Genomic DNA, 52,866 nt, shown 5'->3' on the forward strand with positions numbered 1-52,866 from the left:
AAAGTGGCACAGATTGGTTGTGAATATGGTGCAACCCTTTCCACATTTTCTTGCTTCAAGTTATTGGGGCCACAAGGCATCGGAATAGTTGTGGGGAAACAGGCCATCATTGATAACCTGCGCCACAGCATGTATTCCGGGGGCTGTCAGGTACAAGGTTATCAGGCGATGGAGGCCCTGCGCGGTATGGTCTTCGCGCCGGTCATGCACGCCGTGCAGGCAGAAGTGAACAACGAACTGGTCACGCGCTTGAATCAAGGGGTATTGCCACAAGTGAAACAGGCATTTCTCGCCAATGCCCAATCAAAAGTACTGCTCGTGGAATTTCACCAACCCATTGCAGAAAAGGTACTCAACGCAGCCCATGCGTTCGGGGCACTCCCTTATCCGGTCGGCGCAGAATCAAAATTTGAAATCCCGCCCCTGTTTTACCGCATTTCCGGCACCTTTCGTCAGATCGATCCCACACTGGAACAACGTATGATCCGCATTAATCCCAATCGCAGCGGGGCAGATACCGTGATGCGTATTTTACGGGCAAGCTGTCAATCGGAATAGGAAGTTGTCTGTTGGAATAGAAAGTTGTCTGTTGGAATAGAAAGTTGTCTGTTGGAATTTTCAAGGACTGATAATATATCGTAAAGAAAGCGATGGGGCGGAGAACCTGAAATATAAAACTATTGCACCAGTATTACCAAAAAATATAACGCCTGATTAGCATTGCAAAATTAACCTATGGCCTTTCTGTTACTACATTACATAAGGTATTTCATCTGTTTTTATTATCTACCCACAATTTTGGATTAATGATACCAAAACAGAATCAGGCGTTAATAACTTAATTTGGTTTACATTAAGTATTAACATCTCGCTGAGTTTTGGTCAATTTAATTTATCAATTTAATCACATTCCCGTTCTTATTTTTAAGCAAAACGGCTGTTTTTCCCGGTGTCACATCACCAACTTCAAACAAAATAATCAAAATTAATCATAAAGTTAATCTTATTAAGCCCGGCAAATCATTCCCACTTCACAACGCTTATTCCATCTAATGTGATATACATCACAATAACATAATAACAATAAGTTAATATACATAATTGACACTATATTCATCGATTTATTTTAATAAGGAAAATAGATTATGGCAAATCCAAAAAAAATCCATTACTTTTGGATGGGAAAAAATATACCAGAAGATGATCTAAGGAAAATCATCACCATCAAATATGAAAACCCTGGTTATAAGGTTTATATATGGGGCGAAAGTAATATCCAATCATTAATCACAAAAACATTAGATTCCATTAAGTTTAAATTTAATGGCAAAAACTTTGATATTGGAATAATAAACCCCAATATTGAATACAGAAACATTCAGGATGCCTTTATATTCTTATGCAACAATCCCCAGCCTACTTATAAATCTTTAACAGTTCAGAACCACAAAATATTAGAAACAGATGAAAATTCTCTTAGTAATTATCATGAGAAAACCCAATACCTACAATATATATATTCTCTATTTTCGCGCGGAGTTTATCATAATTATGCCGTTGCAAGTGACATTGCCCGTTTGGTTATCTTATATATGGAGGGTGGGTTATACCTTGATGTTGATGTTGATTTGACTAATACTGATATAAAATATAAAGAAACAGAAATTTTTAACAGATATGTTGATGAGCAACCATTTGCTGATGAACACAAAGGTTCTCGACTGGAAAAAATAAGAAGCCTCATAGAAAAACCCTGTTTCGATCAATTAAACCATCGGTTGGATAAAAAAATTGTCGATATCAGAAAACCCAGGTTCGATAAATTAGACCCTCCGTCGGAGGATATAGGCATTGGCGACATTAATGGTCGAAATTGGACTGAAATACAACCGGCCGATAGAAAATGGAATCATGTTAACCTAGAAAAATTAAATCAGAGAAAACATGTCATTGAATGCCGTAAGAGTGCTATTTTACACAACAGGTTAGGTAATGCCATTATTTCAGCCCCGCCAAAATCAAGGGCTGTTTTAACCCTTTTAATTGACATGGCTTCCTCAATAAAAAAACATCATTTGCAACTTCAAATTAATCAATCCAGTAAGAAACATGAAATTAATTTTATAACCTCATTCAATGAAAGAGTCAAGCAGGCTCTAGAGTACCATGAACAGGGAATGATAAATATCGATATCAACTGCTCTCTGCCAGATCCGGTCTGGAGAACCGGTTTGAATGAATCTCAACCATTACGAAATACTGAAAGGCACCGTAGCTATAATCGCCTTAATGCCACCCTATCTTTAACAGGTCCCGGCTTTTATGCTGACGAATTAGGATTCAGAGCCTCTGGTACTATTCCTGAAAGAATGAAACTGGCTAGCAAAGATAAATATGATTTAGTGTTCAAAAAAGTCGATGCCTCAGCAAAATGGGCCAGGATCAATAAAAAATGATATGAGTGATTTCAAATAAAACCCATTTAAAAAATAAGGATAACTCATGCAAATACCTAAAAAAATCCACTACTTCTGGTATGGAAATAACATACCAGAAAAATTTTTAAGGAATATGATAGAGATTCAATATGCAAACCCTGGTTATGAGGTCAATATTTGGGGAGATAACAACAGCAAAACGTTAATTATGAAAACATTAAGAAATATTAAATTCAAGCATCATAATGCTTCTTTTGATATTGGTGAGATATCCGTTAATTTCACTTATAGAAATGTGGAGTCCGCTTTCAGATATCTATCTCAACAAGTTGATTTTCTGAGTACCAATCAACTTTCAACCTTGAATTGCTTTAGGTACTTCAAAAGACGAAAACAAGAAAATAATAACAAAAGGCGCTATGGTGACCATGTTGATTTAGTCAATTATTTACAGCACATATACCGTATTAATCTAAAAGGTAATTATCATAATTATGCCTCATCCAGTGATCTTGCACGCTTAGTGATTTTATATATGGAAGGAGGTATCTATCTGGATACGGATGTTGAATTGAGTGATGCAGATATAAAAAACAGGCTTAAAAGGAAAGGTGCCATATTTGACAATCTACATCTGCAATCTGATATAGGCATAGGTGATTCTTCTGGGCTAGGTTGGTATTCTGGTGTCCCATATAATGAATTTGGCAATGCGATTATTGCCTCCCTGCCTCAATCAAAAAAGATTTTAAATATGTTATTGGACATGGCTATCATGATCAAAAAACATCATCTTTCCATTCAAATGTATCAATCACCAAAATCTGATGAGATCTGTAAAATAAAAAAATTAAATAGATATCATGAAGTAGACAAACGAATTGATTTAGCGATCAAATTGAAAAATGCTCACCAGATTAATTTAGATATGAGATGTGGTATACAAGATCCTATATGGAGAACCGGTATCGACCCTAACGATGACAATGATGAATTTGCATGTAAACTGAGGAGAATTGATTACACGGTAAGAATGACAGGGCCTGATTTTATTGACGATTACCTTAATCCTCAACAAAAAATAGATTTCCCGGATAACTATAAACTCAAGTCTAAAAATAGAGGGGACAGAATGTTTAAAGATGTCGATGATGCGGGAGAGTGGGCCAACATCAAAAAGAAAAAATACCCGGATGAAGATCCATTCACTTAACGCCTAATATGGATAACCCTATATTTATAAGAACGGTTTATAAGAACGGTGATTGAGGTGAGCGGCAACGTGAAAAACGACGGGTATATGTAATGACTTTAAACGTTACCAAAAATCACCACAAAGCCCCGTCGTTCAGAGGCTGCCCATCTCACCGTCACTCTGCCGATGCCGAAGAATTTACCGACGCCGAAAAATCGCCTTGCAGCCGCTCCACCAACGTCAGGATACTATAAAGCGCCACCGGTTGTTGCTCCTGATTCAATACCTGTACATCCCACATCACGACGCCATGTGGCTTATCTTCCGGCGTTTTCTGGACTTTCTTAATCTTTTTCTTGCACGTCAGACGTACCTGAATGGTATCGCCAATCTTGACTGGTTCAATGAAACGCAGGTTCTCCATACCGTAGTTGGCAAGCACAGGCCCGACAGCGCCATCAACGAACAAGCCCGCCGCAGCCGATACAACAAAATAACCGTGCGCCACACGTTCACCAAACAGAGATTCAGCCGCCCCCACTTTATCCATGTGGGCATAAAAATGATCCCCACTCAGGCAGGCAAAATTAACAATATCCGCTTCCGTTACCGTCCGGCGAGCGGTCAGCAGGCTATCACCCATTTCAAGCTGTTCAAAATATTTGCGGAATGGATGGATCGGTTCTTCCTTCACTTTTGCGCCACGAACCCACTCACGGCCAATCGCAGCCAGCATACTTGGGCTGCCCTGAATCGCGGTACGCTGCATATAATGTTTCACCGCACGCAAACCACCCAGCTCTTCTCCACCACCAGCACGCCCCGGCCCACCATGCGCCAGCATGGGCAGGGGGGAACCATGCCCTGTGGATTCCGCAGAAGCCGCTTCATCCAACACCAACATACGACCATGAGCACACGCTGTCGCACGGATCACCTGTACAGCAATCTGCTCATCGGCCGTCACCAATGATCCCACCAAGCTGCCCTGTCCCATCATCGCCAGTTCGATCGCCTGTTCAGTATCCTGATACGCCATTAACGTAGCAACTGGCCCAAAGGCTTCTGTGCTGTGTACCACCTGATTGGTCATGGGATCAGCGCAATAAAGTAATGTCGGAGGGTAGAATGCCCCATTACTGTGACTATTGCCCGTCAGCACCCGTTGATCCAGTGACCCGCCACACAAGAGTTCACAACCACTATTGCGCAATGCGTTGACTTTCGCCTGCACCTCATCGCGCTGTTCCAGATTAATCAACGCTCCCATGCGCACTTCCGGTAAGCGGGGATCACCTACTATCACACCAGACAGTCGTTTGAGCAACGCTTGCCTGACGTCTTCCACATGACTGGCGGGCACAATAATACGCCGAATAGCTGTGCATTTTTGACCCGCCTTGACCGTCATTTCACGGACAACTTCTTTGATAAATATCCCAAATTCCGGCATGTCAGGCGTAACATCCTCACCCAAAATGCAGCAGTTGAGGGAATCAGCTTCCATCGTAAAGGGAATGGATTTTTCTATCAGCCGGGGATGAGCGCGCAGCATCTGTCCTGTGTGTGCCGATCCGGTAAACGTCACGGCATCCTGATAATCGAGATGATCAAACAGATCACCAATACCCCCGCAGATCAATTGCAATGCCCCTTCCGGCACCAGACCGCTGTCGATGATCATTTTCACCATCGCCTGTGTCAATTGGGCCGATGCCGTCGCGGGTTTGATAATCGCCGGCATTCCCGCCATCCACGTTGGCGCCAGTTTTTCCAACATCCCCCAACAAGGAAAGTTAAAGGCATTGATATGCAGTGCCACACCGGGACGAGAAGTCAGTACATGGCGAGCCACAAACTGAGATTGTTTAGACAGCGGGATCATCTCATCCTCCGGCCACAGAGTATCATCCGGTAGTTCACGCCCTGCCAGCCCGGCATAAGAAAAAAGTGTCGCCACTCCGCCTTCAATATCAACCCAGCCATCTGAACGGGTCGCTCCCGTCTCCGTGGAAATGGCATACAGGGCGTCTTTGTTGGCAAGCAGATGCTTTGCAACGGCTTTCATCATCTGCGCACGTTGCTGGAATGTCATCGCAGCCAGCGCCTTTCCTCCTTTTTCACGGGCATATTCCAGACTTTTTGCGAGTGGCAACCCCTCTGAAGAGACCTGATACAAGGCTTCGCCGCTGACGGCATGATGAATGGTTCTGGTGTTGCCCTGCCCATAAACCCAAGCGCCACAAATGTAACTCGTCAACTGTTGCATTTTTTTCTCCACTAATCTCATTAATGAATCAATCATGAAGTAACATCATGCTATTTATGTATCATATACCTCATTAACAAAACCACTGTTATTGTTAACAAAATAAAAACATCTGTATCCAATCGCGCGACTATTTTCTTATCCCCCTCCAATAGCGCAAATTAACCAATTGTTTTATAAGCAATATAAATTCATATTGTGATGTGTACGACAAATAGACAACTTAAACATTTGATATTTTTGTTACCAGTTTGTAGATTCATAGTTATTGAAAGTGATTCATTTTTATATTTTATATCAAAAAATAAGAATCATAATGGAGCCTAAAATGATAACTGACCCACTCCAGACGCACTTTGACGCCAAGATCGCTGCGGATCTGTCCATTGAGGCCAAAGATTGGATGCCCGAAGACTATCGCCAGAATCTGATACGCCAGATCGGTCAACACGCACACTCGGAAGTGGTCGGCATGTTACCGGAAGCCAACTGGATCACCCGCGCCCCGACACTACGCCGCAAGGCAATACTGCTGGCCAAAGTGCAGGATGAGGCAGGACACGGGCTTTATCTCTATAGCGCGGCCGAAACACTTGGCTGTTCCCGTCAGGACATTTACCAAAAGCTGCTGGATGGCAAGATGAAATACTCTTCCATCTTCAACTATCCCACCCTGAATTGGGCAGATATTGGCGTGATTGGCTGGCTGGTGGATGGAGCCGCCATTATCAATCAAGTCGCCTTGTGCCGGGCCTCTTACGGCCCCTATGCCCGCGCAATGGTAAAAATCTGCAAGGAAGAGAGTTTCCACCAGCGGCAAGGTTATGAAGCGGTCATGGCACTGGCAAACGGCAACGCAGCTCAACGCGCCATGTTGCAGGATGCGATTAACCGTTTCTGGTGGCCGACCCTGATGATGTTTGGCCCGAATGACCGTGATTCTCCCAACAGTGCCCAAAGCATGGCGTGGAAAATCAAGCGGTTCAGCAATGATGAACTACGGCAAAAATTCATCGATAACACCGTTCCCCAATTGGAAGCCTTGGGCATGACCGCCCCCGATCCTGAGCTGGCCTGGGATGATGCAACAGGACATTACCGTTTTGGCGAAATCAACTGGGATGAATTCTATCAAGTGCTCAAGGGACAGGGCATATGCAATCACGAGCGTCTTGAGGCCAAGCGCCGGGCGTGGGAAAACGGTCGCTGGGTACGTGAGGCGGCTTCGGTGCATGGCAAGAAAGCCGCTGCCAAAAAACGGGCGGCTTAATCCGTGGCCTGGTCTGGACAAAACTGAAATCTGAACAGAATCGAAGGGAGTGAACCTCATGAATGATAACGACTGGCCGCTGTATGAAGTCTTTGTCCGCAGTAAACAGGGATTGGCTCACCGTCATGTAGGCAGCCTCCATGCGGCAGATGATCAAATGGCACTGGAGAACGCCCGCGATGCCTACACCCGTCGCAATGAAGGCTGCTCTATCTGGGTCGTGAAATCCCTTTATCTGGTGGCCTCACAACCGGAAGATCGCGGGGCTTTTTTCGCGCCATCGGAGGACAAAATTTACCGTCATCCGACGTTCTACACCATTCCTGATGGCATCAAGAATATGTAGGAGGAGGAAATATGCATACACACCGCGTTTCATCCCCCCAACATGATCTGTTTCATTACGTGCTACGTCAGGGAGATACGCCGCTGATTCTGGCACAGCGTCTATGCGAATGGTGCGGACATGCACCCGAGCTGGAAATCGACCTCGCCCTGGCCAATATCGGGCTTGATCTGCTTGGGCAAGCCCGCCATTTCCTCAGCTATGCCGCCACCCTTTCAGGCACCGGGCTTGATGAAGACCATCTGGCGTTTGGTCGTGATGAGCGTGAGTTCCTCAATCTACTGCTGGTAGAACAGCCAAACGGCGGCTTTAACGACACACTGGTGCGCCAATTTTTTATTGATGCCTATCACGTTCTACTGCATCAGGCACTGGGGCAAAGTCGCCATTCCCCGTTGGCGGCCATCAGCACCAAGTCTTTGAAGGAAGTGGAGTATCACCTGCGATTCAGCCGGGGCTGGATGATCCGTCTGGGGGATGGAACAGAACTGAGCCACGGCAAAATTCAGCAATCCATCAATCAACTATGGCGCTTTACGGGTGAACTGTTCCATTGCGACGAAATAGAGCAACGGCTGGCTGACGACGGCATTGCCGTTGACCCCCGCACACTGCATGAGCCGTGGCTGCAAATCGTCAACGAAACGTTCGCGGCAGCCACATTAGCAATGCCCTCAGCACAACCTTATCGGCAAGGCGGCAAGCAAGGATTACATACAGAAAATCTGGGATATATGCTGGCAGAAATGCAGTATCTGCAACGCGCCTACCCTAACTGCAACTGGTAACCCAAACGGACCAAACGGATAGCAACGGGAGGAAATGATGGAACAGCCATGCAACACATTCTTGCGCACAGGAATGCCATTGCCGGAAATGTCATCACCGGAAATATTGTCACCGGAAATGCAAGCGCCGGAAATCCATCAGATCTGGCAATGCCTGCACCAAATTGCCGATCCGGAACTCCCGGTGCTCTCCATTACTGATCTTGGAATGATCCGGGCGGTCACCCCTATGCAAAACGGCTGGCGGGTGACATTTACCCCAACCTATTCCGGCTGTCCCGCAACGGAATATTTAATCAACGCCATTCAGGAAACCCTGACACAAGCCGGCTTTGCGCCAGTGGATATTGAAGTGAACCTGACACCGGCGTGGACAACCGACTGGATGAATGCCGATGCCAAACAACGCTTGCGTGAATTTGGCATTGCTCCACCCCAGGGATTGGCCTGTGAAAAACCGGCAGAGCTGGAACCCATCCTCTGCCCGCGCTGCGGAAGCCATACAACAGAAAAAATCAGCGAATTTGGCTCCACCGCCTGCAAAGCGCTTTATCGCTGCCAGCAGTGTCTGGAGCCGTTTGATTATTTCAAATGTATCTAATATTCAATAAGGGAGCAGAAGATGGCGACTTTTCACTATTCACGATCACAACATGCACGATCACAACATGCGCGATCACATGGCTTTCACCGTTTAGGCATCGCAGCCATTGAACGGGAAACACCAGATGCCGTGACCGTCACCCTGCACGTTCCCGATGAACTCAAAAGCCGTTTCTGCTATCAACCCGGCCAACACCTGACACTCAAGGCGCAGGTCAATGGCGAAGAGCTACGCCGCTGTTATTCCATCTGTAGTTCACCGTTGGATGATGTCTTGCAAATTGGGGTCAAAACCGTCCATCAGGGCCGTTTTTCGACTTTCATCAACCAACAGTTGAAAGTCGGGGATGAGTTGGACGTCATGCTGCCACAGGGCACCTTTGGGCATTGTCCCGATGCAAACCAATCAGGGCATTATCTGGCCATCGCTGCCGGTTCAGGCATCACACCGATTTTGTCGATCATCAAAAGTACGCTGGCACAGGAATCAGATAGCACCTTTACGTTGATTTATGGCAACCGAACCAGCCGTTCAGTGATGTTTAAAGAGGCATTGGCCGATATTAAAAATCGCTATATGGAACGTTTTCAGGTGCTGTACCTGTTCAGTCAGGAAGCCACTGACAGCCGCCTGTTTAACGGGCGCATTGATGCCGAACACTTGCAGCGCATTGGCAAAACCCTGCTCAACTTCGCCCGGTTTGACCAGGCTTTTCTTTGCGGGCCAGAAGCCATGCTGGATGATGCCCATTCGGCACTAAAGCAGGCAGGGATCGCCGCCAACTGTATTCACAGTGAACGTTTCAATACCGGCCCGCCCCAAAAAGCGGGGATGAATGTTCGCCCAGCCCATCTCGCCGAACGTAACGAAACTCGTGTCGAAATTCATCTGGATGGCCGCATCCTCAACATAACCATGAACGCTGAAGATAACAGCATTCTTGATGCCGCCCTGCGTCAGGGGGCTGATTTGCCCTATGCCTGCAAAGGGGGAGTATGCGCGACCTGCAAATGTCGGCTTAAATCCGGTGAAGTGGACATGGCGGTGAATTACAGCCTCGAACCCGATCAATTGGCGGCGGGTTATATCTTAAGTTGCCAGTCATGGCCAAAAGGCGATGGCGTAGTGGTGGATTTTGACGTCTAGCTGCTTTTATCAATAACAAACCAGCATCAATAAAAAAATCAGGCATGAGGAACCAGCATGAGTCAGGAATGGATTTTATGTCATCAGCAGCAAAGAGTACGCACACTCATCCTTAACCGACCAGAAGTGCGTAATGCCCTTAGCAATGATTGTCTGGAACAGCTCGTCCAGCAGTTAGAGCTGGCAGATGCAGATAGCGGAACCGGAGCCATTGTCATTACCGGTTCATCACACTGTTTTGCGGCAGGTGCCGACCTGAAAGAACTGCAAGCTCAGACCGTCGCTTCCGCCATGACAGATCGCCGCCCACAACTCTGGCAACGCTTGAACAACATCAGCAAGCCCATGATTGCCGCCGTGAATGGCTATGCGCTCGGCGCGGGCTGCGAACTGGTGTTGGCCTGTGATTTGGTCATTGGTGGAGAAAGTGCACGTTTTGGCCTGCCAGAAATCACTTTGGGGCTGATACCGGGGGCTGGGGGAACGCAGCGACTCATCCGCAGCGTGGGTAAGGCACTGGCTTACCAGATGGTATTGACGGGTGAGGCTATCGATGCCTACCACGCACGCGAAGCGGGATTGGTCGGCGAAGTGTGTCCTGACGCAATGACACGGGAACGGGCAGAACAAATCGCGCAACGCATCAGTGAGTTCTCGCCGCTGGCGCTGCGGGCGGCCAAAACCGCCCTCAAAACCGCACAAGAAACCAGCCTGTCGCAAGGACTGATTGCCGAACGCCAACAGTTTGTCACGCTGGCAGGCACCACCGATCGTCAGGAAGGCATCAGCGCCTTTCTGGAAAAACGTAAACCAATATTCAAGGGGTTCTGATAGATGGAAAACATATCAATGGTTCTCACTGATATTAAAGCGGGTGTCCTTAGCATGACCCTTAACCGCCCAGAATGCCTCAACAGCTTTAACGAGGAGCTCCATCAACAGTTAAGTCAAGCGATGGATATGGCTGAACAGGATCAATCGGTGCGTTGCGTTTTGCTCACAGGAGCCGGGCGCGGCTTCTGTGCCGGGCAAGATTTAAATGACCGAAATGCCATTATCTCGGATGGCAGTATTCCCGATCTCGGTCAGTCCATTGACCGTTACTATAATCCGCTGATCCGGCGGATGATCGCCTTGCCAAAACCGATTATTGCCGCCGTCAATGGGGTGGCGGCGGGGGCTGGCGTTTCTCTTGCCCTGGCCTGTGATATTGTCATCGCCTCCCGTACCGCCAGCTTCATTCAGGCTTTCTGTCGCATTGGCCTGACACCGGATTCCGGGGGTAGCTGGCTCCTGCCGCATAAGATTGGGCAGGCACGGGCAATGGGAATGGCATTATTGGGAGAAAAAATCAGCGCAGAACAGGCACTGGCATGGGGGATGATCTGGCAAGTCGTCGAACCCGAAGAGTTAGCGCACACAACACGGGAGTTGGCCCACCATCTGGCGACTCAACCTACCGTGGCCCTTGGCTGCATCAAACAGGCCACTTATGCCGCCGCTGGCAATACACTGGAGCAGCAACTTGATCTCGAACGAAACTTACAGCGCCGGTGTGGGCACAGTGAAGACTTTCGTGAAGGGGTCAATGCGTTCATTGAAAAACGCCCGCCTGCGTTCAAGGGGAAATAATCATGACTACGCCTCTACTCTACGGCCCCATCGCCGTCATTGGGGCGGGAACGATGGGCATCGGCATTGCTCAGGTCGCCGCTCAGGCAGGACATTCCGTCCTGCTGTTTGATGTGAATGGCGAAGCGGTGAATCACGCTCTGGATCATCTGCGTGCCCGTCTGCATCAACGTGTGGCCGCAGGCAAAGCCGAATCCGGCCCAACAGACACGTTGTTACAGCACATCACACCAGTGAATTCGTTGCAGGCACTGGCACCCTGTGCACTGGTGATTGAAGCGATTGTCGAACAACTGGCAGCCAAACAACATCTCTTCCAACAACTGGAAGCCATTTGTTCAAATCAAACCCTGTTTGCCAGCAACACCTCATCCTTGTCGATTACTGCCATTGCCCGTGTTCTGTCTGCGCCGCAGCGCATGGCAGGGCTGCATTTTTTCAATCCCGCGCCATTAATGAAACTGGTGGAAATCGTACAGGGTCTGGAAACGTCCTCCCAGACCGTGGAAACCCTCAAAGACCTCGTTATCCACTGGCAAAAACAGCCTGTACTCTGCCGTTCTACGCCGGGGTTTATTGTCAATCGCATCGCCCGTCCGTTCTATGCGGAAGCCCTGCGCGCACTGGAAGAACAGGTTGCGACTCCCGCCACACTGGATGCCGTACTCAAAGAATCTGGCGGCTTTGCGATGGGACCATTGCAACTGATGGATTTGATCGGCCATGATGTTAACTACGCCGTCACCGAATCCCTGTTTCACGCTTTCCACGGCGACCCCCGTTTTCAACCTTCGCTACGGCAGAAAGAGCTGGTGGACGCCGATCATCTGGGCCGTAAGCGCGGTCGTGGTTTCTATTCTTATGATGAGCAAGGAAACCGCGCAAAAAAAGAGCGGGCGCCACAGCCGAAAACAGAGCCGAAACAGACCGGCAAACAAACACCAACGGTACGGATCAAAGCAACGGGAAATTGGGCGGTGTTACCCCATTTTGCCGCCCTGTTACAGCAACCTGAACAGCAGCAATATGGGATCATCTTCGAACAAAGCAAACATGACCGATTCCATTCTCCCACCTTGCAGATTGATGACATTATCCTGACGCTGACCAAAGGGAGAACCTGCGCGCAAATTGCTGACGAAATCAGAATACCTGTGATGCAGTTTGATCTCTCAGCCAATCACCAATCGGCTTCCATCATCACCCTCAGCACCGCCTGCCAGAATCCCCCCCCACAAACAGCAAAAGTGATTGGTTTTCTGCAATCGCTCAACAAGCAGGTGATCCTCCTGCCGGATTATCCCGGCCTGCTGACAATGCGTACCGTCGCCATGCTGTGCAACGAAGCACTGGATGCCATTAATAAGGGCATCGCCAGTGCTGAAGATATCGATCTGGCGATGTGTCACGGTGTGAATTATCCGATTGGCCCGCTGACATGGGGGGAACGACTGGGCTGGAAACACATTCTCAGTACGCTGGAAAATTTGCAGAAATTCTATGGTGAGCCACGTTACCGCCCGGCTCCTCTGCTGCGCCAGTTAGCGGCAGGACATGCCCGACTTTCCACCCGGTTCTCCCAGCCATCCACCCAAAGCCTCCGCCAGCAAGCCGAAAACCACCAGAAAGGAGATCCCCATGCAAGATAATGCTGCCAGTCAACAGGCCCGTCGCCACGTTGAAACCATGTACGCCCAGGATGCCTGTGCTCAACAGATGGGAATGCACATTGAGCATATCGATATCGGGTTCGCCCGACTCAGCATGAAGATCATGCCCGACATGCTCAACGGTCATCAAAGTTGTCACGGTGGCATTCTGTTCAGTCTGGCGGATACGGCTTTCGCCTACGCCTGCAACAGTGAAGGACTCGCAGCCGTCGCCTCCAGAGGCAGCATCGATTTCATCCGCCCGGCATGGGTTGGCGATCAACTTACTGCCAGTGCTTCTGTTCTGCATCAAGGTAAAAATAACGGCCTGTACAACGTGGAAATTATCAACCAGAACGGCAAAGTTGTGGCCCTGTTCCGTGGTCATTCCCATCGCATCAATTCCCCCATGTTGGACAAGGAGCAATGATGACCCAGGCATTTATCTGTGATGGTATCCGAACCCCCATCGGGCGTTATGGCGGCGTGCTATCCAGCCTACGGGCTGACGATCTGGCAGCCCTGCCGCTCAGGGCATTGATGGCGCGTTATCCGGCACTGGATTGGGGGCAAACTGATGATGTGATCCTCGGTTGCGCCAATCAGGCAGGGGAAGACAACCGCAATGTCGCACGCATGGCCGTCTTGCTGGCGGGACTACCGGCTGCCGTTTCTGGCACAACGGTCAATCGGTTGTGTGGCTCCGGTCTGGATGCGCTGGCTTTCGCCGCGCGCAGCATTAAATCCGATGATGCCCAACTGATTGTAGCGGGTGGCGTTGAATCCATGACCCGTGCCCCTCTGGTGATGGGCAAGGCGGATCGGGCATTCAGCCGACAGGCTGAGATGTTTGATACTACCCTTGGCTGGCGCTTCATTAACCCGTTGATGCAACAGCAATTCGGTACAGATTCCATGCCAGAAACGGCAGAAAATGTGGCTGCCCAGTTTCACATTGCCCGTGATGATCAGGATGCCTTTGCCCTACGTAGCCAGCAACGTGCCGCCAGCGCGCAGCAACACGGCGTACTGGCCGCAGAAATCATCCCTGTCACTCTGCCTCTCATCCATAAAAAAGACGTCAACAAAAAAGGCGTAACAACCGTCGTCTCACAGGATGAACATCCCCGACCAGAAACCACATTCGAACAACTGCAACGGCTCAAAGCGCCATTCCGTACTGGCGGCACCATTACCGCAGGTAACGCATCCGGCGTCAACGATGGCGCAGCGGCACTCATCATTGCCTCAGAAACAGCCGCATTACGTCAGGGGCTGACACCACGGGCGCGTATCGTCGCGACAGCAACCTGTGGCGTTGAACCGCGCATCATGGGGATGGGTCCACTATCAGCCACCCGCAAAGTCCTGGCGCTTACCGGCCTGAGCCTGAATCAAATGGATGTCATTGAGCTGAACGAAGCCTTCGCCGCACAGTCACTTGCCGTGATGCGCCAACTGGGGTTACCGGACGATGCAGAACACGTCAACCCGAATGGGGGGGCAATTGCACTGGGCCATCCTCTGGGGATGAGCGGTGCCCGCCTTGCGCTGACCGCAACCCTTGAGCTGGAACGGCGTGCGGGGCGCTATGCCTTGTGTACCCTGTGTATTGGCGTCGGACAAGGCATCGCCATGATCCTTGAACGCATTGCATAACAATTTCATTACCATTTTATAACAACAGGTTATTCCTGACGATTTATCCCTGATGTTCTGACTTAATCAACACCTGCACATAATGCCAAAAACCACCTGTTACACACAGACCAATAAAAGGACAGGAAATGATGAACAACAACGTACAACACCTCAAAAAGTCCCAGAAACAACACGAATTTGCTTCACGTGATGAACTTGAGGCATGGCAAATTAAACAGATAAAATGGACGCTCAAACACGCTTATAACAACGTTCCCATGTATCGCCGCAAATTTGATGCCGCAGGTGTCCATCCCGATGATTTCAAACAACTTGATGACATCACCCAGTTTCCTTACACCACCAAGCAAGACCTGCGGGACCATTACCCTTTTGATACGTTTGCCGTTCCCATGGAACAGATTGTCCGTATCCATGCCTCATCAGGCACCACAGGGCGCCCCACCGTGGTGGGTTATACCCAGCGGGACATCGATAATTGGTCAGAACTTATCGCTCGCAGCCTGCACTTTGCCGGGGTAAGTGCCAAAGACAAAGTTCACATCGCCTACGGTTATGGCCTGTTCACGGGGGGACTGGGGATGCATTATGGCGCCGAGCGGCTGGGCGCAACCGTCATTCCAATATCCACCGGCAACACCGAAAAACAGGCGCAACTGATTATGGATTTCAAGCCAGATATCATCATGATCACACCGTCTTACTGCCTGACCTTACTGGATGAGCTGGAGCGTCAAATGGGCGGAGATGCCAGCACATGCTCCTTACGTACCGGTATCTTTGGCGCAGAGCCGTGGACAGCCGCTTTGCGCGCTGAAATTGAAACGCGCATGGGCATCAAGGCATTAGATATCTATGGCCTGTCCGAAGTGATAGGGCCGGGTGTTGCGATGGAATCACTGGAATATTCTGACGGCTCCACCATTTGGGAGGATTATTTCTACCCTGAAGTGATTAATCCCGACACGCTGAATAACTTGGCGGATGGAGAAACCGGAGAGATGATCCTGACCACGCTGACCAAAGAGGCCATGCCCATAATCCGTTACCGTACCCGCGACCTGACACATTTATTGCCCGGAACAGCACATCATATGCGGCGTATGAACAGGGTTACCGGACGTTCCGATGACATGCTGATTATCCGTGGCATTAATGTTTTCCCATCACAGCTAGAAGAGCAAATCATCCGCTTCAAGGCGCTGTCGTCACACTACCAATTAGAAGTGAATCGCAAAGGTAACCTTGACTGCCTGTCAGTCAAAGTTGAACTAAAAGCACCAGACCTGCTCAACCATGAACAATGTTGCCACCTCTGTGATCAGTTGCGCCATCACATTAAATCCATGGTGGGACTCAGTGTCGATGTCATCATCGTCAACTGTGGCGTCATTCCACGCTCAGAGGGCAAGGCAGTGCGGGTGATCGACAACCGTCCACATGAATAACCTTTCGCCACCGCGAACCCAATGATATCAAACTGCGGTGGCTGACTCTTTTTCCGGCGTTAATTTCCTTAATGATATTTATATATTATGGTTTTCAAAATGCAGCGCGACAGAGATATCAGTTATGTTAATGTCATGACACACTTTTGAGCAGATCACGGAAAAATATGGCACATAAACTCGACGACTTTATCCGGCATGCCCTTGATGCCCAACCTATCAGCGGAACATCTTTGATCATCTCCCTGTATGGCGATGCTCTCAGCCACCGGGGTGGAGAGGTCTGGCTTGGCAGCCTGAGTCTGCTGCTGGAGCCGATGGGATTCAGTGACCGTTTCGTGCGAACCTCCGTGTTCCGTCTGCAAAAAGAGGGGTGGCTCACGGTTGAAAAACTGGGGCGACGCAGTTATTACCGCATTACCGAACGGGGCATGAATCAATTTCGCCATGCAGAAAGCAAAATCTATCTCAGCGAACAGCCGGAATGGGATGGCAAATGGGATCTGCTGCTGCTGGAGGGAGCCACCAAAGAAGAACGCACCCGTCTGAAAAAAGAGTTGGGCTGGCTGGGATTCGGTCAACTCAACAGCACCCTGATGGCCGCCCCAAGCAGCTCCCAAAGTGATATCCCCGCCCTGTTGAGCGAACTCAACGCCAGCGATTCCGTTATCTACTTCCGCGCCGATTATCCTTATCCACGTTCAGAGCAGAGCCTAAAGGAGCGCGTATCTGCAAGTTGGTCACTGGAACAAGTCTCGCAGCACTATCACGAATTTATCGTTTCCTTCCGCCCCTTGATGGCGCTATTACGGGATTGCCATGCAGACGATCTGACCCCAGAACGCAGCTTCCAGTTACGTCTGCTGCTGATCCACTTTTACCGCCGCGCAGTCCTGCGTGATCCCCTGCTGCCGGATGCCTTGTTGCCGGCACAATGGGAAGGGCAAATTGCCCGTCATTTATGTATCAATATCTATCAGCGCATTGACCTTGCTGCGACCCGCTACGTCAGCGAACGTTGCGAGACAACCATTGGTCAATTACCTCAACCGGCTGCGGCTTATTACCGACGTTTTCATTCATAATCAAAAATACCTTATGAACAACGACTTCGACACTCCCTTTAAGGGCAAAACATTAGCGGAACAGGTCACCAATCCCAATATTCAGGTTGGCCGTTTCAGTGACTATTCCGGCTATTATCACGGTTATTCCTTTGACGAATGCGCCCGCTACTGTTTTTCTGGTAAACACATTGCCTTACTGCTGGAAATGCAGTGGTGGAACTGGCCGCTGGAACAGCTTAAGGCGGCGATGAAACTGATAACATCACCGGATATTGAAACACTGTATCGGTGGTGGAAAGATCAAAACGGGGCAAAATAAGCGATTGCCCTCCCTTGTTTTGACTAAAACTGCCCGCTATCTGTGGGCAGATTCAGTATTATTTAAATTGGTCATGACTCCAAAGCGTTATGGTAATGTTTTTCAATTAAAATTATTGAAATGAGTTTTTATTCATCTGTTTTATATAAAAAAAACAAAATTTAATTTTTTTTGATAAATAAACCTATAAATTGATTTAATCCACAAATAAAAAAGGTGATAAAGTATATAAAGTAAAGTAATTAATTTTTTTGAAAAAAAGGAGTTTTTAATGGCTTGGATTTATCATCAGTACTCAGGCGAGTTATATCATGACGAAAAATTGGTTTACCGTGACGGATACAGCGGGAATGGAATACATAAAAATAATCCTGCCTCAGAATCGATACGTGGGAAAGGACCAATCCCAAGAGGACAATATACGATTGGAGGTTATACCAGTAGCAAAGGTGCAATGACTATTCATTTAGAGCCGCGTGAGGGTAACAATATGTACGGAAGAGATCTTTTCAGAATACACGGTGATAGCACGAAAAGACCTGGTGAAGCATCAGAGGGTTGTATAATTGTTGGAAAAAGTGCGAGAAGAGAGATAATTGATTCTATGGACAGAGAATTGATAGTGAAATAGATCATGGAAAAAATTATTTTATTTGCAATGTTGTTTATTCCTACTATTGCTTTTTCTTCAATAAAAGATGATACCGAAAAAGCTTTAGATTATTGTGCAACTACTGAGTCTTGGGCTTCGCAAATTGTTATAACTAATTCTTATCGAAAAAATAATCAATTCGATAGAATGAAAGCAACATCTTCTCTACTAGAACGAACTAGATTAGCAAAAGAAGGTAAGCCAATTGTTCTTAAAGAATCGGGACAGTTATATACGCAAACGTTAGAAATAACTATTCCGTATATTGATAAAAACAAAAAACCTGCTGTTTTTATTGCTTCATCAATTATTTCAGCAGAAGAATGCTCATTATCCGAGGTAGCCTATTTTGATATAACTCCTGAGATCGATTAATTTTACTTTAAATATCTTTAGTCTCTAGTCGTTAGTTAAGGCGTTTTGAGAGGCGGCGTCACTTGGATTTTTACCAAGTGACGCCGTTAAAAAAACGGCGGTAAACCTTGTCCGACCTGCTTTTCTACAAAACCATACCCAGTGAAGCCACCTAAAAAGGACTTCTCTGACGTAACTTCCCCCAATCATCAGTCGTCATGAAACCCATGTGAAAAGGGGATAATAAGTCGAGCCGTTTTCGGCAGGTAGTATCCGTTCAGAGGGGCCGAATACATGGGCTATGACCTGCTTCCTTTTTGTATCAGAGGGATACTAAAGCCAAATTTATGCCGTTTTTTCGATCAAGATCGCGCAAAAAAATTCATCATTTTCTTACCCGCCTGATAAGGTAATAGGCTTATTTATCACTATTATTTATCGGATCAGGCATCATCGTCTCTCCCTGATGGGTTCGCTCTACGTATAAAAATAAGGAAACGCCATGTCGAAACTGATCTATTATGTCGCCGCCACAATGGATGGTTATATTGCTACTGATAACCATGAGTTAGGCTGGTTAGATGAATGCTCCCTAGGGGATGATGCCACACCTTATGATGCGTTTTATCAAGATATCGGCGCCGCGATTATGGGAGCGGGAACCTATGAATGGGTTATGCAAAACACGTCTGGAGAATGGCCTTATCAAACTATTCCTTCCTTTATCCTCTCCTCAAGAAATTTAACCGTTCCCGCTGGCATTAATGCCGTTGTCACGCAAGACAGTCCCAAAATTATTGCTGCCAAGGCAAAAGCCGCCGCCAAAAATAAAGATGTCTGGGTTATCGGAGGAGGTAAAACTGCCGCCAGTTTTGCCGATGCCGGGGAGCTGCAACACATGTTCGTTACCACCGTCCCGGTATTTTTAGGCTCCGGCATTCCCGTCCTGCCTGTCAGCCAAGCTATCCATGTGACGCCCAATAAGCAGCGGCTCCTGCGCAGTGGCGCGATTGAAACCCTCATGGATATCCAATTGAACCATTAACCCTACATGCAGGGGATGACCGTGGCTCTGTTTCCCTATCCGCGCCTTGCCCATCTCTTTGAGGTGATTCAAGCAGAACTATTGCCACAAGATGAGTTGGCAAAACGCTTTCGTGTTTCCAGCCGCACCATTCGCACGGATATCAATGAATTAAATGATATCCTGCACCATTACGGAGCGCAGATCTCTTATAAACGAGGGATCGGTTATGATCTGCGTGTTGATGATCACACTTTATTTGCCTCCCTGCCAAAACAGCAGCAAATGATCCAGACGATCCCCAGAACCGCCCGTGATCGTGTCGATGCCCTATTGCTAAAACTGTTACTGCCGTCCGAGACCATCAAACTGGATGATATTGCCGAAGCATGGTGCATCAGCCGTGGTACGTTGCAACATGACATGAGCGCAGTGCGGGCAATACTCAGCAAGTATCCCCTGAAACTGGAAAGCATTCCCCGTTTGGGCAGCCAATTGCAGGGTGATGAACGCGCTATTCGGGCCTGCCTGACCGACACATTGCTAAACCGCTTCTTGCGGCAGATGGATCGGCCACTCAGCCGATTCAGGATGGATATTCTGGCGCATATCGACATCGATTTGCCCTATATTGAAGAGGTTCTGCAAAACAGCCTCCGTCGTTTTGGTATCCGGCTCACCAATGAAGGCAGACAATACCTGATATTTAACTGTGCGGCTTCCTTGCTCCGCATTCGCTATCGTCACCTCATAACACAGGGTGAAGCTATAGCACAGGGTGAAATACCCCCGTTAGATAGCCCCATCCAGCGGGCTGTCGAGGAGATTTCAACCGCGTTCGCCCTCTTTTTAGATGATGAAATCTCTCACGCAGAAGCCCATTATCTCGGCCGGCAAATCGCCGTGCAGCGTGTTCCCCAACATGACGATCCTGTTTGCCGCCTCCTTGAGGGTCAACACTGGGCAAATGAGATCCTCAACGATATCCATCAATCCTATCATTATGATTTACGCCATGACGACAGGCTGAGAAGCGATCTGGCCGCCCATTTAAGTTTGTTGGTCAACCGGTTACAACACCAAATCAGCACCAAAAATCCCCTGCTGGCGGATATCAAACAGTATTATCCTTTCGCCTATGATGTCACGGTCAGCGCACTGACACGCATTGAAGATCAACTCCCCGGCTCCCTCAATGAAAATGAGCTGGGATATCTGGCCGTACATATCGGCGTGGGTTTGGAACGAAATTACGGGACAGGCAATAACCGCCCGATCCCTGTTCTGCTTGTCACCGATGCAGGTAACGCAATACAACGCATGATTGAAGCACAAATTGTCCGCGAATTTCCGCAACTCAAACTACAACGCATATTGCCATGCCATGAATACAACCGATTGGCCTATGTGGAAGAGAATTTTATCCTTACCACGTTGTGCCTGACCGCAAAAAATAAACCCATCATCAAAATCTCCCCTTTCCCTACGCCTTACCAAATAGAACTGATCGGACGGCTCACCATCGTGGGGCAAACTCGTTCTTACCTTCTGGAACGGTTCTTTGACCGACGTTATTTCATCGTCATCAGGGAGGAGATGACGCAAGAAACGCTGTTCAAAAAGGTCTGCCGAAAACTGCAAGCCGACGGCTATGTCAGCGATGATTTTCTCCCTTCACTCATTGAACGGGAATCCATCCTCACCACATTATTGGGAGAAAATATTGCCTTACCCCATGCGTTGGGGCTACTGGCACTCAAAACGATGGTCGTCACGATCCTCGCTCCCAAAGGCATTGAATGGAGCAAAGCAACCAAAGAGCGAGCGAATGTCATTTTTTTGCTCGCCATCAGCAAAGAGGATTATGAGGAAGCCATCGCCATTTACGATCTTTTTGCCACATTTGTGAGGGAAAAAGCCACGAAGCGGCTGTTGTGCAGCCGGAATTTCAATGAGTTTCAGATGATCGCAAAAGACAGCCTTGGGCGCGTGATCTCATCAACATGAAAGAAAGGATGGCTATAATGTGACCCTATTCAAAGGTTAAGAAAATCATTTTCTTCGCTTTTTACTCCTTTTCTCACTTAAAAAACCAACCATTCTGCCTAACACATGGCTATTTTTAATTGATTTCCACTTTGAAACGGAAATTAACCTGCTCCAAAGCCAGAAATAAAATCGCTAAGGTCATTTCAGCAAACAAAACCGGATTCGTTTGTCGCCAAGCGACGATTATCGTGATCGATTTGACGGGGAAACGTTATGCATAATCCCTCCATGCCTTTCAATATGACAGACGGTGTTTTTGAGCCCGAAATAATCAGCCAGCACGTCCTGACGCTTATTGAAAAATGGTTGGCTGCCGAGGGCGCTTACACCACGCCCGTACAGCAGCAAATGCTGGCCTCTCACATTAAGGCGATGGTGATGAGAGCCAAGACAGGGGAACCTTTGCCAGAAGTGGATATCTCTTTATTTGATGAGATTTCACCGGAATCTATCAAGCTGGCCGCACAAATCGTCGAAACGCTGCCAAATCTGGCAATCGAAGAAGTTTATCTACTATCAGTACATGTTGAGATTGCGCGTTCCAATCCCTGAATATCTGGAGACAGAACCCATGAGCAAACAGCCATTTATTGAAAAAAAGAACATTGAAAAAAAGAACATTGAAAAAAAGATCACTGAAAAACAAATCGTTGTGGTTATCGGTGATCGTTTAGGTAAAGGGCAAAATGTCGCCGTCGGCGTTGAAGCTGCTGGCGGAAAAGCGATTGTGATCCCGGGCATGGCGGCAGACATGAAACTGGGCGATGTGATGCATCAGGAGCAGGCAGATATCGGTATTTCGTTTTGTGGCAGTGGTGGCGCGGGGGCAATTACGGCACAAAACAAATATGGCTACTCAGTTCGTCACGGAATGCGTTCCATTGAAGAAGGTGAAACGGCGATCCGTGAGGGCTGTACGGTGCTTGGTTTTGGCTTTATGGACAAAGCTGAGTTGGGCGAGCGTCTGGTTTATGCCTTGAGCAAAAAGCAGAGTGAACACTCATGAAAGCGTCGCGTGAAACCGCTGTTCGCGTCAGTGGCTCCGGCGATTCCCGGCAAAAAGCCATCGCGGATGCCCTGAATGCCGTACAGCGCACCGTGTTGCAAGGCAGCTCTCATATTATTCTGCGCATAGAACCCAAGGATGTCGCCATTGTCAGCGCCACCCGCCAAGTCACAACAGAAAAATTCCTGTTCTTTTTTCTGCCCCGTCAGCGCGAACACTATTCAGTGGTGCTGGATGTGACCGTCAATGTCACCTTGCTGGATGTTGAGTCTATCCATTTTGAGACCACTCATTTTAAGACCGTCCATTTCAAGCCAATCAGAGTCACACCGCAGAAAAACCCCATTCCGGCAGAACAGGATAAGGAGGAAAAATGATGGGTGCTACAGCCTCTTTGATCGAAATACTGGGCATGTCGCTGATTATCGGGGGTCTGTGCGGTTTCGGCCTTGGGGCTGGAGCGGCACGCATGTTCCACGCGCCCACCGTTCAGGGCATGGGGGCATTTCGCACGTTAGGTGAACTGAATGCCTGTGAGGGCGATCCCGCCTCTCATTTCTCTTTTGGACTCGGCTTCTTTTTTAACGCTTGGGCGTCATCGGTGGCGGCCGGCGCATTCACGCAGGATGTGGATCACCGTATTATTCCCCATTGGGGCGCCGCCGCCTTGATGATGAAAAACCGCAACGTCGCGCAAACCCTGCACAATCCGAAAAAAATGGCGATCGCTTGCACCATTGTCGGGGCGTTGCTGGTGGCATTCCTGAATACCACCGCTTCCGCTGTTCCGGCCGCCTTGCAGACCACCGCCACCCATGTGCTTGTCCCGGCCGCCAACTTACTGGTCAATACCGTGATGCCGGTGCTGTTCTGGCTCGCCGCAATGGATGCCGGCCGGCGTTCCGGTTTTTGGGCGACGCTCTTCGGCGGTTGTGCGCAACTTATCATGGGCAATGCCATTCCGGGTTTGGTATTGGGCATTTTGATCGGCAAGGGGGTCGATGACAACGGCTGGAATAAACTTACCCTGACCCTGTTGATCGCCGTCGTTTTGCTGTTCACCCTCAGCGGTTTCTTCCGTGAATTCGACCTGAAGCTACTACAATCTTTTATGCTGGATACCCCAAACTGGCTAAGCCATATCCATCAATTTTTGGGTGGGAGATAACCATGAATACGCAACTGAACAAGCCTGATTTTTGGTACGCAGAATGGACATTCCCCCTGTTTGTTGGCCTGCTGTCAGCGGGAATTTTTGCCGGCACGCATATGTATGTGGTGTACGGATTTGGTGCATTTAATGAAGTGGCTTTCGTCGCGATGTTGCGTTCCGGTATCGACACCGGGGTTTATGGCGCGGTTGCCGCATTTGGTGCCAGTTTTCTGTTTGCCCGTATTGTAGAAGGATCATTGGTTGGCATTCTGGATATCGGCGGCGCATTGCAAACAGGCATTGGTTTAGGGGTTCCCGCACTCTTGCTGGCGGGAGGTTTTGATTTTCTGGTCACTAACTTCTGGGCATCTCTGATCACGGGCATGTTGCTGGGTGTTCTCGTCGGTCTGGTGATCATCCTTGCCCGTAACTTCACGATTGCGCAGGGAAATTCCACCTTTGGTGCAGATGTCATGATGGGCGCAGGGAACGCTTCAGGAAGATTCCTCGGCCCTCTGATTATGTTGGCAGCAATGATGGCTTCCATTCCGATTGGCCTCGGTTCGCTGCTTGGCGCACTGCTGTTCTATCTGTGGAAAAAACCCGTGGCAGGGGGTGCCATTCTGGGAGCCATGGCACTCGGCTATTTTTTCCCTGTCGCAACATCCTAATAAGGACAGGTGTCTATGAATGACTTAATTATTAAACAAGGAAAACACATTAATGGGGATGTGATTGATATTGTCATCAATGGTGGCAGAGTGACTGCCGTTGGCCCTGAGGCAGCGGCAGGCTTGCCCTCTATCAAGGAAATTGATCTGCACGGCCATTATTACGTCAGCGCGGGCTGGATTGATGCTCACACTCACTGCTACCCGCAATCGCCCCTCTATTATGATGATCCCGATTTAATCGGTGCCGCCTCGGGTGTGACAACCGTGGTTGATGCGGGGAGTACAGGGGCAGATGATATTGATGATTTTTATGCCATGACGCGCAAGGCTAAAACCCATGTCTATGCCTTGTTGAATATTTCCCGCACTGGTATCTGCTGCCAAAACGAGCTGGCTGATATGGCACAAATCAACAATGAACACTTACAGGATGCCATCAGGCGTCACAAAGGTTTTATTATCGGATTGAAAGCCCGCATGAGTCAAAGCGTGGTGGGTGAAAATGGCCTCCAGCCGCTGATTAAAGCCAAGATCATGCAGAAAGCGAACGGACTGCCGCTCATGGTGCATATTGGTAACCCTCCCCCCCATCTGGAAGAAATGGCTGACCTGCTGACCAAAGGCGATATCATCACTCACTGTTTTAACGGTAAGCCCAATCGTATTCTTGATGAAGCCGGCAACCTGAAACCCGCCATTCAGCGGGCACTTGCGCGAGGCGTTATGTTGGATGTCGGGCATGGCACAGAAAGTCTTAGCTTTTCCATTGCTGAACAGGCGATTAAATTCGGCGCCCATCCTCACATGATCAGTTCAGATATCTATCAAAGAAACCGCGTTGGCGGGCCAGTCCACAGCCTCGCCACGGTGATGACGAAATTCCTCAATCTGGGGTTGTCTCCTGAATACATTCTTAACTGCGTGACAATCAATGCAGCAAATCTGCTCCATCTTCCCCACAAAGGCAGGCTGGAACGGGGCTGCGATGGCGATATCACTATTTTTGATCTAAAAAATCAACGCATTGAACTTGTCGATGCCGAAGGGCAAATCAGGATCGGCACGCAACAATTTGTTCCCATCGCGACTGTCATCGCGGGAGTCCATATCGTCGTGGCAGAAAATGTCACAAAGAAAAACATGTCAGTGGAAAATACCCCGGCCAAAAATGCAACGACGAACAGGAGTCCCCTCAATGGCATCCCTCTATGAAAAATACCAATTACGCCAAGTGATCAATGCCGCCGGACGTATGACGGCGTTGGGTGTTTCAACACCTGCCGAGCCAATCGTTGCGCAGGTCACGGCCGGGCTGACACACTATTTTGAGATGGATGATTTGGTCGATAAAACCGGCAACTACATCGCTAAATTACTCAATGTGGACAGTGCGGTGGTCGTTTCCTGCGCTTCTGCTGGGATCGCGCAATCCGTGGCTGCGGTCATCAGCAAGGAGGATGATGACCTGCGGCTTAACCTGCACAATTCGGATAAATCCGTTGCGCGTGAAATCATCCTGCCCAAGGGACATAACGTGAATTTTGGTGCCCCCGTTGAAACCATGATTACCTTGGGAGGCGGTAAAGTGATTGAAGCGGGCTTCGCCAACGAATGCAGTGCGGCACAACTCGCCGATAAAATCACGCCACACACTGCGGCGATCCTCTATATCAAATCCCACCATACCGTACAAAAAAGTATGCTGACCGTGGCAGATGCCGCTCGCGTTGCACAGGCCCACAACTTACCCCTGATTGTGGATGCCGCCGCAGAGGAAGATTTAACGCTCTATTATCGGCAAGGGGCCGATTTAGTGATCTACAGTGGTGCCAAGGCCATTGAAGGCCCTACCAGCGGACTGGTGATTGGTAAACAGCCTTATGTTGAGTGGGTCAAAAATCAGCGTTACGGTATCGGGCGGGCCATGAAAATTGGCAAAGAAGGCATTCTCGGCCTGACGCTGGCCATCGAAAGATATCTTAATGATCCCGAAAATGATCACAAAGAAACAGGCGCAGAAATGGTGGCAAGAATGGCGCCGTTTATTGAGAAGCTGAACCAGATTACCGGCGTCACCGCCAACGTCGTTTGGGACAGTGCCGGCCGTGATATTGCCCGGACTGAGATCACGTTTGATGAACGACTCATCGGCAAAAATACATTCGATATTCTGGCCCAGCTCAGGCAGGGCGATATTGCGATCTACTTTCGGGAATACCACGCCAATGAAGGCAAAGTCGAAGTGGATATCCGCAGTGTGACATTAATGCAACTGGATACGATCACAACGGAGCTTAGGCGGGTGCTGATGGATGGAAAATAATGGCTCTCTTACCCTATGCCCTTCATACTTCAAGTTGCCTCTTTGTTGGCTGCGCTCACTCCCCCAGTCACATAGTGCGTCAAATTCTATGATCAATGCCACCCAAGATCGGGTGGGTGCCATGTTCTTCCTCGGCAGCGGCAATAAAGCAAAAGGAATTGATAACTATCTGCACGCTAATCCTTATTTTATTGACGATGATTGCCTGCTGGCTGGGGCACAAATCTTTATTAATCTGGTGACGCATTAATTACCACTTACGTCCGGTCATAGTAAGATTGGCCGGACGCGATGTTGTACTTTTTCTGTTTATAAGAACATAATTCATTATATTAATCAGATAATTTTTTAATTATTAAAATTTCTTAATTGATAACCTCCTCTTAATATACCTATCATTCTTGGCACTCGGACTTCAGGACGGAATAATCCATTTACAATCAAATTAATCTCCTTATCACTGCGCGCTGAGAGAAGTTTTTTCTTATCATTTTCATCTTTCAACTCCCTTATGTCATGAATGATAGAGTACAATAATCCATTGATAGAATTTTCATAACCTGAAAAAATACTTCTCCCTCGGCGGAGTCTTCTTTCTCGAAGATGATCTTTTGAAACGACACTGATATCAAGATGATCTATCGTTCTATTAATACCTTTAATAAGATGCTGCTTAGGTGATAAGTGATCAAACAAAACCATAGAAGAATGTCTTAAAGAAAAGTTTCTCGGCGTATATCTAACGCGATAAAAAAAGCAGCCAAATCGGCTTTGAATTTTCTTAGGCTCTTCACCTACCTCAAATGAAAAAAACACATAATCATCATTTCCTAATCTTTTTATATCATCCGGAGTTGAATTTCTATTATTAAATTCAACACCTTTCTCCAAAAGACGAACTCTTGAATAGAGATTTAAGTCTCCGGTTGAATTATTTTCTGTAAAGTTTTTATCGCTAACATGTACAATATAAAATGCTTGTGACATAAAGTTTTCTGCAAACGTTGATTCCTCATTTGTCAAATTACCTAAACTTTTTCTCAGATCATCTGCCATCGTTCTCATATTAAAATGCAGATTAGGATAATAATCAAAATTCACCGTTTTGTTAAAATCGTATATTTCCTCAAATGTAGAAACACCATGTTTGGCCTTTGCATTATCTGCATTACGTCTCATTGTATCACTCATTCTGTCAATGGCGCGGTTTTCCCAACACTGACGAAAAGCCCTTTTTATTCTATTCGCGGCATCTTCTTTATTCATATCTCACCTCATTATTATTTACATAAAAACATTGAAGATTTAAATAATAAGTTAATTGGCAGGCAGAAAGTCAGATTCAATAGTGAAAGATAGAGTTTTTCTACCACTCGATAGCACTAATCATAACTCACATCAATTAATTACTAAAGAAATTAAAACCCCTGTAATCTTTTTTGCAAACAGAAAAAAGCATTTAATTTCAAATAAATGCCGTAAAATGTGATCCAAAACTCAAACAAAAAATATTTTAATATTAAAAAGCGAGAAATCTGACTAGGATAAATCAGCTATTATCTCAGTCTATACACTATCTCATCACGAGAGTAATCATTCTGTTAATCGCAAAACTCCATTATTTATCACTCCTGCCATACCAAGGAGAAAAGGCATGAAGAAAAAACAAATAAATCAAAAGGATATTGATAAACTTATTACTTTAATTGGCGGGAAAGAGAATATCGCTTCCGTCAGTCATTGTATCACCCGCCTCAGATTCGTTCTCAATACACCAGAAAATGCCGATGCCAAAGCGATTGAAGAGCTACCCATGGTTAAGGGGTGTTTCACCAATGCCGGCCAATTTCAGGTGGTTATCGGGACGAATGTGGATGTTTATTATAAAGCCCTGCTTGAAACCACAGGAAAACAATCCGTTAATAAAGAAGAGGTTAAACAAGCCGCTCGTCAAAATATGAAATGGTATGAAAATGCAATTTCACATTTTGCTGAGATTTTCTTCCCCTTACTGCCCGCCCTGATAAGCGGCGGTTTGATCCTCGGTTTTCGTAACCTGATCGGGGATATCCCATTCAGTGAAGGCAAATCACTTGCACAACTCTATCCGGTCTGGCAAAGCATTTATGATTTCCTCTGGCTCATCGGTGAAGCGATATTTTTCTACCTCCCTGTGGGTATCTGTTGGTCTGCCGTCAAAAAGATGGGAGGAACGCCAATTCTAGGGATTATTCTCGGCATTACGCTGGTTTCCCCGCAATTGATGAATGCTTACCTGCTTGGGCAGCAAACCCCCGAAGTCTGGAATTTCGGCTGGTTTACCATCTCTAAGGTTGGTTATCAGGCACAAGTCATTCCTTCCTTATTAGCCGGTCTAACGTTGGGATGGATTGAAACCCGGCTGAAAAAATGGGTGCCGGATTACCTCTATCTTGTGATTGTTCCGGTGACTTCCCTGCTATTGGCCGTTCTCCTTGCCCACGCTCTGATAGGGCCTGCCGGACGCGCTATCGGTGATGGCGTTGCCTGGGCGGTTAAAGGGTTAATGACCGGTAGCTTTGCTCCAATCGGTGCCGCCTTATTCGGTTTCTTCTATGCCCCGCTGGTGATCACAGGTGTCCACCAGACAACGCTGGCCATCGACCTGCAAATGATCCAAAGCACCGGCGGAACCCCCATCTGGCCTATCATTGCACTCTCTAATATCGCCCAGGGTTCTGCTGTTACCGGAATTGTCTGGGCCAGCAAGCAACAAAAAGAACGCGAGGTTTCCATTCCTGCGGCAATTTCAGCCTATCTCGGTGTCACCGAACCCGCCATGTATGGTATCAACCTGAAATACCGCTATCCCATGTTCTGCGCCATGATCGGGGCAGGTCTGGCCGGGCTGATTTGTGGCCTCAACCATGTCATTGCCAATGGCATCGGCGTCGGGGGAATACCGGGAATTCTTTCTATCAAGCCACAGTTCTGGATGATCTATTTTATTGCCATGCTCGTCGCAATTATTGTGCCATTCTTACTGACTGTGCTGGCTTATCGTAGAAATGAACGCAAAGCGACCTTACCTAATGAACTCGCCAATTAATTTTGCAGGTATCGATTTATGACGGAACAAAAACCATGGTGGATGGACAGCGTTATCTACCAGATTTATCCCAAGAGTTTTCAGGATAGTACCGGTAGCGGCACGGGTGATATCAACGGGATCACCCAACGGCTGGACTATCTACAGCGACTCGGCGTTGATGCCATTTGGATCACCCCAATTTATCCCTCTCCACAAGTTGATAATGGCTATGATGTCGCCGATTACTGTGCCATCAATCCTGATTATGGCTCCATGGAGGACTTTGATAATTTGGTGCAAAATGCGCATCGTCGCGGTATTCGCATCATTTTGGATATGGTTTTCAATCACACCTCAACCCAACATCCATGGTTCCAGGCAGCACAGGATGTTAATAGCCCTTACCGCCAGTTTTATATCTGGCAGAAAGGTGCTGAAGGTGCCCTGCCTAATAACTGGAAATCCAAATTCGGCGGTAATGCGTGGCAATGGCAGGCAGAAAGCCAGCAATATTACCTCCACCTGTTTGCGGCAGAACAAGCCGATTTAAATTGGGAACATGAACCGGTTCGCGCCGAGCTGAAAAAAATCTGTGAATTCTGGGCGGATCGGGGTGTTGATGGCTTGCGTCTGGATGTCATTAACCTGGTCTCAAAACAGCAAGATTATCCTGACGATCCTCACGGAGATGGCCGCCGATTCTACACCGATGGCCCACGGATACATGAGTTTCTGCAAGCAATGAGCCGCGATGTTTTCCAACCCAGGGGATTGATGACCGTGGGTGAGATGTCCTCCACCGGTCTTGAACATTGTCAACGCTATGCTGCTCTGGATGGAACGGCGCTGTCCATGACGTTTAATTTTCACCATCTGAAAGTCGATTACCCCAATGGAGAAAAATGGACTCTCGCAAAACCGGATTATGTTGAACTGAAAAAGATTTTCTCAACATGGCAGCAAGGTATGCACCAAAAAGCCTGGAATGCGCTCTTCTGGTGTAATCATGATCAACCCCGCATTGTGTCTCGATTTGGGGATGAAAATGAACTGCACAGAGTATCTGCCAAAATGCTGGCAATGGTGCTGCATGGTATGCAAGGTACGCCTTATATCTATCAGGGTGAAGAATTGGGCATGACAAACCCTCATTTTGCGCGTATTGAGGATTATCGGGATATCGAAAGCCTGAATATGTATCAAGAGCGCATTGAGAAAGGGATGCCACCAGAGGATGTACTGGCGATTCTGGCACAGAAATCCCGTGACAACAGCCGAACGCCCATGCAATGGAATGATTCAGCCAACGCGGGTTTCACTACGGGAACGCCGTGGATTGCGCCTTGCCATAATTACCCAGAGATCAATGCCGAAACCGCCTTGCAGGACGAAGATTCCCTCTTCTATTGCTACCACAATTTGATTAAATTGAGAAAGCAACAGCCCATTCTGACATACGGTGATTACTTGGACCTGCTGCCAGAACATCCATCGCTGTGGTGTTATCTGCGTCGTTGGCAAGATCAAACCTTATTGGTCATTGCCAATCTCAGCGATGAAACACAACATTGGTCTCCAGAATCCTCAATCACGCATAAAGAGTGGCAGGTATTAATAAGTAATTATCCATCATCTGCGAAAATAGAGAGTGAAATTAAAATTAAACCTTATGAAGCGATATACTTAATTTCCTCATCATAATATGATTCACGCAGTCCACTCGTTATAACAAGTGGTTTATCAAGGACTTTAAATACCCTACTTCGCTGAAATCAAGGCGAAGCAGGGTATCAATATTTTTAAAACATCAAAAAAAATATTTTTCATTATTCTGGACCCTGACTCAAGGTGCGGCAGAGATAACATCATGTAACATAATAACCTCCTATAGCATTAGATAAATGGCAGATAGGGCAAATACTCAATTAACCGATTCTCTTTATCCACATATCACAAAAAATGAATATCCCAATATCATTATTATCGATAATGTGAAAGATAAAGTAGCGACAACTTTAGCTCTGGCTATCAATTGGATGGTCACTTAATCAAGAATAATAAATATATCGCTATTAATCTTGTCAACAAGTCAGCGAATATTCATGCAATGGCTGTACGTTCGTGGCACTCTTAAAAAATGTGTGCCATACTTTTTGAGTCTCAAACGAGGAGTATACCATGATGTTTTACTCGAAATACTTAACTTATTTGGGGATCTTCTGCCTATTGCCTGCCTTTGCACAAGCACAAGTCCCCTCTCAACAATTATCCCCAAGCCAGAAAAAATACCTGCAACAACAAATTAATGAACAAGTTACAGATAAATCAGCGCTGAAAGATATACAAAATTGGTCAGATAAAAAGAAAGTGGCCGAGTTTATTTGTCGCCCTTTTGCTTTACCTATCATTAAGCAACATGACAAAAACGCCGATAAAGTTTTTCTGGGTGATGAATCGCCGGATAGCATAAAACTGAAATATCCTGCTGAATTGACGGGTAAAGGTATGTACCGGACAGATGAGGGCTGGAAGGACATTCGCTTCTCCTGCAAATTAAATGCGACCGGTAAGGCACACGCATTCAAGTTCGAAAACATTGTGCCCCCCAAATTGCAAACCGGGCCAGGGCCTGTCGTTCCTTCCCATCAGGAGCAATAAATGAGATATCTCTGTCTTATGTTACTTATCCTGTCGCCACTCAGTTTCGCTGCCAGTTTTGACTGTGCGAAAGCGAAGACAGCGGATGAAAAAGCGATTTGCTCGCATCCAAAGTTGAATGATCTGGATGTGGAAATGAGTGTGAAGTATCACTTTCTACAGGGGTTATTTGCCATGGGCGTTTCAGGCGAAATGCATGATAACCAAACGGCATGGCTGAAGCAGCGCCAAAAGTGCAAGGGAGAGACCGCCTGTTTGCTGCAAAGTTACCATCAACGCATTAAGCAACTTAATACTCTGTATAATTCGATAGATAAACCCATTTGATAATAAATATTCAAGGACTCAAGGAGAAATATTTCCTCCTTGAGTTCGATGAAAAAGAGTTAAATTATTTTATTTATTAAAGCCTAATCTCAACACCAACAATAATTCAATTAACACGTTATACATTAAAGAATATAAATAAACCTTCATAATAGTGACACCCTGAAATTCCGAACATTCCTTATTCCCTGCACTGCGGGGAGCAAGGAAATACCCTACCATTTTGAAATTTTATTTATAGCCATAAATTTTAATAAAAAAACAACATTAAAAATTATTTAATCAAAAGAGAAATATATGAAAAATAAAATAACACCATTTTGTTGGTATATCTTTTATATATTAACAATACTTTCTTCATTATCTGCTCAAGCAACAGATTACTACATCGCTTGCTCTGGCAATAGCGCCTCCGGCAACGGTACATCCACTTCACCTTGGACAACACTGTCCCAAGCCAATAAAGTTAAATTAAAGGCAGGAGACCACATGCTCTTTGTTAGCGGGCATACTTGTAAAGGCAGTTTCCAGCCAACGGGAGGCGGCAGTGAGAAATCGCCTGTGATCATTGGTAAAACAGGTAAAGGCACCACGCCAATTATCGACGGTAACGGGGAATCAAATGCAATTTTGCTGGTCAATATGTCAAACTTAACATTGCAGGATTTAGAAATCATTAACGCCGCCAAGGCTGGATCAAAACGTAATGGTGTACACGTCAGACTGACTGATTTTGGTAAAAGCGAAAATATTACGCTGCAAAATCTGACAATCCACCATATCCGTGGCGGTGATTATAAAAATATTGACGGCTCTGCCGGTATTCAAGTTGGGATAGAAGGCCAAAAAATAGCATCCTATTACGATAATTTAAAAATCCTCAATAATCATATAGAAGATGTCGATCGCTCAGGGATTTATTTTAAGTCCTTATGGGATAAAAGAAGTCATTCTGTCACTACCCAAAAATGGACACCCAGTACCCGGGTTGTCATTCGCGGTAATACAGTGAAATCAATCGCAGGAGATGGAATCAAAGTTGATACCACTCTGGGCGCACTCATTGAATATAATACCTTAGCGGGTTTTCAACTCCGTTCCCATTATAATAATGCCGGGATCTGGACGTTTGATACCCAAGATACGATTGTGCAATTTAATGATGTTTCTGGCGGTGGGAGTTCTGGCGACGGCATGGCATTCGATGCAGACGCTGGCTCTATGAATACCCTTTTCCAATATAACTACAGTCACCACAACAAAGGTGGCTTTGTCATGTTGTGCCCCTATACGGGGGTATATTCTGATGGCACGATTGTCCGTTATAACATTAGCTATAACGATAAAACACGCGTGTTTCAGATGTGTCACGGGAACACCCATAAAAATAAAATATATAACAACAGCATTTATTATAACGGAACGGATAAGGTGAAATTTCTTCAGGGGCAAATGCCAACGAATTCAGATCTTGAATGGTCAAATAATATTATTTACAACACAGGTCCGGTGATGGAATTGGATATTCAGAAACAAAAACCTAATCTGAATTTTTATAATAATGATTTTGTTGGTGTTGGAAAGCTGCCGAATAATACAGATGGAAGACAACATCCGAATGGGCTATCAGTCGATCCCGCGTTTATCAGTGTGAGTGAACAAAACATTAACGGATTTAAACTCAGTTCAAAAACGCCTTTGAAGGGTAAAGGTAAAATCATTCAGAACAATGGCGGCAGGGATTATTTTAATCACCCGGTATCAACCGATAAAGCCCCCACCATTGGCGCAGATGAAGAAAAACATTGAGTTAAATACCCTGAAGATTTGGTCGGACTATTTGCCAAACAAAGTTTTCTCTATTAACAGGAGAGTAGCCAGATTTTTCATATAACCAAGGTGCCGTTGAAGTCACGAGCATGATTCTTCTTAATTTTTGCATGATGGGATGAGATTGGCAGCATATCATTAACCAACTGCCCAATTGTTTTTTCTGGTACTCTTCTAACACATAGACATCACATAAATACCCAAAAGTAGCAAAGTCTGTCACGAGTCTGGCAAAACCGATTTGAATTTTCTCTTTGTACAATCCAAACGTCAGACTGTTTTCAATCGAAGTTGTTACTGTTTCGAGATCAATGCCTTCCGCCCAATGGGAACGTGTAAGAAATTGGTGAATGGCGGTGATATCTAACAGCGATTTATCTGTTGATACACGATAGTTTTCTTTTTGCCAATGGAAGTGTTTTTCCATATTTTTATTTTTCAACATTTATTCTCCAACATTTATTTTCCAACACAATGAAATTGAACTTCTTTATTGAAATAAGAAAACAGCATTAGGCATGATATCATCGAAGTCAAACCTGCCGCTGACTCCATCTGGATTTAAAGCCAAGCCCCCCCACCGGAGACGATGATCTTCCATTGAAGAAACTGATATCGAACGGGAATTATAAAGCGTCTCCCAAGATATCCAAATTTTTACATCACTTCACAGATCTCTGACATAAAAAGACCCCAATGACTCGCATAAAAATGCGGCATTCGCATTGAACTCACGGTATCTTATCCCCATCTATCGTCAACAACCCACGGGATATAGGGCTGGTTTCAGCATATAGCCTACTACACACATATAAGGCGCTCATTATGACTAATCCGTTACTGACACCTTCTGCATTGCCTAAGTTCTCTGCAATTGAACCAAAACATGTCGTGCCTGCTGTGAAAGAGACGTTAGCCAACTACCGTCAAGTCATTGAGAGAATTTTGTCCGAAAATGCCACTTTTACTTGGGATAATCTGTGCCAGACCATTTCTGAAGAGAAAGATAAACTTGACCGGGTGTGGTCGCCAGTCAGTCATTTGAATGCCGTCAAGAATAGTCCAGAGCTGCGCGAAGCCTATGAGCAAAGTTTGCCCCTGCTCTCTGAATTCGATACTTGGCTGGGGCAACACAAAGGATTATATCTGGCCTATAAGTCACTGAAAGACAGTGAGGTTTTCAATCATCTTACCCAGCCACAGCGCAAAGTTGTTGAAAATACCCTGCGTGATTTTGAATTGACCGGCGTTGGTCTGCCAGAAGAGAAGCAGAAACGTTACGGTGAAATTACGGCCCGTTTATCTGAGCTTGGCGCGAAATTCGGCAATAATGTGCTGGATGCCACCATGGGATGGACCAAGCTGATTACGGATGAATGCCTGCTGTCAGGTCTGCCTGAAAGCGCCAAAGCCGCTGCCAAAGCGGCCGCTGAAGACAAGGGGCAGGAAGGATGGTTGCTGACGCTGAATATGCCAAGTTATCTGCCTGTCATGATCTATGCCGATGAGGGTGAATTGCGTGAGGAGATGTATCACGCCTATACGACCCGTGCTTCCGATCAAGGGCCGGATGCCGGGAAGTGGGATAACAGTGGGATCATGGCCGAAATGCTCGCGTTACGTCATGAACTCGCCCAATTGCTGGGTTTCAAGAACTATGCTGAAAGCTCTCTTGCCACTAAAATGGCTAAAACACCTCAGCAAGTGCTCGATTTCCTGAATGACCTGACCCAACGCGCCCATAAGCAAGGTGAAGAAGAGTTGGACACTCTCACCGATTTCTCCAAATCTCACTACCAAGTTGATGAACTGAAAGCGTGGGATCTGGCCTATTATGGCGAGAAGCAAAAACAACATCACTTCTCCATTGATGATGAACAATTGCGGCCTTACTTCCCTGAACAACGGGCGTTGGAAGGGCTGTTTGAAGTCGTTCGCCGCATTTATGGCATCACGGCTAAAGAGCGCCACGATGTGGATACATGGCATCCCGATGTCCGCTTCTTTGAACTGTATGATGATAAGCAGGTCTTGCGCGGCAGTTTCTATGTGGATCTCTATGCCCGCGAGCATAAACGTGGCGGTGCATGGATGGACAGTTATGTCAGCAGAATGCGTCATGCATCAGGCGTACTGCAAGACCCTATCTCTTACCTGACCTGTAACTTCAACAAGCCGGTCGGTGACCAGCCCGCGTTGTTCACTCACGATGAAGTCATCACGCTGTTCCATGAGTTTGGGCATGGCCTGCATCATATGCTGACCCAAGTTGAAGCGCTGGATGTGGCGGGTATCAATGGCGTACCTTGGGATGCGGTAGAGTGCCCAAGCCAGTTTATGGAGAACTGGTGCTGGGAGCCGGAAGCACTGGCGTTTATCTCCGGACATTATCAAACGAATGAACCCCTGCCGCAGGCAATGCTGGATAATATGCTGGCGGCCAAAAACTATCAGGCGGCAATGAAAATTTTGCGTCAGCTTGAGTTTGGCCTGTTCGATTTCCGCCTGCATGCGGAATATGATCCCGCCAAGGGAGCACAAATCCTGGAAACGCTGCACTCAGTGAAAAAACAGGTCGCTGTTGTACCATCACCGGATTGGGGACGTTTTCCGAACGCCTTTAGCCATATCTTTAATGGCGGTTATGCGGCCGGTTATTACAGCTATCTGTGGGCGGATGTTCTGGCTGCCGATGCCTATTCCCGTTTCTCGGAAGAGGGCATTTTCAACCGCACAACCGGTCAGTCGTTCCTCGACAATATTTTGAGCCGTGGCGGTTCAGAAGATCCCATGACGCTGTTTGTCCGTTTCCGTGGCCGCGAGCCAAAACTGGATGCGATGCTGCAAAGCTACGGCATCGGTGGATGAAAACCCGTGAAGATTTGTTTGATGTGTGAAGAAGGCGCTGATCGCAGCGCCTTATCGCTATTGGCTGAACGTTGGGATCTGATCCACGATGAAGATGCCGTTATGGCGCTGGTACTCACTCCCGAACGGCTGGAATTGCGCAAGCGCGATGAGCCAAAGCTGGGCGGGATTTATGTCGATTTTATTGCCGGGACAATGGCACATCGTCGCCGCTTTGGAGGGGGGCGCGGGGAAGCTGTCGCGAAAGCCGTCGGCATCAAAAAAGGTTATTTACCTTCCGTTGTGGATGCCACCGCAGGATTGGGTCGCGATGCCTTTGTGCTGGCATCCATTGGTTGTCATGTCAGAATGCTGGAACGCCACCCCGTGGTGGCTGCATTACTGGATGATGGTCTGCAACGTGGTTATCAGGATGCAGAGATTGGCGGCTGGCTGCAAGAACGAATGACCCTGATCCATGCTTCAAGCATTACGGCATTGACGGATATTACCCCTGCGCCGGATGTGGTTTATCTTGATCCCATGTACCCACATAAGCAAAAAAGCGCGCTGGTCAAAAAAGAGATGCGGGTTTTTCAATCGCTGGTTGGGGCGGATGAGGACGCAGACCATTTGCTTGAACCTGCGTGTGCACTGGCAAAACGCCGGGTGGTGGTGAAACGGCCGGATTATGCCGAACCCTTGGCGGGTGTTAAGGCATCCGCCGCCATTACCACCAAAAATCACCGTTTTGATATTTATTCTTGTTGACGGCTCCCCGCCGTAAAGAGGGTGTCGTAAAAGAGTTGAGGTCATTTTTTTAACGTGTCAGGTTGAGCCTATATCACATTCTTTAGAGCCTGTTATTTGTACGAATAACAGGTTAAAAATCCCCCATAATATCAGAACCACTGCTCTTGATAAGTTATAGGCTATCGCATGCAGGGTAAATTCCAGCTTTACCGCTGACAATCCCTTACGCCGGAAGCGTTCCAGCCCCTGAATTCCCAGCAATGCTGAAAATACCGGTTCGACTATGCTCTTTCGTTGACACAATAGCTGTTTTGACTCAAGGTTAGCCATATGTAAACGAAGTTCATCCCGCTTTTCATCTTCCAGATAGCATTTTATTCTTCTTCCGCCTTTGCCCTAAATACAAGGGCTTACGGCAGATGTTGCTAAGGTTTTATTATTAATTTTATGTGATTATAAAATAAGTGATAATTCACAATTGAAAACATTTAATCTTGTACTATGCTTTTAATATGGCTCAATTATCGTGACATCAATTTTCTGATGTATACCGAGCCAAGATATAGGATAAACCAAGTAACTTAAATAAAAATGATTAATTATTTTCTGACAATTGAGAATTAGAAATTATTTTTAAACTAACTCTGTCGATCTATAAAGTTTCGACGAGGGGGAATTATGAAAAAAACATTACCTGATGAATCACCACGTTTTTTATCTGATGAACAGAATTTGGAAATTGTCGATATTTTATCTGATATGCTAAAAGGGAAATTAGAACAGCAAACGATTGATAATGCAAGAAAAAAATTATTAGAACCTAGACCTACAGAACAATCATTTATTAATTCAGGATTGCTTGTAAGTAGTTTTGTTTTTTACCATAAATATACTTTAAATGTTTCTGGAGGAAAGGTTTTTCATGGAAAAGGAGGAGGATTATTGTCGCTAGGAAAGGGGGCATATATAGGGCATATATTTACAGATGATTTTGATATACTTTATACATATGGAAAAAAAGTTACTGTTATTTTAACACCCATTACCTCCGGTGTACAATTTTGGGATGATAATTATAATATAGTGGGGCATTTTGCAGGGGGTGGTGGAGGGAGTTTAGTCGGTACAGGTGGTGGTCATGGTTATTGGGAATAATGCTTTATTTTTCTTTAAAGAAAAATAAAGCATCGATACGGTTCAGTTATATTTTTCAATAAAAACGAAAGGGTATTTTTGAGTTTTAATAATCTGAAGAGTGAGGGTGGCCAATCTGCTTTTTTTTCAAAAAACAGTCAAAAAAGGTTGGCCATTCCCAAAAACAGTATTTTCTGCAATATCTCCCATTTCTTTAGCAAAAATGGCGGTTGACACAGTCTGAATCCAATATTGTACCGGATTCAGACCGGTTAACTTAATTTTCTATTACTGCATTGTCTAAGCAATGATTGTTTAAAACGAAAATAAAGAGCAGTAACCATTTTTGTTTTTTATATAAAATTGAAATTCTTAATAAAAAGGATCAGAACAAGCATTATTTATAGTGAAAATCATTTCATTTTTAATGCTAACCAGGTGAATTAATATCATTGAAATTTAAATTAAAAATTTCATATTTTGATTAAGCAGAATTCTATCCAAACTGACCGCACTGTTCAGTAATTTCACGGCCTCAAGCCCCACATTCTTATGGGGCTATCCGTATTTCTTATTTCTTATTTCTTATTTCTTATTTCTTACCGAATTACACAATGCCCTGCGATAACATGGCATCCGCCACTTTGACAAAGCCAGCGATATTCGCGCCCTGTACGTAGTTGATGTGTTTCCCTTCGCCGCCATATTCCACACAAGATTGATGGATATCGAGCATGATGTGATGCAAGCGAATATCCACTTTCTCCGCTTTCCAACTCAGGCGCGCTGCGTTCTGTGCCATCTCCAGACCGGAAGTTGCCACGCCGCCTGCATTGGCGGCTTTACCCGGTGCAAACAAAACACCCGCTTTAAGGAAAGCCTCAGTCGCCGCAATGGTCGCCGGCATGTTGGCACCTTCCGCAACGACTTTTACCCCCTGTTTAATTAATGTCTTCGCGGCTTCCAGATCCAGCTCATTCTGGGTCGCACAAGGCAAAGCAATATCAACAGGAATTGACCACGGTGCTTGGTCTTTAAGGAAAGTGAGTCCTCGCTCTTTCGCATACTCTTCTACACGGCCATATCGCTGGTTTTTAATTTCTGCAAGATGAGCCAGTTTTTCTGGTGTAAAACCCGTTTCATCCAGCACTGTACCGCCTGAGTCCGAAGCCGTAACCACTTTTGCTCCCAACGCCATACATTTTTCGATGGTATATTGCGCGACGTTTCCCGCACCGGATACAGATACCCGCATACCTTCCAACGCCATGCCGTGGCGTTTTAACATCTCATGGGTAAAATAAACCAGACCATATCCTGTGGCTTCAGGACGGATCAGACTTCCACCAAATGACAGCCCCTTGCCCGTGAAAACACAGGCCGTATTGTTGGATAATTTTTTCATCATGCCCGCCATAAAGCCGACTTCACGACTCCCCACGCCAATATCACCGGCTGGCACATCGGTATCAGGCCCCAAATGACGATAAAGTTCGGTCATTAATGCCTGACAGAATCGCATAATTTCGCCGTGGCTTTTTCCTTTGGGATCGAAATCAGAGCCGCCTTTTCCGCCTCCCATTGGCAGCGTTGTCAGCGCGTTCTTCAAGGTCTGTTCAAAGCCCAGGAATTTCAGGATAGAAAGGTTCACGGAAGGATGAAAACGCATCCCGCCTTTAAATGGACCAATGGCAGCACTAAACTGAACCCGCCATGCCCGGTTAACCTGTACTTTTCCTTGATCATCCACCCAGCAGACGCGGAATTGGATAATCCTTTCCGGTTCGACCAGACGCTCCAACAGCCCCTGCTCACAATATTGCGGGTTTTGCTGAAGAAAAGGCCAGAGAGAGGTCAACACTTCTCGTACTGCCTGTAGGTATTCTGGTTGATGCGGATTGCGGGATTGAACCGAATCGAGAAATGTGACTAAAGATGATGAAACATTCATTTAGGGCTTCCTTTGTGTCATTCAGAAGTGATGACCCCCAGCCATTTTCCATATTATTTTTTGTCGAAAATGTGAGGTAATTACGGTTTGCTTTCTGAATATAGCACTGTTTTACTCTTAAATTTCAACAACTATTTTTTGTAGGTTTCTCTAAAAATAACTTTGACAATTTCTAAAGCAGTTTCATCCTCTTTTCTGAGGGCAAAAAAATCGCCTGCATGAGCAGGCGATTTTATAGAATAAAATTTCAACCGAAGATTATTCTTCGTCACGCAAAGGCACGATCAACATATCAACATGAACGGTGTTAATAAGCTGGCGAGCTGAAGACATCAACTTACTCCAAAAATCCTGATGGTGACCACATACCACTAAATCCATATCGTATTGCTTGATGGCATCAACAAGGACTTGCCCTAAGTCACCACTGCCACTCAACGTTTCCTGAATAGGGTAACCTGCACTGGCAGACAACTCTTTCAGGGAATTGCGGGTTTCATCCGCGATACGTTCCTGCATATCGCCAAGATTAACGTCGATCAGGCCGGTATAAAGATCGGAGTAGTTCACATCAACATGGATCAGGGAAACTTTGGCGTTGTACGGTTTTGCCATTGATACCGCTTTTTCCACCAAGATCTGACTTTCTGGTGATAAATCAACCGCAACAAGAATATGTTTGTAAGCCATAAGAGCTCCTTCCATAACGTCGATTAAATGGATTGACAGCACTGAATGCCATGGTTCGATGTTTATACTATAACTGCTCGATACACCTTTCGAGTGTTGTTTTGATCACAACTTATTGTTTTTCTTTCTTACCTGAATCAATTTCCCTATTTTCAGTGATTCTTCAATACACTGGACACTGTATTTTTTTCTAAAATTTAATATAGTTATTATTCACATTAAAGTCTTTTCGGTTGATTTCTTCTTTCTGGCAGCACTTGCTACCGCGATAAATAGGAGGAAGTATGTTCAATGTTATTACCCTTTTTTGGGCAGTTTGCCTTATCTGCATGATTAACATGGCTCGCTACTTTTCTTCACTCCGAGCCCTCCTGTCAATCTTGCGCCAGTCAGACCCTATGCTGTATCAATCTGTTGATGGCAATGGTTTTTTTACCACCAATAGTCAATTCAATAAACAGATCCGGCTGGTGCGCTATATCAACTCGCAAAGTTATATCAACCACCACGATCCCGATGTCGTCTTGTTGTGTGAAAGGCTGAGGAAACAGTTTATATTGATGGAATTGTTGTTTGGGGTGGGTGTGGTATGCCTGATAACTATCGTCGTTTGAACTGGCTTTGAAAAATGAACGTGAACAAAAAAATGTCGGAAATAAAAAAGGGTTGGCTTACAGATACACCGTAGCCAACCCTTTTTTTAAGCTGTCATTAGATCAGTTTCAAGGCAATCCAATACAGAATACCTGACAATCCAATTGAAATAGGTAACGTCAATACCCACGCCAGCATGATATTTTTGATGGTCTTACTTTGAACACCGCCACCATCAACCAGCATCGTCCCCGCTACCGCAGAAGAAAGTACCTGTGTCGTGGAGACGGGCATTCCCGTATAACTGGCAACACCAATAGAAACTGCGGCTGTAACCTGAGCAGAAACGCCTTGGGCATACGTCATGCCTTTTTTGCCAATCTTCTCACCAATGGTCACCGCAACACGCTTCCAACCCACCATTGTCCCCAAAGACAGAGCCAACGCGACCGCAACGATGATCCACAACGGTGCATATTCCACAGTATTCAACAAATCTTTGCGCAGTTTATTCAGGAAACGAGCATCTTCAATACTGGTTTCCGGCAACTTGGCCACCGCGCTAGCTGTATCGGTGATGCACATCAGCATACGACGCATGTTGTTGCGTTGATCTGGCGTCAATTCATTGAAATTCTGGATATTCCCCAGCATGTTTTCAGCTTTGTTCAGCGTCACCAGAGAGCGTGAGCTATCACAATGGAACTGCATATCCAATTGATCATCCACGGAAGGGATGGCTGGAGCCAGCTCAATCGCATGAGCCAGTGCCGGGCCGTGCTGCCCATAATACTGCTGCAAATGGACAACGGCATCATGAGTACGGGCGATATCATAACTGGTTGAGTTCATATTGACGACGAAGCCCGCAGGCGCAACGCCAATCAGAACCAGCATGATCAAGCCAATACCTTTCTGACCATCATTCGCGCCGTGGGAGAAACTCACACCAACAGCGGAAAGGATCAGGGCGGTACGTGTCCAGAATGGGGGTTTGCGTTTTCCGTCCTGTTTTTCACGTTCAGCCGGCGTCATGTGGATACGGCGACGTTTTTTCGTACCGCTCCAATAGCGGCGCAGCAAAAACACCATCGCTCCGGCAATCACCAGACCAACCAGAGGAGACAGGATCAAGGACATGAAAATCTGTATCATCTTCGGAATATTCAACGCATCCACCACCGACGAGCTGGTCACTATCGCATTGGTCAAACCGATGCCGATAATAGAGCCAATCAACGTATGCGAACTAGATGCTGGAATGCCGAAATACCACGTACCTAAATTCCAGATAATCGCCGCCAGCAGCATGGAAAAAACCATGGCCAAACCGTGAGACGAACTGACATTGAGCAGAAGATCCGTAGGCAGCAGATGCACAATCGCATAAGCGACACTTAATCCACCAAGGAGAACACCCAAAAAGTTAAAAACCCCTGCCATGACAACGGCCAGTTGCGAACGCATCGCCCGGGTATAAATAACAGTTGCTACTGCGTTTGCGGTATCATGAAACCCATTGATGGCTTCATAGAAAAGCACAAACAACAGAGCAAGCACTAACATAAGGCCGGTATAAAATTCCAGGCCAGTGAACAGATGTAGCATAAACGTTAAGCCAGTTAGTAGGACATGAACGCGCGCATTATCAGTGACAAACGTTAGCGGGAAAAGAGAAATATGACCTTTTTTTGATTTAATGACAATAAAATGACCTGAAGATTCTTATATTTATCAAGTATATCAAATAGTTATTTAAAATTAATATTTTGATATTTTTTTGCTGAAAAATAACTTTTTGCAGCCAAAAATTAAACCAAATGCGTATTTTTCTCCGTAGTTCGTGAATACTACCCCCACAATGCGGTGATTTCTGATAAATAACCCAGCAAAAAAGAGACAGATGAATGGAACAGTTTGATGTAGTTATTATTGGTGCTGGCGCTGCGGGCTTGTTTTGTGCAGCTCAGGCAGGACAAGCCGGATTAAACGTACTGGTCGTGGATAATGGTAAAAAAGCGGGGCGCAAGATTTTGATGTCCGGAGGCGGGCGCTGTAATTTTACCAATATGTATACCGAACCTGCGGCATTCCTTTCTGCCAATCCCCATTTTTGTAAGTCAGCACTTGCTCGCTATACCCAATGGGATTTCCTTGACCTGGTGCAACGCTATGGCATCCCTTATCACGAAAAAACATTGGGTCAGCTTTTCTGCGATGAGTCAGCTCAACAAATCATAGATCTGCTTTTAAAAGAGTGCGAAATAGGACGTGTCACTATTCGATTGCGGAGTGAAGTTACTCATGTAGAGAAGAAAGAACCGGGTTTTGTGATTACGGCATCAGGAAAAGAAGTAAGTGCACACTCACTTGTTGTTGCCTCGGGTGGCCTATCCATGCCGGGCTTGGGGGCTTCTCCTTTGGGTTACCGCATTGCCGAACAATTTGGTCTCCATATCCTGCCTACCCGTGCGGCGTTAGTTCCCTTTACCCTGCACAAACCTCTATTGGAACAACTGCAAACCCTCTCTGGTGTCGCAGTTCCTTCCGTTGTCACCGCAAAAGAAGGCACCGTATTCAGGGAAAATATTCTGTTTACCCATCGTGGTCTTTCCGGCCCGGCTATTTTGCAGATTTCCAGCTATTGGCAGCCTGGTGAGTATGTGAGTATTAACTTACTTCCTGATACAGATTTGGTACGTTTTCTGGATCAAGAACAGGAATCCCATCCTAACCAAAGTCTGAAAAACACACTGGCTAAACTACTGCCTAAGCGTTTGGTTGAATGTCTGCAATCTCTTGGACAATTGCCGGAGCTATCCCTGAAACAGTTTAATCTGGCACAGAAAAAAGCGCTGATCTCGACCCTGCAATGCTGGCAGGTGCAACCCAATGGTACAGAAGGTTATCGCACGGCGGAAGTGACCCTTGGCGGGGTGGACACGAATGAGTTGTCATCCAAAACGATGGAAGCCCATCAGGTTAAGGGGCTGTATTTTATTGGTGAAGTGGTCGATGTGACCGGCTGGCTCGGTGGATATAACTTTCAATGGGCGTGGAGTTCGGCATGGGCTTGTGCGCAGGCGTTGGTGGGTAGTGTGAAAAGACAATAAAGTTTACCCGTAAGCAATCAATTTCGCGAAAATCGCCTTCTGTTATCACAGTGTGATCGAATTTCACCAATGGATAGAAGACGTGTTTACCGGCCGTGTGGATTATCCATCCGCGCTGGAGAAACGACTGTGAGCGGTTTCAACCCTGATTTCAGTATGGTGACATGAAACCGCCGTTGTGGAATAGAAGATGAAGTGGACGAACAGTTTTTTATTGTACAAGTGTTTTTTCAGCTTACGGCGTCCTACCTAAAGAAAAACACCCATCTATTCCAAATCACCCCGCTATCTGGTCAAAATTATTTTCACAGCCAGTCAAATTTTGACGGCAACTGCATGTAACCCCCACACAATAACATAATAATAAATAATATCTCCCCCCTATCAAATAATGATTAAATGAAACACAAAGCATTATATAAATGATTTGATTGTTGCCTTGTGGTTTGAAATAATGCGCTCCGCAAACGCAGGACTGACATTGACTATAAAAACGTTAAAAAGCGCTAAAAAATAGCGAAAAATAGCTTATACCCAATAAAACCGTCTTACTTATTGTCAAAAAACAAAGCATCACACTCCAACAAAGCTCAAAGATTAAATAAAAACAGACACCTTTATTTATTATATTAAATAATAAATAAAGCCTATTAAAAATTATTACACCAATATAAAAACACCAAAATTAATTAATAAATTTAATTAAACACCCTCTATGGTTGTTATTAAAGAATGAGCCTTAACATGGAAAATTTACCTTACGTCAAAGCCCTGTGTGCTATCACACACCCATACCATGCTTGTGCCGAATATGATGCATTATTTGATGCAGCCATGCGTGAACTGACGCTATATCACTGTGAGCATACCCCTGGCTATAAGCAGTGGCTGGCAGATCATGGTTTGGATAAACAAGCGCTAATGACGCTGGATGATTGGTCAAACCTGCCGTTGCTATTTGCCAATTATTTCAAGCGTAATCTGATACTCAGTGATAGTGCACAAAATGCGCTGGAACTGACCTCCTCCGGCACAACCGGACAAAAAAGCCGTATGCGCTATGATGCTGAAAGTATTGCTGCTGCCCAGCATATGGTGGATTGTATTTTCGACTATTACGGTTGGAACACGCCGGATCAATCCTGTAACTATCTACTGCTTAGTTATGAGCCAGCGGGTGCCATTACTTTGGGGACGGCCTACACCGACCAGTTTTTGGCTAAATATGCGCCGGTAAATCGAGCTTATTATGCTTTACGCCATAATGGGCAAGGTAATGAATTCGACCCTTTCGGTACTATTACTGCCCTCCAGCAATTTGCTGAGGAGGGATTGCCGGTACGCATTTTCGGCTTTCCTGCTTTTCTCTGGTTTACCCTGCAAAGAATGGAGCAGATGCGGCTCCCGGCCCTGAAATTACATCCGGAGTCATTGGTTTTTCTTGGTGGAGGCTGGAAGACACATGCCGATAAATCCATCCCTAAACACGAGCTGTATCAACGTCTGACGGAACAACTGGGTATTCCTGATATTCGCTGTCGCGATGGTTATGGTTCGGTGGAACATCCGGTGCCTTATGTTGAATGCTCCCACCATCATTTTCATGTTCCAGTCTATGCCCGGGCTTACGTGCGTCATACCGCCAATTTATCGTGCCAGCCTTATGGAGAACCGGGTTTCCTGCACCTGATATCGCCTTATATCACTTCCTGTCCCGCCCATAGCATTGTCACCAATGATCTCGCCGTGCTGCATTCCGGTCATAACTGTGGCTGTGAACTGGACACGGACTGGTTTGAACTGCTGGGTCGTGCCGGCACCAGTAAGAATCGGAGTTGTGCTATCGCTGCTTCAGAATTGATTAAGAGATCTTGATATGTCTTCCATAAATACCGTTTCCACAAATACTGCTTCCATAAATACTGCTTCCATAAATACCATGAACAAGAATAATCCGGTTTCTCCAGAGCCATTGGCAGGGCAAAAAATCGCAGAATTACGCAGGCGGTTACCAGAGCTGCTGGCACGTCCCCATACCTCCGGGCAGGTGCTGGATTGTGCACAACGCTTTGCTGATTATCTGTCCACACAGGATGATCATCCCCTGTTTGATGCTCAGGCCCGAACAGCACTGATCGCATTCTGCCAACGCAATGCGCTGGAAACGAAACTGGAGCGGGAACTCGGACAAAATGCGTTTTCGCTGCGGCGGTTCGATTATAACCAGAATCGCTATGAGGCTTGGAAACCATTGGGATTGGTCGTCCATATTACGCCTTCCAATGCTGAGCTACTGCCTTTTATGGCCGTAATAGAAAGTTTGTTGGTCGGTAACATCAACTGGTTACGCCCCAGCAGCAGCGATAAAGGCTTTAGTTCACAACTGTTGGCGGAATTTCTGGCGCACGATATTTCAGGTGATTTAGCTGATCGGGTCGCGGTATTACCGTTGCCCGTCACGCAACTGGCTGAATTACTGAGTCAGGCTGATGCGGTTTCTGCCTGGGGCAGCGATGCGTCTCTGGCCTCCATTCGAGCCCAACTACCAACAGGTTGTCGCTGGATAGATTGGGGACACCGCATCAGTTTCGCCTGGTTACGTCCTGACGCCATTGATGATACTCAGTTAGATGCGTTGGCTGATGATATCTGCCGTCATGATCAGCAGGCTTGTTCCAGCCCGCAATGTTTGCTGGTCGATAGTGATGATCCTGACGTTTTGCGGCATATCGGCCAACGCATGGCCGTCGCCTTACAGCGCCGCTCAGGATTACATCCGGCACTGCAACCGGATATTCAGGAATTCGCTGAAATGACGACTCAAGCCGCTTTTCAGCAACTCGATTTCGCCTTTACGCAGGTGCGTGGTGAAGTCTGGCAAGCGGATGGATGGCGGGTGATATGGCGACATGAAGAAGAACTGGCCACTTCCCCGCTGTTCCGCACGTTGCAGGTACGACCGGCGCCACGTCAACGGCTGTGCTCTATTTTGCAGCCTTGGCGTCATTATCTGCAAAGCTGTGCCTTGATGACTCATCAGGAAGATATCACCGGGATGAGCCATGTGCTGTTCGCCGCAGGAATTAGCCGTATCACTCCTGCAGGTCAGATGCATGATGGCTATAGTGGGGAGCCACACGATGGCGTTTATGCACTATCGCGCTTGACGAAACGAGTTTCTGTCAGCCTTGCCCCCGGCTTAATGGCAGGCTGTGCCCACCTTGATATTCCGCCATCTCGTCCGTATGGGTTGGAAAATCTGCCTGTCATGACTAAAACCGATTTTCATGCGCTGGTTGCGAATGAAAAAGCCCGTCTGTTTTTCCGCAGTGGTGGCAGTAGCGGTGAACCCAAACTGGCCGCATACAGTTACCATGATTATCACAGGCAAATGCAGGCAGCCGCCGATGGCGTATTCGCGTCAGGGATTGAGCCAGCATCTGATCGGGTTATGAACCTGTTATATGGCGGGAAATTGTACGGTGGAATGATGAGCTTTTTCACCATTCTGGATAAATTGGGGGTGGCTCAATATCCAATGGGTGGCCCAGCCGATAATGATTTCAGCGAAATCGCCGATTTCATCGTACAACAACGTATCAATACGCTGGTGGGCATGCCAAGTACGTTACATCGGTTATTTCTGAATGAGGAAACCAAGCTACGTCAATATGGTGGCATTCGTAAGCTGTTTTCTGGTGGTGAACACCTGAACATGAGCCAACGTACTTTTTTGACCAGTTTTGGCGTTACCCTGATACGTTCAGCCATTTATGGTTCCGTGGATGCCGGCCCCGTCGGTCATGGGTGTGCCGCCAGCGAGGACGGCGTGTTCCATTTAATGGCCGATACCCAATGGCTGGAAATCCTCAATGTCGATAATGACCAACCCGTCGCAGAGGGTGAAACCGGTCGCCTGATATTTACTTCCCGACATCGTGAGGCCCAACCTATCCAACGTTATGATTTAGGCGATCTGGGTTGCTGGGTGAATCAACCTTGTTCTTGTGGCCTGTCTTCACCCCGCTTCCGCCTGATGGGACGTAACGGCGCTCTGTTACGTATCGGGAGTATTTTCTTCAATCTGGCAGATTTGTCTGAAACGCTGGCATTACCCGTGCAATGGCTAATCGAGCATGACAGTGACGGTATCGATAACATTCAACTATGGGTTGACTATTCCGATCCCGACACCGTGCGTCAGCGTTTATTACAGGATGCAAAAATCGCAGAAGTGGTTAACGGAAATTTACTGAATTTAGAGGTTATTTCTGTTTCAGCAACAGAGTTCCGCCGCAATGCACACAGCGGAAAATCACCATTATTTATTGATTTGCGTAAATATTAATGGAGTAAAATTAAAATGAGAACCCGTACCGCATTAATTAATTTGCTCCAGCATACACGCGAGCATTCTGCGTATTATCAGGCACTCTACCAGTCGGTTCCTGAGAACTGGACGCTAAAAGATTTACCACTGGTAGAACCCAGTACTTACTGGGCACATTCAAACGATTTACCGACATGGCCAGTACTGACGGCGCCACTGGAAGGAGGTCATGTCTATAAAACCGGGGGATCAACCAGCGATGGGCGTTTGTCGGTTTTCAGTCAACAGGAGTGGAAAGCGTTCATCCATTCCTTTGGGCAAGGCATTGCCCGTCAGTTGAAGCCGGGAGATCGCATCGCTAACTTATTCTTTGCCGGCGATCTGTACACCAGCTTTATCTTTATTCACGGCGCATTGTCGAATGCGCCACTTCCCATATTGGAATTTCCCTTCACCAGCAAGGTTGAAGATGAATTACTCCTTAGCCATATCCAGCAACATAACATCAATGTGCTGGCGGGTGTCCCCGCCCAGTTAATCCGCCTTGCTCACTATCTGAAAGAGACCGGACAAACTTTGCCGATGGTGGAGACGATCCTTTACGGTGGAGAGAGTCTGTTTGATTCACAGGTCGCTATCATGCGACACGTTTTTCCTCATGCCCGTTTGGGATCGATAGGCTGTGCCAGTGTTGATGCCGGTTTGATCGGCTTCGCTGATCCTGAATGTCAGCAAGGAGAGCACCGGGTATTTGAGGACGACACGATTATCGAGATTGTGGATGAAATCACTCACCAACCCATCACGACGCCGGGTCAATGCGGCCTGCTGGTTGTCACTAATCTACAACGCCAACTGATGCCCGTGATCCGCTACCCTACCGGCGATATGGCTTGCTGGTGTGAACCAGAACAGGCATACCGCAAGTTCGCCCTGCAGGGACGCGCCAACCAAGGCTACCGAATTCGGGTTGGCACCCTGTCATTGTTCCCTGATGATCTAGCGGCACAGCTATCACAGCAGCCGGAACTTCTGGCCTGGCAATTGGAACTCAGTCAGGAGGCAGGACAGGACAAAATCAGACTGTTGGTAGCAAGCCTTCAAACTATCGACATTGACAAGATACGCCATAGGGTACTGACGGCCTTCCCCAATCTGGATAAGACTTGTGTCCATCAAAGTCTGTTGGAGATCGTTCAAACCAATATCGATGGAATGTATACGCATCCACGATCAGGCAAGTTGCAACGAGTTGTGGATCTGCGTAGCTATAATTAAGGGTTTAAATCGATGACTATCTTCCCTTCCGCTATTCAGATTAGAGGCTACCAGTCGGGTGATGATAAAAAAATCAGCCAATTATTCCGTGACGTTTACGGCGACTCGTATGTCTATCCTGATATTTATCTGCCAAGACTCATTGATGATAACCAAATCTCTGGGCAATGGTATTCAGCTTTAGCATTCCACCAAGGACGGCTCATTGGTCATGCTTCACTGGTTAAAGATTCCGTGCAGCAAAACCATGCGGAACTTGCACTTATCGCCGTCTATCCCGATTTTCAGGGTCATGGCGTGGCTAAATCCCTGGGCGGTTATTTATGCCGTTATGCAAAAGAGCAGAGTTATAATTTATTGACGATAAAACAGGTCTGTTCGCATCCGAAAAGCCAGTATATCGCCCGGAATTTAGGCTTTTATTCGACAGCACTGATGCTGGATTATGTCGATTCCCCCTTTGGGCGGCCTGAGCCTGAAAGCATCGTTCAGGGTATTTTACCGCTGAAATCACTGCCATTGCCTAAACTGAACTGGCCACAACTCTGGCGAAACTGGGTCACCCAGATAAGCCAGTATGTGGGTGAATCATCACCCAGTGCCCCGCCGTCATATCGGCGTTTCTTTGCCTCAGAACCGTTCACCATTAAAAAATCCGGTCGGCGTTTGGAAATCACACTCTACGACGTTCATTCTGACTTTCTATCGGAAGTCATCGATTTTCCCACCGGGCAGTTAATCTATTTAAAACTGCCCGCTATTGAAGCGTCTCTGGGATTTTACTCATTGTTGAAAAAAGGGGGATTCCGGTTCGCAGGATTATGTCCCGATACCCATGATGGATGGTTTTTACTGTGGCTACGGGGCTATCAATTAACGCCATATCAGTTCTATGACTCAGGAACACAACACCTCTACCAAATGGAGCTGGGGGTATAATAAATGAGCACACCCCAAAATTTGCTAAAAAAACACTTTACAAATGATATTGAGAACGATTATCATTCTTAACACTTTCAGTGCACCACCTTCAGGGTCCATGTGAAAGTACGACATTGCTCACATTGCTTCCAGTGTTTACTTTTATAGGCCAACTTAATGTTGGCTTTTTTTTTGCCTGTGTCCCGTCCTAAATAAAGTTGACACTTTCCTTCATCTCTTTAGGAGAGTGTTATGAAATCAGAAAGTAAACGCACTCAGCGTGATTATTCATTGGCTTTTAA

General features: G+C 46.5%; 47 protein-coding genes and 3 pseudogenes (1 of these 50 cut by a window edge). 42 read left to right on the plus strand and 8 right to left on the minus strand.

The window, feature by feature from the left end; translation table 11 throughout:
- The 3 genes from Xbed_RS06685 to Xbed_RS06695 all read left to right on the plus strand — a co-directional run.
- Nucleotides 1-558 carry the 3' portion of an aminotransferase class V-fold PLP-dependent enzyme gene (locus tag Xbed_RS06685; RefSeq protein ID WP_086112138.1) on the plus strand. The gene continues 528 nt to the left of window position 1, outside the view, so only the last 558 of its 1,086 coding nucleotides appear in the window; its start codon lies off the left edge, out of view; its stop codon occupies nucleotides 556-558.
- A 587-nt stretch (nucleotides 559-1,145) separates the two neighbouring features.
- On the plus strand, nucleotides 1,146-2,456 hold the full coding sequence (locus Xbed_RS06690; RefSeq protein ID WP_086112139.1) for a TcdA/TcdB catalytic glycosyltransferase domain-containing protein: 1,311 nt from the start codon (nucleotides 1,146-1,148) through the stop codon (nucleotides 2,454-2,456).
- Nucleotides 2,457-2,502: 46 nt separating this feature from the next.
- Entirely contained in the window at nucleotides 2,503-3,651 is a 1,149-nt protein-coding gene (locus tag Xbed_RS06695) for a glycosyltransferase (protein WP_086112140.1), read from the plus strand.
- Nucleotides 3,652-3,808: 157 nt separating this feature from the next.
- Here Xbed_RS06695 and paaZ read toward each other — a convergent pair whose 3' ends face one another.
- Nucleotides 3,809-5,902, minus strand: a complete 2,094-nt coding sequence (gene paaZ, locus Xbed_RS06700) for a phenylacetic acid degradation bifunctional protein PaaZ (protein ID WP_086112141.1) — start codon at nucleotides 5,900-5,902, stop codon at nucleotides 3,809-3,811.
- 328 nt (nucleotides 5,903-6,230) lie between these two features.
- On the opposite strand from paaZ, the gene paaA reads away from it, so the two are divergent.
- From paaA to Xbed_RS06775, 15 genes are all read left to right on the plus strand, one after another.
- Nucleotides 6,231-7,172, plus strand: a complete 942-nt coding sequence (paaA, locus tag Xbed_RS06705) for a 1,2-phenylacetyl-CoA epoxidase subunit PaaA (protein WP_086112142.1) — start codon at nucleotides 6,231-6,233, stop codon at nucleotides 7,170-7,172.
- A gap of 58 nt (nucleotides 7,173-7,230) precedes the next feature.
- Nucleotides 7,231-7,518, plus strand: a complete 288-nt coding sequence (gene paaB, locus Xbed_RS06710; protein WP_086112143.1) for a 1,2-phenylacetyl-CoA epoxidase subunit PaaB — start codon at nucleotides 7,231-7,233, stop codon at nucleotides 7,516-7,518.
- Nucleotides 7,519-7,529: 11 nt separating this feature from the next.
- Entirely contained in the window at nucleotides 7,530-8,306 is a 777-nt protein-coding gene (gene paaC, locus Xbed_RS06715; RefSeq protein ID WP_086112144.1) for a 1,2-phenylacetyl-CoA epoxidase subunit PaaC, read from the plus strand.
- Between the two features lie 118 nt (nucleotides 8,307-8,424).
- Nucleotides 8,425-8,907: a 1,2-phenylacetyl-CoA epoxidase subunit PaaD gene (gene paaD / locus Xbed_RS06720; protein WP_086112212.1), complete on the plus strand. Its 483-nt coding sequence runs from the start codon at nucleotides 8,425-8,427 to the stop codon at nucleotides 8,905-8,907.
- Between the two features lie 21 nt (nucleotides 8,908-8,928).
- Nucleotides 8,929-10,056: a 1,2-phenylacetyl-CoA epoxidase subunit PaaE gene (gene paaE, locus Xbed_RS06725; protein WP_086112145.1), complete on the plus strand. Its 1,128-nt coding sequence runs from the start codon at nucleotides 8,929-8,931 to the stop codon at nucleotides 10,054-10,056.
- A 57-nt stretch (nucleotides 10,057-10,113) separates the two neighbouring features.
- On the plus strand, nucleotides 10,114-10,887 hold the full coding sequence (paaF, locus tag Xbed_RS06730) for a 2,3-dehydroadipyl-CoA hydratase PaaF (protein ID WP_086112146.1): 774 nt from the start codon (nucleotides 10,114-10,116) through the stop codon (nucleotides 10,885-10,887).
- 3 nt (nucleotides 10,888-10,890) lie between these two features.
- Nucleotides 10,891-11,688: a 2-(1,2-epoxy-1,2-dihydrophenyl)acetyl-CoA isomerase PaaG gene (gene paaG / locus Xbed_RS06735; RefSeq protein ID WP_086112147.1), complete on the plus strand. Its 798-nt coding sequence runs from the start codon at nucleotides 10,891-10,893 to the stop codon at nucleotides 11,686-11,688.
- A 2-nt stretch (nucleotides 11,689-11,690) separates the two neighbouring features.
- A complete protein-coding gene (locus Xbed_RS06740; protein WP_086112148.1) occupies nucleotides 11,691-13,337 on the plus strand; it encodes a 3-hydroxyacyl-CoA dehydrogenase in 1,647 nt (548 codons plus the stop codon).
- Nucleotides 13,327-13,767 carry a hydroxyphenylacetyl-CoA thioesterase PaaI gene (gene paaI / locus Xbed_RS06745; protein ID WP_086112149.1) on the plus strand — a complete coding sequence of 147 codons (441 nt, stop codon included), beginning with the start codon at nucleotides 13,327-13,329 and terminating at the stop codon, nucleotides 13,765-13,767. The genes Xbed_RS06740 and paaI overlap by 11 nt, the downstream gene beginning before the upstream one ends.
- Entirely contained in the window at nucleotides 13,767-14,996 is a 1,230-nt protein-coding gene (gene pcaF / locus Xbed_RS06750) for a 3-oxoadipyl-CoA thiolase (protein ID WP_086112150.1), read from the plus strand. The genes paaI and pcaF overlap by 1 nt, the downstream gene beginning before the upstream one ends.
- 131 nt (nucleotides 14,997-15,127) lie before the next feature.
- Nucleotides 15,128-16,447, plus strand: a complete 1,320-nt coding sequence (gene paaK, locus Xbed_RS06755) for a phenylacetate--CoA ligase PaaK (protein ID WP_086112151.1) — start codon at nucleotides 15,128-15,130, stop codon at nucleotides 16,445-16,447.
- Nucleotides 16,448-16,614: 167 nt separating this feature from the next.
- On the plus strand, nucleotides 16,615-17,532 hold the full coding sequence (gene paaX, locus Xbed_RS06760; protein WP_086112152.1) for a phenylacetic acid degradation operon negative regulatory protein PaaX: 918 nt from the start codon (nucleotides 16,615-16,617) through the stop codon (nucleotides 17,530-17,532).
- Nucleotides 17,533-17,545: 13 nt separating this feature from the next.
- Nucleotides 17,546-17,833 carry a hypothetical protein gene (locus Xbed_RS06765; RefSeq protein ID WP_086112153.1) on the plus strand — a complete coding sequence of 96 codons (288 nt, stop codon included), beginning with the start codon at nucleotides 17,546-17,548 and terminating at the stop codon, nucleotides 17,831-17,833.
- Nucleotides 17,834-18,104: 271 nt separating this feature from the next.
- Nucleotides 18,105-18,464 (plus strand): tlde1 domain-containing protein, encoded by a 360-nt coding sequence (locus Xbed_RS06770; RefSeq protein ID WP_086112154.1) that lies wholly within the window; start codon nucleotides 18,105-18,107, stop codon nucleotides 18,462-18,464.
- 3 nt (nucleotides 18,465-18,467) lie between these two features.
- The gene (locus Xbed_RS06775; RefSeq protein WP_086112155.1) at nucleotides 18,468-18,860 is read left to right on the plus strand and encodes a hypothetical protein; all 393 of its coding nucleotides are present in this window, start codon (nucleotides 18,468-18,470) and stop codon (nucleotides 18,858-18,860) included.
- A gap of 151 nt (nucleotides 18,861-19,011) precedes the next feature.
- Here the strand turns inward: Xbed_RS06775 and Xbed_RS20670 are convergent.
- Nucleotides 19,012-19,074, minus strand: a pseudogene (locus tag Xbed_RS20670) (hypothetical protein); the annotation flags it as partial.
- A gap of 267 nt (nucleotides 19,075-19,341) precedes the next feature.
- On the opposite strand from Xbed_RS20670, the gene Xbed_RS06785 reads away from it, so the two are divergent.
- The 10 genes and pseudogenes from Xbed_RS06785 to Xbed_RS19370 all read left to right on the plus strand — a co-directional run.
- A complete protein-coding gene (locus Xbed_RS06785; protein ID WP_086112156.1) occupies nucleotides 19,342-19,884 on the plus strand; it encodes a dihydrofolate reductase family protein in 543 nt (180 codons plus the stop codon).
- Between the two features lie 15 nt (nucleotides 19,885-19,899).
- The gene (locus Xbed_RS06790) at nucleotides 19,900-21,870 is read left to right on the plus strand and encodes a BglG family transcription antiterminator (RefSeq protein WP_244182420.1); all 1,971 of its coding nucleotides are present in this window, start codon (nucleotides 19,900-19,902) and stop codon (nucleotides 21,868-21,870) included.
- Between the two features lie 255 nt (nucleotides 21,871-22,125).
- Nucleotides 22,126-22,464, plus strand: a complete 339-nt coding sequence (locus Xbed_RS06795) for a transcriptional antiterminator (RefSeq protein ID WP_086112158.1) — start codon at nucleotides 22,126-22,128, stop codon at nucleotides 22,462-22,464.
- Between the two features lie 19 nt (nucleotides 22,465-22,483).
- Nucleotides 22,484-22,918: a glycine-rich SFCGS family protein gene (locus Xbed_RS06800; RefSeq protein WP_086112159.1), complete on the plus strand. Its 435-nt coding sequence runs from the start codon at nucleotides 22,484-22,486 to the stop codon at nucleotides 22,916-22,918.
- Nucleotides 22,915-23,199, plus strand: a pseudogene (locus tag Xbed_RS06805) (DUF4312 family protein); the annotation flags it as partial. The gene Xbed_RS06800 and the pseudogene Xbed_RS06805, both read left to right, overlap by 4 nt.
- 95 nt (nucleotides 23,200-23,294) lie before the next feature.
- Nucleotides 23,295-24,086 (plus strand): DUF4311 domain-containing protein, encoded by a 792-nt coding sequence (locus Xbed_RS06810; protein WP_086112214.1) that lies wholly within the window; start codon nucleotides 23,295-23,297, stop codon nucleotides 24,084-24,086.
- A 2-nt stretch (nucleotides 24,087-24,088) separates the two neighbouring features.
- Complete coding sequence (locus tag Xbed_RS06815) at nucleotides 24,089-24,742, plus strand: DUF4310 family protein (RefSeq protein WP_086112161.1); 654 nt, start codon at nucleotides 24,089-24,091, stop codon at nucleotides 24,740-24,742.
- A gap of 15 nt (nucleotides 24,743-24,757) precedes the next feature.
- Nucleotides 24,758-25,957 (plus strand): amidohydrolase/deacetylase family metallohydrolase, encoded by a 1,200-nt coding sequence (locus Xbed_RS06820; protein ID WP_086112162.1) that lies wholly within the window; start codon nucleotides 24,758-24,760, stop codon nucleotides 25,955-25,957.
- On the plus strand, nucleotides 25,941-27,068 hold the full coding sequence (locus Xbed_RS06825; RefSeq protein WP_086112163.1) for a DgaE family pyridoxal phosphate-dependent ammonia lyase: 1,128 nt from the start codon (nucleotides 25,941-25,943) through the stop codon (nucleotides 27,066-27,068). Before Xbed_RS06820 ends, Xbed_RS06825 begins: the two co-directional genes overlap by 17 nt.
- A gap of 88 nt (nucleotides 27,069-27,156) precedes the next feature.
- Nucleotides 27,157-27,318, plus strand: a pseudogene (locus Xbed_RS19370) (M20 metallopeptidase family protein); the annotation flags it as partial.
- 98 nt (nucleotides 27,319-27,416) lie between these two features.
- Here the strand turns inward: Xbed_RS19370 and Xbed_RS06835 are convergent.
- Nucleotides 27,417-28,334 carry a hypothetical protein gene (locus Xbed_RS06835; protein ID WP_086112165.1) on the minus strand — a complete coding sequence of 306 codons (918 nt, stop codon included), beginning with the start codon at nucleotides 28,332-28,334 and terminating at the stop codon, nucleotides 27,417-27,419.
- Between the two features lie 388 nt (nucleotides 28,335-28,722).
- On the opposite strand from Xbed_RS06835, the gene treB reads away from it, so the two are divergent.
- The 5 genes from treB to Xbed_RS06860 all read left to right on the plus strand — a co-directional run bounded on the left by treB (nucleotide 28,723) and on the right by Xbed_RS06860 (nucleotide 34,932).
- A complete protein-coding gene (treB, locus tag Xbed_RS06840) occupies nucleotides 28,723-30,156 on the plus strand; it encodes a PTS trehalose transporter subunit IIBC (RefSeq protein ID WP_086112166.1) in 1,434 nt (477 codons plus the stop codon).
- An 18-nt stretch (nucleotides 30,157-30,174) separates the two neighbouring features.
- Nucleotides 30,175-31,839 carry an alpha,alpha-phosphotrehalase gene (treC, locus tag Xbed_RS06845; RefSeq protein WP_086112167.1) on the plus strand — a complete coding sequence of 555 codons (1,665 nt, stop codon included), beginning with the start codon at nucleotides 30,175-30,177 and terminating at the stop codon, nucleotides 31,837-31,839.
- Nucleotides 31,840-32,316: 477 nt separating this feature from the next.
- Nucleotides 32,317-32,796 (plus strand): hypothetical protein, encoded by a 480-nt coding sequence (locus tag Xbed_RS06850; protein WP_244182421.1) that lies wholly within the window; start codon nucleotides 32,317-32,319, stop codon nucleotides 32,794-32,796.
- On the plus strand, nucleotides 32,797-33,123 hold the full coding sequence (locus tag Xbed_RS06855; protein ID WP_086112168.1) for a lysozyme inhibitor LprI family protein: 327 nt from the start codon (nucleotides 32,797-32,799) through the stop codon (nucleotides 33,121-33,123).
- Nucleotides 33,124-33,420: 297 nt separating this feature from the next.
- Complete coding sequence (locus tag Xbed_RS06860) at nucleotides 33,421-34,932, plus strand: right-handed parallel beta-helix repeat-containing protein (protein WP_086112169.1); 1,512 nt, start codon at nucleotides 33,421-33,423, stop codon at nucleotides 34,930-34,932.
- Between the two features lies 1 nt (nucleotide 34,933).
- Here the strand turns inward: Xbed_RS06860 and Xbed_RS06865 are convergent, their stop codons facing one another.
- Nucleotides 34,934-35,380 (minus strand): GNAT family N-acetyltransferase, encoded by a 447-nt coding sequence (locus tag Xbed_RS06865; protein ID WP_086112216.1) that lies wholly within the window; start codon nucleotides 35,378-35,380, stop codon nucleotides 34,934-34,936.
- A gap of 398 nt (nucleotides 35,381-35,778) precedes the next feature.
- Here Xbed_RS06865 and prlC point away from each other — a divergent pair, with 398 nt between their 5' ends.
- Both prlC and rsmJ read left to right on the plus strand, forming a co-directional pair.
- Nucleotides 35,779-37,821 (plus strand): oligopeptidase A, encoded by a 2,043-nt coding sequence (gene prlC, locus Xbed_RS06870; RefSeq protein WP_086112170.1) that lies wholly within the window; start codon nucleotides 35,779-35,781, stop codon nucleotides 37,819-37,821.
- 6 nt (nucleotides 37,822-37,827) lie between these two features.
- On the plus strand, nucleotides 37,828-38,571 hold the full coding sequence (gene rsmJ, locus Xbed_RS06875; protein ID WP_167371879.1) for a 16S rRNA (guanine(1516)-N(2))-methyltransferase RsmJ: 744 nt from the start codon (nucleotides 37,828-37,830) through the stop codon (nucleotides 38,569-38,571).
- A gap of 57 nt (nucleotides 38,572-38,628) precedes the next feature.
- On the opposite strand, the gene Xbed_RS06880 is transcribed toward rsmJ, so the two are convergent.
- Nucleotides 38,629-38,931, minus strand: coding sequence for a transposase (locus tag Xbed_RS06880; RefSeq protein WP_086112172.1), 303 nt, complete (start codon nucleotides 38,929-38,931; stop codon nucleotides 38,629-38,631).
- A gap of 300 nt (nucleotides 38,932-39,231) precedes the next feature.
- On the opposite strand from Xbed_RS06880, the gene Xbed_RS06885 reads away from it, so the two are divergent.
- Nucleotides 39,232-39,708 (plus strand): VapA/VapB family virulence-associated protein, encoded by a 477-nt coding sequence (locus Xbed_RS06885; RefSeq protein WP_086112173.1) that lies wholly within the window; start codon nucleotides 39,232-39,234, stop codon nucleotides 39,706-39,708.
- Between the two features lie 586 nt (nucleotides 39,709-40,294).
- Here the strand turns inward: Xbed_RS06885 and gdhA are convergent.
- Together gdhA and uspA are read right to left on the minus strand one after the other, a co-directional pair.
- Nucleotides 40,295-41,638, minus strand: coding sequence for an NADP-specific glutamate dehydrogenase (gene gdhA / locus Xbed_RS06890; protein WP_086112174.1), 1,344 nt, complete (start codon nucleotides 41,636-41,638; stop codon nucleotides 40,295-40,297).
- Between the two features lie 258 nt (nucleotides 41,639-41,896).
- Complete coding sequence (gene uspA, locus Xbed_RS06895) at nucleotides 41,897-42,328, minus strand: universal stress protein UspA (protein WP_086112175.1); 432 nt, start codon at nucleotides 42,326-42,328, stop codon at nucleotides 41,897-41,899.
- A 284-nt stretch (nucleotides 42,329-42,612) separates the two neighbouring features.
- On the opposite strand from uspA, the gene uspB reads away from it, so the two are divergent.
- Nucleotides 42,613-42,942: a universal stress protein UspB gene (uspB, locus tag Xbed_RS06900; protein ID WP_086112176.1), complete on the plus strand. Its 330-nt coding sequence runs from the start codon at nucleotides 42,613-42,615 to the stop codon at nucleotides 42,940-42,942.
- Nucleotides 42,943-43,039: 97 nt separating this feature from the next.
- Here the strand turns inward: uspB and pitA are convergent, their stop codons facing one another.
- Nucleotides 43,040-44,530 carry an inorganic phosphate transporter PitA gene (gene pitA / locus Xbed_RS06905; RefSeq protein ID WP_086112177.1) on the minus strand — a complete coding sequence of 497 codons (1,491 nt, stop codon included), beginning with the start codon at nucleotides 44,528-44,530 and terminating at the stop codon, nucleotides 43,040-43,042.
- A gap of 299 nt (nucleotides 44,531-44,829) precedes the next feature.
- Here pitA and Xbed_RS06910 point away from each other — a divergent pair, with 299 nt between their 5' ends.
- From Xbed_RS06910 to Xbed_RS06930, 5 genes are all read left to right on the plus strand, one after another.
- On the plus strand, nucleotides 44,830-46,035 hold the full coding sequence (locus Xbed_RS06910; protein WP_086112178.1) for a BaiN/RdsA family NAD(P)/FAD-dependent oxidoreductase: 1,206 nt from the start codon (nucleotides 44,830-44,832) through the stop codon (nucleotides 46,033-46,035).
- A 744-nt stretch (nucleotides 46,036-46,779) separates the two neighbouring features.
- The gene (locus tag Xbed_RS06915; RefSeq protein ID WP_086112179.1) at nucleotides 46,780-47,910 is read left to right on the plus strand and encodes a LuxE/PaaK family acyltransferase; all 1,131 of its coding nucleotides are present in this window, start codon (nucleotides 46,780-46,782) and stop codon (nucleotides 47,908-47,910) included.
- A 1-nt stretch (nucleotide 47,911) separates the two neighbouring features.
- A complete protein-coding gene (locus tag Xbed_RS06920) occupies nucleotides 47,912-50,383 on the plus strand; it encodes an acyl-CoA reductase (protein ID WP_086112180.1) in 2,472 nt (823 codons plus the stop codon).
- Between the two features lie 15 nt (nucleotides 50,384-50,398).
- Nucleotides 50,399-51,643, plus strand: a complete 1,245-nt coding sequence (locus Xbed_RS06925) for a phenylacetate--CoA ligase family protein (RefSeq protein WP_086112181.1) — start codon at nucleotides 50,399-50,401, stop codon at nucleotides 51,641-51,643.
- A gap of 12 nt (nucleotides 51,644-51,655) precedes the next feature.
- Nucleotides 51,656-52,582, plus strand: a complete 927-nt coding sequence (locus tag Xbed_RS06930) for a GNAT family N-acetyltransferase (RefSeq protein WP_086112182.1) — start codon at nucleotides 51,656-51,658, stop codon at nucleotides 52,580-52,582.
- Nucleotides 52,583-52,866 lie beyond the last annotated feature (284 nt).

The organism is Xenorhabdus beddingii, assembly GCF_002127545.1.
Lineage (GTDB): Bacteria > Pseudomonadota > Gammaproteobacteria > Enterobacterales > Enterobacteriaceae > Xenorhabdus > Xenorhabdus beddingii.

Excerpts from the sequence above, each read along its gene's own strand:
- Xbed_RS06885 (WP_086112173.1), top strand. The coding sequence starts at position 39,232 with ATGAAAAAAACATTACCTGATGAATCACCACGTTTTTTATCTGATGAA.
- Xbed_RS06930 (WP_086112182.1), top strand. The coding sequence starts at position 51,656 with ATGACTATCTTCCCTTCCGCTATTCAGATTAGAGGCTACCAGTCGGGT.
- paaZ (WP_086112141.1), bottom strand. The coding sequence starts at position 5,902 with ATGCAACAGTTGACGAGTTACATTTGTGGCGCTTGGGTTTATGGGCAG.
- Xbed_RS06740 (WP_086112148.1), top strand. The coding sequence starts at position 11,691 with ATGACTACGCCTCTACTCTACGGCCCCATCGCCGTCATTGGGGCGGGA.
- Xbed_RS06835 (WP_086112165.1), bottom strand. The coding sequence starts at position 28,334 with ATGAATAAAGAAGATGCCGCGAATAGAATAAAAAGGGCTTTTCGTCAG.
- Xbed_RS06770 (WP_086112154.1), top strand. The coding sequence starts at position 18,105 with ATGGCTTGGATTTATCATCAGTACTCAGGCGAGTTATATCATGACGAA.
- Xbed_RS06800 (WP_086112159.1), top strand. The coding sequence starts at position 22,484 with ATGAGCAAACAGCCATTTATTGAAAAAAAGAACATTGAAAAAAAGAAC.
- paaG (WP_086112147.1), top strand. The coding sequence starts at position 10,891 with ATGGAAAACATATCAATGGTTCTCACTGATATTAAAGCGGGTGTCCTT.
- Xbed_RS06785 (WP_086112156.1), top strand. The coding sequence starts at position 19,342 with ATGTCGAAACTGATCTATTATGTCGCCGCCACAATGGATGGTTATATT.
- Xbed_RS06925 (WP_086112181.1), top strand. The coding sequence starts at position 50,399 with ATGAGAACCCGTACCGCATTAATTAATTTGCTCCAGCATACACGCGAG.
- Xbed_RS06920 (WP_086112180.1), top strand. The coding sequence starts at position 47,912 with ATGTCTTCCATAAATACCGTTTCCACAAATACTGCTTCCATAAATACT.
- Xbed_RS06825 (WP_086112163.1), top strand. The coding sequence starts at position 25,941 with ATGGCATCCCTCTATGAAAAATACCAATTACGCCAAGTGATCAATGCC.
- pitA (WP_086112177.1), bottom strand. The coding sequence starts at position 44,530 with ATGCTACATCTGTTCACTGGCCTGGAATTTTATACCGGCCTTATGTTA.
- paaF (WP_086112146.1), top strand. The coding sequence starts at position 10,114 with ATGAGTCAGGAATGGATTTTATGTCATCAGCAGCAAAGAGTACGCACA.
- paaC (WP_086112144.1), top strand. The coding sequence starts at position 7,530 with ATGCATACACACCGCGTTTCATCCCCCCAACATGATCTGTTTCATTAC.
- Xbed_RS06775 (WP_086112155.1), top strand. The coding sequence starts at position 18,468 with ATGGAAAAAATTATTTTATTTGCAATGTTGTTTATTCCTACTATTGCT.
- Xbed_RS06865 (WP_086112216.1), bottom strand. The coding sequence starts at position 35,380 with ATGGAAAAACACTTCCATTGGCAAAAAGAAAACTATCGTGTATCAACA.
- paaE (WP_086112145.1), top strand. The coding sequence starts at position 8,929 with ATGGCGACTTTTCACTATTCACGATCACAACATGCACGATCACAACAT.
- treC (WP_086112167.1), top strand. The coding sequence starts at position 30,175 with ATGACGGAACAAAAACCATGGTGGATGGACAGCGTTATCTACCAGATT.
- Xbed_RS06915 (WP_086112179.1), top strand. The coding sequence starts at position 46,780 with ATGGAAAATTTACCTTACGTCAAAGCCCTGTGTGCTATCACACACCCA.
- Xbed_RS06855 (WP_086112168.1), top strand. The coding sequence starts at position 32,797 with ATGAGATATCTCTGTCTTATGTTACTTATCCTGTCGCCACTCAGTTTC.
- Xbed_RS06765 (WP_086112153.1), top strand. The coding sequence starts at position 17,546 with ATGAACAACGACTTCGACACTCCCTTTAAGGGCAAAACATTAGCGGAA.
- uspA (WP_086112175.1), bottom strand. The coding sequence starts at position 42,328 with ATGGCTTACAAACATATTCTTGTTGCGGTTGATTTATCACCAGAAAGT.
- Xbed_RS06910 (WP_086112178.1), top strand. The coding sequence starts at position 44,830 with ATGGAACAGTTTGATGTAGTTATTATTGGTGCTGGCGCTGCGGGCTTG.
- Xbed_RS06695 (WP_086112140.1), top strand. The coding sequence starts at position 2,503 with ATGCAAATACCTAAAAAAATCCACTACTTCTGGTATGGAAATAACATA.
- paaA (WP_086112142.1), top strand. The coding sequence starts at position 6,231 with ATGATAACTGACCCACTCCAGACGCACTTTGACGCCAAGATCGCTGCG.
- pcaF (WP_086112150.1), top strand. The coding sequence starts at position 13,767 with ATGACCCAGGCATTTATCTGTGATGGTATCCGAACCCCCATCGGGCGT.
- paaK (WP_086112151.1), top strand. The coding sequence starts at position 15,128 with ATGAACAACAACGTACAACACCTCAAAAAGTCCCAGAAACAACACGAA.
- Xbed_RS06690 (WP_086112139.1), top strand. The coding sequence starts at position 1,146 with ATGGCAAATCCAAAAAAAATCCATTACTTTTGGATGGGAAAAAATATA.
- paaD (WP_086112212.1), top strand. The coding sequence starts at position 8,425 with ATGCAAGCGCCGGAAATCCATCAGATCTGGCAATGCCTGCACCAAATT.
- paaX (WP_086112152.1), top strand. The coding sequence starts at position 16,615 with ATGGCACATAAACTCGACGACTTTATCCGGCATGCCCTTGATGCCCAA.
- Xbed_RS06810 (WP_086112214.1), top strand. The coding sequence starts at position 23,295 with ATGGGTGCTACAGCCTCTTTGATCGAAATACTGGGCATGTCGCTGATT.
- Xbed_RS06860 (WP_086112169.1), top strand. The coding sequence starts at position 33,421 with ATGAAAAATAAAATAACACCATTTTGTTGGTATATCTTTTATATATTA.
- prlC (WP_086112170.1), top strand. The coding sequence starts at position 35,779 with ATGACTAATCCGTTACTGACACCTTCTGCATTGCCTAAGTTCTCTGCA.
- Xbed_RS06850 (WP_244182421.1), top strand. The coding sequence starts at position 32,317 with ATGATGTTTTACTCGAAATACTTAACTTATTTGGGGATCTTCTGCCTA.
- treB (WP_086112166.1), top strand. The coding sequence starts at position 28,723 with ATGAAGAAAAAACAAATAAATCAAAAGGATATTGATAAACTTATTACT.
- Xbed_RS06790 (WP_244182420.1), top strand. The coding sequence starts at position 19,900 with ATGACCGTGGCTCTGTTTCCCTATCCGCGCCTTGCCCATCTCTTTGAG.
- uspB (WP_086112176.1), top strand. The coding sequence starts at position 42,613 with ATGTTCAATGTTATTACCCTTTTTTGGGCAGTTTGCCTTATCTGCATG.
- paaI (WP_086112149.1), top strand. The coding sequence starts at position 13,327 with ATGCAAGATAATGCTGCCAGTCAACAGGCCCGTCGCCACGTTGAAACC.
- gdhA (WP_086112174.1), bottom strand. The coding sequence starts at position 41,638 with ATGAATGTTTCATCATCTTTAGTCACATTTCTCGATTCGGTTCAATCC.
- Xbed_RS06795 (WP_086112158.1), top strand. The coding sequence starts at position 22,126 with ATGCATAATCCCTCCATGCCTTTCAATATGACAGACGGTGTTTTTGAG.
- paaB (WP_086112143.1), top strand. The coding sequence starts at position 7,231 with ATGAATGATAACGACTGGCCGCTGTATGAAGTCTTTGTCCGCAGTAAA.
- Xbed_RS06815 (WP_086112161.1), top strand. The coding sequence starts at position 24,089 with ATGAATACGCAACTGAACAAGCCTGATTTTTGGTACGCAGAATGGACA.
- Xbed_RS06820 (WP_086112162.1), top strand. The coding sequence starts at position 24,758 with ATGAATGACTTAATTATTAAACAAGGAAAACACATTAATGGGGATGTG.